Source organism: Streptomyces sp. NPDC048185, assembly GCF_043202495.1.
Lineage (GTDB): Bacteria > Actinomycetota > Actinomycetes > Streptomycetales > Streptomycetaceae > Streptomyces.
On sequence record NZ_JBIDAN010000005.1, the window covers coordinates 1 to 56,064 of the forward strand.

At 73.8% G+C, this 56,064-nt stretch carries 51 protein-coding genes (1 of these 51 only partly in view); 18 read left to right on the forward strand and 33 right to left on the reverse strand.

Annotated features, from left to right (window positions below; translation table 11 throughout):
• A partial coding sequence (locus ACGF3H_RS15975; protein WP_362500188.1) for a maltotransferase domain-containing protein occupies positions 1-674 on the reverse strand: 674 nt, incomplete at its 3' end.
• A gap of 53 nt (positions 675-727) precedes the next feature.
• Positions 728-1,048 (reverse strand): DUF5133 domain-containing protein, encoded by a 321-nt coding sequence (locus ACGF3H_RS15980; RefSeq protein ID WP_362500187.1) that lies wholly within the window; start codon positions 1,046-1,048, stop codon positions 728-730.
• Between the two features lie 261 nt (positions 1,049-1,309).
• Between ACGF3H_RS15980 and ACGF3H_RS15985 the strand changes: the two genes are divergently transcribed.
• Together ACGF3H_RS15985 and glgX are read left to right on the forward strand one after the other, a co-directional pair.
• Positions 1,310-1,825 carry a pep a2 gene (locus ACGF3H_RS15985; RefSeq protein ID WP_362500186.1) on the forward strand — a complete coding sequence of 172 codons (516 nt, stop codon included), beginning with the start codon at positions 1,310-1,312 and terminating at the stop codon, positions 1,823-1,825.
• The gene (gene glgX, locus ACGF3H_RS15990) at positions 1,822-3,969 is read left to right on the forward strand and encodes a glycogen debranching protein GlgX (protein ID WP_362500185.1); all 2,148 of its coding nucleotides are present in this window, start codon (positions 1,822-1,824) and stop codon (positions 3,967-3,969) included. Before ACGF3H_RS15985 ends, glgX begins: the two co-directional genes overlap by 4 nt.
• Before the next feature lie 32 nt (positions 3,970-4,001).
• Here the strand turns inward: glgX and ACGF3H_RS15995 are convergent, their stop codons facing one another.
• On the reverse strand, positions 4,002-4,805 hold the full coding sequence (locus ACGF3H_RS15995; protein ID WP_362500184.1) for a VOC family protein: 804 nt from the start codon (positions 4,803-4,805) through the stop codon (positions 4,002-4,004).
• 227 nt (positions 4,806-5,032) lie between these two features.
• Here ACGF3H_RS15995 and ACGF3H_RS16000 point away from each other — a divergent pair, with 227 nt between their 5' ends.
• Positions 5,033-5,353 (forward strand): ANTAR domain-containing protein, encoded by a 321-nt coding sequence (locus ACGF3H_RS16000; RefSeq protein ID WP_362500183.1) that lies wholly within the window; start codon positions 5,033-5,035, stop codon positions 5,351-5,353.
• Positions 5,354-5,378: 25 nt separating this feature from the next.
• On the opposite strand, the gene ACGF3H_RS16005 is transcribed toward ACGF3H_RS16000, so the two are convergent.
• A complete protein-coding gene (locus tag ACGF3H_RS16005; RefSeq protein WP_362500182.1) occupies positions 5,379-6,173 on the reverse strand; it encodes an RNA polymerase sigma factor SigF in 795 nt (264 codons plus the stop codon).
• 402 nt (positions 6,174-6,575) lie between these two features.
• Here ACGF3H_RS16005 and ACGF3H_RS16010 point away from each other — a divergent pair, with 402 nt between their 5' ends.
• Complete coding sequence (locus ACGF3H_RS16010) at positions 6,576-7,100, forward strand: hypothetical protein (RefSeq protein WP_362500181.1); 525 nt, start codon at positions 6,576-6,578, stop codon at positions 7,098-7,100.
• A gap of 19 nt (positions 7,101-7,119) precedes the next feature.
• Here the strand turns inward: ACGF3H_RS16010 and hemC are convergent, their stop codons facing one another.
• The 3 genes from hemC to ACGF3H_RS16025 form a co-directional block, all read right to left on the reverse strand.
• Positions 7,120-8,055, reverse strand: coding sequence for a hydroxymethylbilane synthase (hemC, locus tag ACGF3H_RS16015; RefSeq protein ID WP_362500180.1), 936 nt, complete (start codon positions 8,053-8,055; stop codon positions 7,120-7,122).
• A gap of 65 nt (positions 8,056-8,120) precedes the next feature.
• Positions 8,121-8,897, reverse strand: coding sequence for an NPP1 family protein (locus tag ACGF3H_RS16020; protein WP_362500179.1), 777 nt, complete (start codon positions 8,895-8,897; stop codon positions 8,121-8,123).
• Between the two features lie 136 nt (positions 8,898-9,033).
• Positions 9,034-10,014, reverse strand: coding sequence for an ATP-dependent DNA ligase (locus ACGF3H_RS16025; protein ID WP_362500178.1), 981 nt, complete (start codon positions 10,012-10,014; stop codon positions 9,034-9,036).
• Between the two features lie 391 nt (positions 10,015-10,405).
• On the opposite strand from ACGF3H_RS16025, the gene sigJ reads away from it, so the two are divergent.
• Both sigJ and ACGF3H_RS16035 read left to right on the forward strand, forming a co-directional pair.
• Complete coding sequence (sigJ, locus tag ACGF3H_RS16030; RefSeq protein WP_362500177.1) at positions 10,406-11,347, forward strand: RNA polymerase sigma factor SigJ; 942 nt, start codon at positions 10,406-10,408, stop codon at positions 11,345-11,347.
• 111 nt (positions 11,348-11,458) lie between these two features.
• Entirely contained in the window at positions 11,459-12,661 is a 1,203-nt protein-coding gene (locus ACGF3H_RS16035) for an FAD-dependent oxidoreductase (RefSeq protein ID WP_362500176.1), read from the forward strand.
• 100 nt (positions 12,662-12,761) lie between these two features.
• Here the strand turns inward: ACGF3H_RS16035 and ACGF3H_RS16040 are convergent, their stop codons facing one another.
• A complete protein-coding gene (locus ACGF3H_RS16040) occupies positions 12,762-14,216 on the reverse strand; it encodes an MFS transporter (protein ID WP_362500175.1) in 1,455 nt (484 codons plus the stop codon).
• A 225-nt stretch (positions 14,217-14,441) separates the two neighbouring features.
• Between ACGF3H_RS16040 and ACGF3H_RS16045 the strand changes: the two genes are divergently transcribed.
• A complete protein-coding gene (locus ACGF3H_RS16045) occupies positions 14,442-15,098 on the forward strand; it encodes a TetR family transcriptional regulator (RefSeq protein WP_362500189.1) in 657 nt (218 codons plus the stop codon).
• Between the two features lie 19 nt (positions 15,099-15,117).
• Here ACGF3H_RS16045 and ACGF3H_RS16050 read toward each other — a convergent pair whose 3' ends face one another.
• Both ACGF3H_RS16050 and ACGF3H_RS16055 read right to left on the reverse strand, forming a co-directional pair.
• Complete coding sequence (locus tag ACGF3H_RS16050) at positions 15,118-16,173, reverse strand: YncE family protein (RefSeq protein ID WP_362500174.1); 1,056 nt, start codon at positions 16,171-16,173, stop codon at positions 15,118-15,120.
• An 84-nt stretch (positions 16,174-16,257) separates the two neighbouring features.
• Positions 16,258-16,920: a hypothetical protein gene (locus tag ACGF3H_RS16055; RefSeq protein WP_362500173.1), complete on the reverse strand. Its 663-nt coding sequence runs from the start codon at positions 16,918-16,920 to the stop codon at positions 16,258-16,260.
• Positions 16,921-17,051: 131 nt separating this feature from the next.
• Between ACGF3H_RS16055 and fes (ACGF3H_RS16060) the strand changes: the two genes are divergently transcribed.
• On the forward strand, positions 17,052-18,335 hold the full coding sequence (fes, locus tag ACGF3H_RS16060; protein ID WP_362500172.1) for an enterochelin esterase: 1,284 nt from the start codon (positions 17,052-17,054) through the stop codon (positions 18,333-18,335).
• Here fes (ACGF3H_RS16060) and ACGF3H_RS16065 read toward each other — a convergent pair.
• From ACGF3H_RS16065 to fes (ACGF3H_RS16110), 10 genes are read right to left on the reverse strand one after another with little or no spacing between them, the layout of a single operon-like run.
• The gene (locus ACGF3H_RS16065) at positions 18,278-19,006 is read right to left on the reverse strand and encodes a 4'-phosphopantetheinyl transferase superfamily protein (protein ID WP_362500171.1); all 729 of its coding nucleotides are present in this window, start codon (positions 19,004-19,006) and stop codon (positions 18,278-18,280) included. The genes fes (ACGF3H_RS16060) and ACGF3H_RS16065 overlap by 58 nt on opposite strands.
• Positions 19,003-19,197 carry an MbtH family NRPS accessory protein gene (locus ACGF3H_RS16070; RefSeq protein ID WP_362500170.1) on the reverse strand — a complete coding sequence of 65 codons (195 nt, stop codon included), beginning with the start codon at positions 19,195-19,197 and terminating at the stop codon, positions 19,003-19,005. Before ACGF3H_RS16070 ends, ACGF3H_RS16065 begins: the two co-directional genes overlap by 4 nt.
• On the reverse strand, positions 19,194-23,048 hold the full coding sequence (locus ACGF3H_RS16075; RefSeq protein ID WP_362500169.1) for an amino acid adenylation domain-containing protein: 3,855 nt from the start codon (positions 23,046-23,048) through the stop codon (positions 19,194-19,196). The genes ACGF3H_RS16070 and ACGF3H_RS16075 overlap by 4 nt, the downstream gene beginning before the upstream one ends.
• Positions 23,045-23,272: a phosphopantetheine-binding protein gene (locus ACGF3H_RS16080; protein WP_362500168.1), complete on the reverse strand. Its 228-nt coding sequence runs from the start codon at positions 23,270-23,272 to the stop codon at positions 23,045-23,047. Before ACGF3H_RS16080 ends, ACGF3H_RS16075 begins: the two co-directional genes overlap by 4 nt.
• Positions 23,273-23,275: 3 nt before the next feature.
• Complete coding sequence (locus ACGF3H_RS16085) at positions 23,276-23,908, reverse strand: isochorismatase family protein (RefSeq protein ID WP_362500167.1); 633 nt, start codon at positions 23,906-23,908, stop codon at positions 23,276-23,278.
• A 22-nt stretch (positions 23,909-23,930) separates the two neighbouring features.
• Entirely contained in the window at positions 23,931-25,559 is a 1,629-nt protein-coding gene (locus ACGF3H_RS16090; protein WP_362500166.1) for a (2,3-dihydroxybenzoyl)adenylate synthase, read from the reverse strand.
• Positions 25,556-26,785, reverse strand: coding sequence for an isochorismate synthase (locus ACGF3H_RS16095; protein ID WP_362500165.1), 1,230 nt, complete (start codon positions 26,783-26,785; stop codon positions 25,556-25,558). The genes ACGF3H_RS16090 and ACGF3H_RS16095 overlap by 4 nt, the downstream gene beginning before the upstream one ends.
• A gap of 48 nt (positions 26,786-26,833) precedes the next feature.
• Entirely contained in the window at positions 26,834-27,616 is a 783-nt protein-coding gene (locus ACGF3H_RS16100; RefSeq protein WP_362500164.1) for a 2,3-dihydro-2,3-dihydroxybenzoate dehydrogenase, read from the reverse strand.
• Positions 27,613-28,587: an ABC transporter substrate-binding protein gene (locus ACGF3H_RS16105; protein ID WP_362500163.1), complete on the reverse strand. Its 975-nt coding sequence runs from the start codon at positions 28,585-28,587 to the stop codon at positions 27,613-27,615. The genes ACGF3H_RS16100 and ACGF3H_RS16105 overlap by 4 nt, the downstream gene beginning before the upstream one ends.
• Positions 28,588-28,635: 48 nt before the next feature.
• On the reverse strand, positions 28,636-29,964 hold the full coding sequence (gene fes / locus ACGF3H_RS16110; RefSeq protein WP_362500162.1) for an enterochelin esterase: 1,329 nt from the start codon (positions 29,962-29,964) through the stop codon (positions 28,636-28,638).
• Positions 29,965-30,143: 179 nt separating this feature from the next.
• On the opposite strand from fes (ACGF3H_RS16110), the gene ACGF3H_RS16115 reads away from it, so the two are divergent.
• Positions 30,144-31,196 (forward strand): iron chelate uptake ABC transporter family permease subunit, encoded by a 1,053-nt coding sequence (locus tag ACGF3H_RS16115; protein WP_362500161.1) that lies wholly within the window; start codon positions 30,144-30,146, stop codon positions 31,194-31,196.
• Positions 31,197-31,201: 5 nt separating this feature from the next.
• Positions 31,202-32,266 carry a FecCD family ABC transporter permease gene (locus ACGF3H_RS16120; protein ID WP_393816507.1) on the forward strand — a complete coding sequence of 355 codons (1,065 nt, stop codon included), beginning with the start codon at positions 31,202-31,204 and terminating at the stop codon, positions 32,264-32,266.
• 60 nt (positions 32,267-32,326) lie between these two features.
• On the opposite strand, the gene ACGF3H_RS16125 is transcribed toward ACGF3H_RS16120, so the two are convergent.
• Positions 32,327-33,439: an NAD(P)/FAD-dependent oxidoreductase gene (locus ACGF3H_RS16125; protein ID WP_362500159.1), complete on the reverse strand. Its 1,113-nt coding sequence runs from the start codon at positions 33,437-33,439 to the stop codon at positions 32,327-32,329.
• A 75-nt stretch (positions 33,440-33,514) separates the two neighbouring features.
• Here ACGF3H_RS16125 and ACGF3H_RS16130 point away from each other — a divergent pair, with 75 nt between their 5' ends.
• A complete protein-coding gene (locus ACGF3H_RS16130; protein WP_362500158.1) occupies positions 33,515-34,195 on the forward strand; it encodes a TetR/AcrR family transcriptional regulator in 681 nt (226 codons plus the stop codon).
• Positions 34,196-34,224: 29 nt separating this feature from the next.
• Here the strand turns inward: ACGF3H_RS16130 and ACGF3H_RS16135 are convergent, their stop codons facing one another.
• Positions 34,225-35,412, reverse strand: coding sequence for an MFS transporter (locus tag ACGF3H_RS16135; RefSeq protein WP_362500157.1), 1,188 nt, complete (start codon positions 35,410-35,412; stop codon positions 34,225-34,227).
• A 366-nt stretch (positions 35,413-35,778) separates the two neighbouring features.
• Between ACGF3H_RS16135 and ACGF3H_RS16140 the strand changes: the two genes are divergently transcribed.
• Genes ACGF3H_RS16140 through ACGF3H_RS16155 form a run of 4 tightly spaced genes read left to right on the forward strand, consistent with a single transcriptional unit; the run spans position 35,779 to position 39,828 of the window.
• Positions 35,779-36,549, forward strand: a complete 771-nt coding sequence (locus ACGF3H_RS16140; protein ID WP_362500156.1) for a helix-turn-helix transcriptional regulator — start codon at positions 35,779-35,781, stop codon at positions 36,547-36,549.
• 31 nt (positions 36,550-36,580) lie between these two features.
• A complete protein-coding gene (locus ACGF3H_RS16145) occupies positions 36,581-36,961 on the forward strand; it encodes a DoxX family protein (RefSeq protein WP_362500155.1) in 381 nt (126 codons plus the stop codon).
• Entirely contained in the window at positions 36,958-37,425 is a 468-nt protein-coding gene (locus ACGF3H_RS16150) for a peroxiredoxin (RefSeq protein WP_362500154.1), read from the forward strand. Before ACGF3H_RS16145 ends, ACGF3H_RS16150 begins: the two co-directional genes overlap by 4 nt.
• 60 nt (positions 37,426-37,485) lie before the next feature.
• On the forward strand, positions 37,486-39,828 hold the full coding sequence (locus ACGF3H_RS16155; protein ID WP_362500153.1) for a SpoIIE family protein phosphatase: 2,343 nt from the start codon (positions 37,486-37,488) through the stop codon (positions 39,826-39,828).
• A 48-nt stretch (positions 39,829-39,876) separates the two neighbouring features.
• On the opposite strand, the gene ACGF3H_RS16160 is transcribed toward ACGF3H_RS16155, so the two are convergent.
• Positions 39,877-40,707 carry an aldo/keto reductase gene (locus ACGF3H_RS16160; protein ID WP_362500152.1) on the reverse strand — a complete coding sequence of 277 codons (831 nt, stop codon included), beginning with the start codon at positions 40,705-40,707 and terminating at the stop codon, positions 39,877-39,879.
• A 107-nt stretch (positions 40,708-40,814) separates the two neighbouring features.
• Between ACGF3H_RS16160 and ACGF3H_RS16165 the strand changes: the two genes are divergently transcribed.
• Positions 40,815-41,879 (forward strand): LacI family DNA-binding transcriptional regulator, encoded by a 1,065-nt coding sequence (locus ACGF3H_RS16165; protein ID WP_362500151.1) that lies wholly within the window; start codon positions 40,815-40,817, stop codon positions 41,877-41,879.
• On the opposite strand, the gene ACGF3H_RS16170 is transcribed toward ACGF3H_RS16165, so the two are convergent.
• Genes ACGF3H_RS16170 through ACGF3H_RS16185 form a run of 4 tightly spaced genes read right to left on the reverse strand, consistent with a single transcriptional unit; the run spans position 41,842 to position 46,472 of the window.
• The gene (locus ACGF3H_RS16170; protein ID WP_362500150.1) at positions 41,842-43,251 is read right to left on the reverse strand and encodes a glycoside hydrolase family 32 protein; all 1,410 of its coding nucleotides are present in this window, start codon (positions 43,249-43,251) and stop codon (positions 41,842-41,844) included. The two genes, ACGF3H_RS16165 and ACGF3H_RS16170, sit on opposite strands and share 38 nt — an antisense overlap.
• Positions 43,248-44,102 (reverse strand): carbohydrate ABC transporter permease, encoded by an 855-nt coding sequence (locus ACGF3H_RS16175; RefSeq protein ID WP_362500149.1) that lies wholly within the window; start codon positions 44,100-44,102, stop codon positions 43,248-43,250. The genes ACGF3H_RS16170 and ACGF3H_RS16175 overlap by 4 nt, the downstream gene beginning before the upstream one ends.
• Positions 44,103-44,115: 13 nt before the next feature.
• Positions 44,116-45,066 (reverse strand): carbohydrate ABC transporter permease, encoded by a 951-nt coding sequence (locus tag ACGF3H_RS16180; protein WP_393816495.1) that lies wholly within the window; start codon positions 45,064-45,066, stop codon positions 44,116-44,118.
• Positions 45,063-46,472: an extracellular solute-binding protein gene (locus ACGF3H_RS16185; RefSeq protein WP_362500148.1), complete on the reverse strand. Its 1,410-nt coding sequence runs from the start codon at positions 46,470-46,472 to the stop codon at positions 45,063-45,065. Before ACGF3H_RS16185 ends, ACGF3H_RS16180 begins: the two co-directional genes overlap by 4 nt.
• 176 nt (positions 46,473-46,648) lie before the next feature.
• Between ACGF3H_RS16185 and ACGF3H_RS16190 the strand changes: the two genes are divergently transcribed.
• A complete protein-coding gene (locus tag ACGF3H_RS16190) occupies positions 46,649-48,208 on the forward strand; it encodes a GH32 C-terminal domain-containing protein (protein WP_362500147.1) in 1,560 nt (519 codons plus the stop codon).
• A 94-nt stretch (positions 48,209-48,302) separates the two neighbouring features.
• Here the strand turns inward: ACGF3H_RS16190 and ACGF3H_RS16195 are convergent, their stop codons facing one another.
• From ACGF3H_RS16195 to ACGF3H_RS16205, 3 genes are all read right to left on the reverse strand, one after another.
• Complete coding sequence (locus ACGF3H_RS16195) at positions 48,303-49,805, reverse strand: metallophosphoesterase (protein ID WP_362500146.1); 1,503 nt, start codon at positions 49,803-49,805, stop codon at positions 48,303-48,305.
• A 109-nt stretch (positions 49,806-49,914) separates the two neighbouring features.
• The gene (locus ACGF3H_RS16200; RefSeq protein WP_362500145.1) at positions 49,915-50,670 is read right to left on the reverse strand and encodes a dienelactone hydrolase family protein; all 756 of its coding nucleotides are present in this window, start codon (positions 50,668-50,670) and stop codon (positions 49,915-49,917) included.
• Positions 50,671-50,793: 123 nt separating this feature from the next.
• Entirely contained in the window at positions 50,794-51,414 is a 621-nt protein-coding gene (locus ACGF3H_RS16205; protein ID WP_362500144.1) for an L-threonylcarbamoyladenylate synthase, read from the reverse strand.
• A 515-nt stretch (positions 51,415-51,929) separates the two neighbouring features.
• On the opposite strand from ACGF3H_RS16205, the gene ACGF3H_RS16210 reads away from it, so the two are divergent.
• Positions 51,930-53,459, forward strand: coding sequence for a helix-turn-helix domain-containing protein (locus tag ACGF3H_RS16210; protein ID WP_362500512.1), 1,530 nt, complete (start codon positions 51,930-51,932; stop codon positions 53,457-53,459).
• Between the two features lie 172 nt (positions 53,460-53,631).
• On the opposite strand, the gene ACGF3H_RS16215 is transcribed toward ACGF3H_RS16210, so the two are convergent.
• The 3 genes from ACGF3H_RS16215 to ACGF3H_RS16225 all read right to left on the reverse strand — a co-directional run.
• A complete protein-coding gene (locus tag ACGF3H_RS16215) occupies positions 53,632-54,672 on the reverse strand; it encodes an NAD(P)-dependent alcohol dehydrogenase (protein WP_362500513.1) in 1,041 nt (346 codons plus the stop codon).
• 67 nt (positions 54,673-54,739) lie between these two features.
• Positions 54,740-55,519, reverse strand: a complete 780-nt coding sequence (locus ACGF3H_RS16220; RefSeq protein WP_362500514.1) for an SDR family NAD(P)-dependent oxidoreductase — start codon at positions 55,517-55,519, stop codon at positions 54,740-54,742.
• Positions 55,520-55,526: 7 nt separating this feature from the next.
• Positions 55,527-56,064: the 3' portion of a TetR family transcriptional regulator gene (locus ACGF3H_RS16225; protein ID WP_362500515.1), read on the reverse strand. The gene runs 128 nt beyond the window's last position; the window shows 538 of its 666 coding nt (coding positions 129-666); its start codon lies beyond the right edge, outside the window; the stop codon is at positions 55,527-55,529.

The window sequence follows — 56,064 nt, forward strand, 5'->3', positions numbered from 1 at the left end:
GCGGCGGTGTCGAAGGTGCCGTGGGGCCGGTCGGCGGTGCCCTCGGAGCGGGGGAAGAACTCGTACCAGGAGCCGTACAGGGCACGTTCCCGCTCGACCAGCAGGGGCAGCGGGTCGGAGGTGGTGACCAGCTCCCGCAGCGGATGCCGGGCCAGCACCGCGTCCACCTCCGGCGTCAACGCCCCCGCCAGCCGGGTGGCCACCGGCAGCGTGTCGTCGCGCAGCACCGCCGCGGCCGCCAGCACCACGGCACGCCCGGAGTTCTTCGGGACGCCCGAGGCGGCGCGCCGGTACAGCTCGGCCCCTTCCTCCAGGACCAGACCGGTGTCGATGCCCGCCGGGATCTTGATCCGTGCCTGGTGCTTCCAGGTGGCGACCGGATCGCTCCAGGCCTCCACCCGGTAGGTCCACCGGCCCGGCGCGCCCGGGGTGACCTCGGCGCCCCAGCGGTCGCTGCCCGGGGCCAGCTCCCGCATCGGCGTCCACGGGCCGGGCCGGCCCTCGGGGTCCTTCAGCACGACGTTGGCGGCCACCGCGTCGTGTCCCTCGCGGAACACGGACGCGGTGACCTCGAACGTCTCCCCCGCCACCGCCTTCGCCGGGCGTCTGCCGCAATCCACCACCGGGTGGACGTCCCGCACCGGGATGCGTCCGATCGTCGCGGTCGCGCTCATCCGTTCTCACCTCCGCCGTGCTCGAGGCCGGGCTCGGGGCCCGGCCGGATGGGTCAAGCTGCGCCGGAGGGGGTCTTCCGCCCCGACGGGGAGAGCCGGTCCACCGCCGGCGGGCCACGCCGGGCCGGCCGGGTGGTGAGGGGCCGCTCGTTCTGCTCCTGCAAGTAGGTGACCAGGGTCGTCCGCAGGTACCGTTCGGCGGCGTCCGCCGCCTCGCGCGCGCACCGCTTCCCCATGAGCACGCAGAGGGTGTATCCGGAGTCCTCGAAGGTGGCCCGGACCCGCACGTCCGCGGGGGACGCGAGCATCATCCGTTCCCAGGCGCGGTAACGCCGCAGCTGCCGGGCGACTTCTGTCTTCGCAGGAAGCAGCATGGCCGGTCACCTTCCGTGACGGTCCGGTACGGACGATCCAATTCTTCACACATGGTGCACGGACTGTGACATCCCGTCTTGTTGGATCTTCAACTGATTTTTCCACCACAATTCGGACATCCGCCGCTCGTGTTGCACGAATGGACTACTGCTCTCACTCTGGAGTGACTCAGAAGCGACCAGTGCTCACGCTTCGTGTACGGGGAGTCCGTCCACCGAGGGACGGAGAAGCGCGAGCTTTCGCGGTGAGGAGCCACGACGATGAAGACCGCAGTGCCCTGCTACTACCACCTCGACGTGGAAGTCAGCCCGGAACGGGTCGGACAGGTCAGGCGCATCCTGGCCGCTCACCTCAGGTTCTGGGATCTGGAGAACCTCGTCGAACCCGTCTGCTCGGGCGCCGAGATGCTGCTGCTGGCGATCGACGAGCACGCGAGCGACAAGAACACGTCGATCGAGATGTGGTGGAACCGCCACCACCTCATCACGGCGGTAGGGGGCAACGACCACGCGCTCCGTCCCGACCAGGACCTGCGCACCTGTCTGCAGCACCTCGCCGCCAACAGCGACGGCTGGGGCTGCTGCGCCACCGAGACGGGCGCGAAGGTCATCTGGTTCTCGCAGCGCGCCCGTGCCGGCGAACGCGTACCGCTGGTGCCGACGGCGCCCGAGCCGATCACCCAGGAGGGGCTGGAAGTGCCGCGAGAGATCATGCCGGTGGGCCGGGTGGCCAGCCCGGTCAGTACCACCCACGGCGTCCTGGAGGGGGCCCGGTGACCCGGGCGAGGCCGAACTGGAAGGGGTCGCCCGTGTGGAGCGGGCACCCCTGTCCGCTGGGGGCGTCGTACGACGGTCAGGGCACCAACTTCGCGCTGTTCAGCGAGGTCGCCGAACGCGTCGACCTCGTCCTCGTCGACGAGGACGGCACCCACAGCAGCATCCGGATGCCGGACGTCGACGGCTTCGTCTGGCACTGCTACCTGCCCGGCGTCGGCCCGGGACAGCGCTACGGCTACCGGGTCCACGGCCCGTGGGCCCCGTCCGTCGGCCACCGCTGCAACCCGGCGAAGCTGCTCCTCGACCCGTACACGCGGGCGGTGGACGGGATGGTGGACAACCACCCCTCCCTCTTCGAACGCGCCCACGGCAGACCCGACCCGGCGGACAGCGCCGGGCACACCATGCTCGGCGTGGTCACCGACCCCTTCTTCGACTGGGGCGACGACCGCCCGCCGCGGCGCCCGTACTCGGAGACCGTGATCTACGAGGCCCACGTCCGCGGCATGAGCCGGACCCATCCCGACGTGCCGGACGAACTGCGCGGCACCTACGCCGGGTTGGCGCACCCGGCGGTCGTGGACCACCTGACCTCCCTCGGCGTGACCGCCGTCGAGCTCATGCCGGTGCACCAGTTCGTGCACGACGGCGTCCTGACCGACCGGGGCCTGTCCAACTACTGGGGCTACAACACCATCGGCTTCTTCGCGCCGCACAACGGCTACGCCGCCCTCGGCACCCGCGGGCAGCAGGTCACCGAGTTCAAGTCGATGGTCAAGACCCTGCACGCGGCCGGCCTCGAGGTCATCCTCGACGTGGTCTACAACCACACCGCCGAGGGCAACGAGAAGGGCCCCACCCTCTCCTTCCGCGGCATCGACAACGCCTCGTACTACCGGCTGGTGGACGGCGACTGGCAGCACTACTACGACACCACCGGCACCGGCAACAGCCTGCTGATGCGCCACCCCTACGTGCTCCAGCTGATCATGGACTCGCTGCGGTACTGGGTCACCGAGATGCACGTCGACGGCTTCCGCTTCGACCTCGCGGCCACGCTCGCCCGGCAGTTCCACGAGGTGGACCGGCTCTCGGCGTTCTTCGACCTCATCCAACAGGACCCGGTGATCAGCCGCGTCAAACTGATCGCCGAGCCCTGGGACCTCGGCGAGGGCGGCTACCAGGTGGGCAACTTCCCGCAGCTGTGGTCGGAGTGGAACGGCATGTACCGGGACGCGGTACGGGACTTCTGGCGCGGCGAGGAGCACACGCTCGGCGAGTTCGCGTCCCGGCTGACCGGCTCCTCCGACCTGTACCAGCACAGCCGGCGCCGCCCCCGCGCCAGCGTCAACTTCGTCACCGCGCACGACGGTTTCACCCTGCGCGACCTCGTCTCGTACAACGACAAGCACAACGAGGCCAACGGCGAGGACAACCAGGACGGCGAGAGCCACAACCGGTCCTGGAACTGCGGTGCCGAGGGGCGGACGAAGGACCCCGCCGTACGCGAGCTGCGCGGCCGCCAGCAGCGCAACTTCCTGGCCACGCTCCTGCTCTCGCAGGGCATCCCCATGCTCTGCCACGGCGACGAGCTGGGCCGCACCCAGCGGGGCAACAACAACGCCTACTGCCAGGACAACGAGATCTCCTGGATCGACTGGCGGCTGGGGAAGGAGCAGCGCGCCCTGCTGGACTTCGCCCGGCGCGTCATCGCGCTGCGCGCCGACCACCCCGTCCTGCGCCGGCGCCGCTACTTCCGCGGCGAGACGGTGACGAACGCGGACCAGCCGCTGCCCGACCTGGTGTGGCTGCTGCCGGACGCGAGGGAGATGACCGACGACGACTGGCAGCGCTCCGACGCCCACGCCGTCGCCGTCTTCCTCAACGGCGACGCCATCGCCGAACCCGACCCGTGCGGCAGGCCCGTCGTCGACGACTCCTTCCTGCTGCTGCTCAACAGCCACTGGGAGCCCGCCCGCTTCCGGCTGCCCGGCGCCGCCTACGGCGAACGCTGGGCGGCACTGATCGACACCGCCGACCCGGAAGGCGTCCCCGACGAGGCGGAGTGCAAGGCGGGCACGGCGCTGACCGTCGAGTCACGCAGTCTGGTCCTGCTCTCCCGCCCGTCCCGCACCGGCCGGTGAGCCGGAGAGTCGGTGAGTCGGTGAGTCGGTGATCAGTGTCCGAGGCGGCGCGCGGTCACCGTGAACTGCGCGCCGTCGGCGTCCCGGAGCACGGCCTCCTCGTCGCCCAGCGACAGCACGCTGCCGCCGTGCCGCTCGGCGGCGCGGGCACAGGCGGCGACGTCGCCGACCGCGAAGTGCACCTGCCAGTGCGGCCGGATCGCGGGGTCGGGGGCCGCCTCCAGAGCGCCCGACTCGATGCGCGCCACGACGTCACCCTGATTGCGCAGCACCACCTCGTCGCCCTCGTACTGGACCTCGCAGCATCCGCTGCCGGACGCCCAGTCGAAGACCTCGCCGTAGAAGATGGCGGCGTCGAACGCGTCACGCGTGTGCAACCGGATGAAGGCGGGACGCGAGGTGCGCCAGGTGTCCCAGTCCGAGAACAGCTCGCCCTCCCAGATCCCGAAGGTCGCACCGTCCCGGTCGGCGAGCAGCGCCGCCCGGCCGGGCGGCAGGGAGATCGGCCCGACCGCGGCCGTGCCGCCGCGTTCGGCCGCCCGCGACACGGCGTCGTCCGCGCTGCGCACGGCGAAGTACGGCGTCCACGCCACCGCCATCTGCCACATCCCGGCGACCGCGGCGATCCCGGCGACCGGCACCCCGTCGGCCAGGGCGATCCGGAAGGGCTCGCCGAGCTTCGCCGGCCGCCACCGCCAGCCCAGCACGGCGGAGTAGAAGTCCTCGGTGGCCTGGAGATCGCGGCTGGTCAGACTCACCCAGCACGGGGCCCCGTACACGGATCGGGTCGAGACGATGCTGTCCGTACCGGCGGGGGAGGGCATGTCGTGGTTCATGGCAGTCGCGTCCTGGTCTCGTGCACCGGCGGTCACCGGTTCCACACCAGTGTCCGACCGGAACGGCGGGGGGCGCCTGTCGAGTACCCCGGCGGCGCCGCCGAAACGGTGGCGGGTGCGCCCCGCACGGCCCAGTGGCGCGGGGTGGCACATGTGACGACGATGGAGGCGTCGGAGCGGTACCGCGCGGCACGAGCGGCGGTGACACGCCGGATCCGGAGGTGACCATGCCCACGGACGGGGGCCCGGACCAGATATCCCGGCTGCAGGAGCAGATCCGGCAGCTGAAGGAGGCGGTCGTCTCGCACGCCGTCGTCGACCAGGCCATCGGGATGGTCGTCGTGCTCGGCCGGGTGACGCCGGACGAGGGATGGGCCGTACTGAAGGAAGTTTCCCAGCATACGAACATCAAACTGCGCAGCGTGGCCGAACTGATCCTCATCTGGGGGCGCACGGGAGTGATGCCGGCGGAGATCCGGATCGCCCTGGAGGAGGCCCTGGACCGTCACGCCCCGACGCAGATCCCCGGCGCTCCGCCACAGCGGTGAGGACGCGCCGGGGCGCGTGCCGGGATCAGCGTGCCTCCGCGAGGATCTCCTCGCGGATCCGGTCGAAGCAGCCGCTGAGCAGCCGCGAGACGTGCATCTGCGAGATGCCGAGCTGCTGCGCTATGCGGCTCTGCGTCATACCGCCGAAGAAGCGCAGGTAGAGAATGGTGCGCTCGCGTTCGGGCAGCGCCTCCAGGCAGGGACGGACGGCCACCCGGTCGACGACGGTGTCGAAGGCCGGGTCGGGACCGCCCAGGGCGTCCCCGAGGGCGTACCCGTCGGTGCCCGGCATCTCCGCCTCCAGCGAGAGGGCGGAGAAGCACTCCAGTGCCTCCATGCCGGTGCGGACCTCCACCGTGGTCAGGTGCGCGTGCTCGGCGATCTCCTCGATCGTGGGGGCACGCCCCGGCGTGGTCTGCGCCAGCTCCTTCGTGGCGCGGCGCACCCGGTTGCGCAGGTCCTGGATGCGGCGCGGCACGTGCAGCGTCCACATGTGGTCGCGGAAGTGCCGCTTGATCTCACCGGTGACGGTGGGTACGGCGTAGGCCTCGAAGGCGTGACCGCGTCCGGGGTCGTAGTGGTCGACGGCCTTGACCAGTCCGAGGGCCGCCACCTGGTAGAGATCGTCCAGGCTCTCGCCCCGTCCGCGGAAGCGGACGGCGATCCGCTCGGCCATGGGCAGCCAGACCTGGATCAGTTCGTCCCGCAGCGCCTTGCGTTCCGGGCCGTCGTCGGGCAGTGCCGCGAGCCGTTCGAACGCGGCGGCCGTGTCGGGCGCGTCGTCGTGGGGGTGGGGCTTGGTTCTGCTGGCGATACGCATGCGTGCGCACCTCCCTCAGCAGGAGTGCCGGGTGGACAGAACACCGGGGTGCCGGACGCGCCGGAACCCTCGGACGTGCCTCCTGTCCGAAGCACTGACAGGGGCTTTCCCTACCGGTCCGATTCCAAAACAACTCCTCATATATAGGGACATTAAGCCTTGTGGGCGTAGAACGCTCGCCCGAACGGCCCCGTCCGCGGTCACCGGAACGGTGCCGGTGCGGAACGTGATGTGCGGCACGCTCGCTGTGATCGTCCGGCGGACGCGCGGCGGATAGTTCCTGCGCAGCGCTTGATCATCGATCAAAGAGGGCGAAGGCCCTGGCCACGGCGCATTCCGCTCATTTGACAGTGCACTGAGCACACGGATAGGAAGCAGCTTCGGGAAGTCGAGAGGTGCGCTGTGTACGAGCCGAACGTGGTCGGGGACTGGCAGGAGTACGAGGAACATGCCGGTCTGCGGGTCCGCGTCCACCGTCTGGAGGCGGCCGAGCCGCCGCGTGGCCGCGACGACGCCGCGGAGGGTCTGACGTACTTCAGCGTCCGGGTGACCGTCGAGAACCGGGGCGGCCGGCCCTTCTGCGTCCACCTGGAGGACGGTCAGATCGACGTGCGGACCGGTCCCGACGGCGAGGGCGCCTTCCTCGACTGGCGCAACTCGCAGTTCGTCGAGGGCTTCGACGTCCACCCGCTGCGCCGGGCCACCGCCGTCCTCTACGCGGCCGGTCCCGAGGCGAGCCTGTCCCAGGTGGACGTCCAGGTGCAGCTGCGGGTGGACGAGGAGTGGGCCGACCGCCGGCTGTGGACCGGCGGCCTCGGGCTGCACGAGCCGGCCACCGGGGCCCTGTCGGGCGCGGTCCGCGACGACGGCCTGGCGCACCAGGTGAGCGCCTTCCTGCGGGGCCAGGCGGAGGAGGGCACCGCCTGATCCGCCGCGCGGCGGCGCCTCAGTGTGCGATGCCGTCGATGACCTCCCGGGCGCCCTGACGCAGCAGCGCCACCGCGACCGACGTGCCGAGCGTGGCCGGGTCGAGCCGGCCCGCCCACTCGTGGGCGTTCAGCCGTACCTTGCCGTCCGGAGTGAACACGCAGGCCCGCAGGGCGAGTTCCCCGCTCCGGTCCACCCGGGCGTATCCGGCGATCGGGCTGTTGCAGTGCCCCTGGAGCACGTGCAGGAACATCCGCTCCGCCGTGACCTCCCGGTGGGTGTCCGGATCGCCGAGGCCGCTGACCGCGTCGATCAGCTCGGCGTCGTCCTCGCGGCACTGGAGGGCGAGGATGCCCGCGCCGATCGGCGGCATCATCGTCTCCGTGGACAGGACCTCGCTGATCACGTCGGTGCGGCCGATGCGCTCCAGGCCGGAGACCGCGAGCAGCAGGGCGTCCGCCTCGCCGGCGGCCAGCTTCGCCAGCCGCCGGTTGGCGTTGCCGCGGAACGGAACGCACGTCAGGTGCGGATGGGTGGCGGCCAGTTGGGCGACCCGGCGCACCGAGGAGGTGCCCACGCGGGTGCCGTCCGGAAGCTCGTCCAGGGTGAGCCCGTCCGGGTGGACGAGGGCGTCGCGGATGTCGTCCCGCTTCAGGAACGCGGCGAACACCGTGCCGGCCGGGAGGGGCCGGTCGGCGGGCACGTCCTTGACGCAGTGCACCGCGAGGTCGGCCTCGCCCGACAGCAGGGCGGCGTCGACCTCCTTGGTGAAGGCGCCCTTGCCCTCCACCTGCGACAGGTCGCCGAGCCACTTGTCGCCGGTGGTCTTCACCGGTACGACCTCGGTGCGCACGCCGGGGTGGAGGGCCGCCAACTCGGCCCGCACGCGCTCGACCTGAGCGAGGGCCATCGGGGAGTCGCGGGAGACGATGCGGATCAGTTCGGGGGCGGACATGCGGACACGATAGTGCCCCCGGGGGCGTGCGGGCCGCGCGGTTCGCCCGACTGCCCCTCGTCCCGTCAGGCGTAGGGGTCGAAGGGGAGGCCCGGGGGCTCGGCCGCCGCCAGGTGGGAGGCGAAGCTGCCGTCCTTCAGGCCGAAGTGGGCGCTGCCGAAGTCGTACGCGCTCAGCTTCTCGCGCAGCCCGGCCGGATACCCCTTCCAGCCCACCAGGGCCGGGTACTGCCAGCTGCCCCGGTGGTTCTCCGGCGGCTCGTCGCCCGCGCCGGCGAGGCGGAAGCAGTGGGTGCCGATGCCGTCCTTGTGGTAGACGATCTTCGGGTGCGCGCCGTCGAAGCGGACCGCCGACCGCGCGTGCACGCTGAACGAGCCGTGGTTCGAGGTCGACACGTACGCGACGGTGCCGTCCCGCACCCACACCACGACGTGTTCCCAGTCGTGCCGGTGCCCGCCGAGGGAACTGCCGGGCAGCGCCTGGTCCTTCTCGAAGTAGAGGCCGTACAGGTAGGCGCACCAGCCGTGGTCGCACTTGGCGCGCGAGTAGCTGTTGGTGTTCTCCAGGTCGGAGGCGTCCCGGCAGTTGCCGTCGAGGGCTCCGGTCGGATTGAGCCCGCCGTTGACCGTGCCGTCGGAGCCGATCGCCGGCGTGGGGTAGCAGCCGTCGGTGTCGTAGTCGAAGGCGGGCTGGTAGGCCCGCTCCAGGCTGTCGGCGTTGCCGGGCAGTCCCGGCGGCGGTGCGGCGAAGGCGGTGGCGGGGAAGGCGACGACGAGGGCGAGGGCGCCGAGCGGAGCGGTGAGCCATCTCCTGCGGCGGGTACGGGCGGTACGCGACGACACCGGGTCCTCCTGGGGGTCCGGGTGCAGCCCGACGGCTGTGGGGGGAAAGGGAGTTCAGAGTCCCGCCTTTTCCCTGCCGCGCCAAGGGGGCGCGTGCGTACCGCCGGTGAAGGGCGGACGAACGTCGGCCCGCGCGTCACGCCAGGTCGTCGGGGAGGTCGGCGGCCGACTCCTCGGGCGCCAGGTCCGGGCGCAGCCTCAGCCAGGACGGCTGGCGCAGCATCCCCTCCCGGGTGCGGGTGCTGTAACGGACCTCGCCGACCAGCCGCGGGACGACCCAGCGCGCCTCCGGCAGCCGCGGCACCGGGTCGAAGGGGCACACGTCCGTCGACGCGGCCCGCAGCAGCGCGGCCAGCTCGGTGCGCTCGGTCTCGCTCCAGCCGGTGCCCACCCCGCCGACGTAGCGCAGCCGGCCCGCGGCGCGCTGGCCGACCAGGACGGCACCCGGCAGGCCCGTGAGCCGCCCCCTGCCGGGCAGCCAGCCGCCCACCACGACGTCCTCACTGCGCATGTTGCGGATCTTGATCCAGGCCCGGGAGCGGACCCCCGGCTCGTACACCGAGTCGAGGCGCTTGCACACCAGGCCCTCCAGGCCGTGCTCGCGGGTGGCGCGCAGGGCCTGTTCGCCGTGGCCGACCAGCGCGGCCGGGGTCGACCAGAACGGCCCGTCGAGACCGAGCGACTCCAGGTGTCCGCGCCGGGCGGTGTAGGGCCGGCGGAGCAGGGACCGGGCCCCCAGGTGCAGGACGTCGAACAGCACCAGGTGCACGGGGACCCGCGCCGCCCGGTGCGCGGCCCGGCCCGGGGCGTGCGCGAGGCCCATGCGCGACTGGAGCAACTGGAAGTCGGCGCGTCCCTGTTCGTCCAGGGCCAGCACCTCACCGTCCAGCACGGCCGGCGTGGAGCCGAGTGCGGTGCCCAGCGGCCGCAGTTCCGGGTAGGCGGCCGTGATGTCCTGGCCGGAGCGGGCGCGCAGCAGCACGCCGCCGTCACCGGGCAGGTAGACCACCACCCGCTGGCCGTCCTGCTTGGTCTCGTAGGCCCAGCGGGCGTCCTGCGCGGCGGGCGGCAGGGCGCCGGGGGTCGCGAGCATGGGTGGGATCAACGGCAGCTCCACGGGTCAGTTCTCGACCCGCCCGTGCGCCGTCACGCCCGTTGCCCGCCAGGTTCCCCTGAACGGCGCCGAGGGCGGCCGGGAGCCGGCCGGCACGTCGGCCACGGGCGGCCGTGGCCGGCCGGCGCTCGGGTCCTTTCCTCCGGGGGCGGGCGGGACGTCTCGGCGCGCCGCCGGCCCGCCGGACACGGGCACGGCGGGACGTGCCGTGGCTCGGCGATTCGCGCGCGACCGTCATCGGGAGGGGCCCGGCCCGCGGCGCGGGCAGAGAGTCACGGTGCCTGCTGGGACGGGCCCATCCTCGGTACACCCCGGTGCCCGGCGCGACGGGCCGGCCCCCGGCGCCCGAGGCCACCGAGGGTCACGGCCCGGAACGTACCGTAGGATCGCGCGCATGGCCCTGACCACGAGTGACGTCGACCGGTTCCAGGCCGCCAGGCCCCGGCTGGAGGCCATCGCGTACCGGCTGCTCGGCTCGGCCGCCGAGGCCGAGGACGCCGTGCAGGAGACGTTCCTGCGCTGGCAGGCGGCCGACGTCGAGCGGATCGACGTGCCCGAGGCCTGGCTGACCAAGGTCCTCACCAACCTCTGCCTCAACCAGCTCACTTCGGCACGGGTCCGGCGTGAGACGTACGTGGGGAGGTGGCTCCCCGAGCCGGTGCTCGCCGGGGACCCGATGCTCGGCCCGGCCGACACGGCCGAGCAGCGCGAGTCGGTGTCGTACGCCGTCCTCGTCCTGCTGGAACGCCTCTCACCCAACGAGCGGGCGGTGTACGTGCTGCGCGAGGCCTTCGACTACCCGCACCGGGAGATCGCCGAGATCCTCGACATCACCGAGGCCGCCAGCCAGCAGATCCACCACCGGGCCAAGAAGCACGTCGGCGGCGGCAGGGCGCGCTCCGAGATCGACGAGGCCGCCGCCCGGAGGGTCGTCGAGGAGTTCCTGGCCGCGGCGACCAGCGGACGGACCGAACCCCTCGTGCGTCTGCTCACCCAGGACGCCGTCTCCGTCGGCGACGGCGGCGGGAAGGTCCCCGCCCGCGCGAAGGCCTTCGAGGGCGCGCTCGCGGTCGCCAAGTTCCTGCGCGGGCTGTTCACGCCCAGCGATGCCAAGCGGGCCTACATCGGCGGTGCGCCTGACATCTACGCCACGACCGCGAACGGCGAACCCGCCGTCGTGGCGGTCGTGGACGGCCGGGTCGTCGGGATCACCTGCCTCGAGGTGACCGCCGAGGGCATCGTCGCGCTCCGCAGCCAGGTCAATCCCGACAAGCTCGTCCGGGCGACGCGGCAGTGGGCCACCGGGGACCACGGGGACCCGCTGTACACCCTCTGAAGCATGTGACGTGCTTCACATCCAGATCCTGTCAGGAAACGCCGGGCTGTCCGGTTCAAGGGGCGGAACCGCGCAGACAGCGGTGGAAACCTCGCAGACAGGAGCAGGACCATGCAGCACCGCATCGTCGTCCTCGGAGCCGGCTACACCGGAGCCGTCACCGCCGGCCGCCTCGCCAGGCGGCTGCACCGCGAGGGCGTCACCATCACCCTCGTCAACCCCGAGCCCGACTTCGTCGAGCGCGTCCGGCTGCACCAGCTCGCGACCGGCCAGGACCTCAGGCCCCGGCCGTTCGGCGAGATGTTCGCGGACACGGGCGTGCACCTGAAGCTCGCCAGGGTCGCCGCCGTGGACGTGGACCGCAGGACGGTGACGGTCACCGCCGACGGCGGCCCCGAGCGGGAGGAACTGGCGTACGACACCCTGGTCTACGCCCTGGGCAGCGGCTGGGACGACGGGGGCGTTCCCGGCGCGGCCGAACACGCCCACGACGTCTCCAGCCGCCCCGGCGCCCTCCGCCTCCGCGACCGGCTGGCCGGCCTCGGCGCCGGCCGGCCCGTGGTCCTGGTCGGCGGAGGCCTGACCAGTCTGGAGGCCGCGACCGAGATCGCCGAGGCCCGCCCGGACCTCGACGTCGCCCTCGTCGTCCGCGGCGCCCTCGGCGACTGGCTCTCCGACAAGGGCCGCGCCCACCTGCGGAAGGTGGTGGACCGACTCGGTGTCACCGTCCACGAACACGCCACGGTGACCGCCGTGGGGGCGGACGCGGTGACGACGGCCGACGGACGGACCGTTCCCGCCGAGGTGACGGTCTGGACCACCGGCTTCGCCGTCCACCCCATGGCCCGGGCCACCACGCTCGAACTCGGCGACGACGGCCGGATCGTGGTCGACGCCACGATGCGCTCGGTCTCCCACGAGGACGTCTACGCCGTGGGCGACGCGGCCATGGCGACCGGCCCCGGCGACAAGCCCCTGCGGATGTCCTGCGCGTCCGGCGTGCCCATGGCCTGGCAGGCCGCCGACGCCATCGCCGCCCGTCTGACCGGGACCGAGGTCCCCCACGTCTCGATCCGCTACTACCAGCAGTGCATCTCCCTGGGCCGGAAGGAGGGCCTCATCCAGTTCGTCACCGCCGACGACCGAGCGGTCGGGCGTTCTCTGACGGGGCGCGGGGCCGCCCTGTACAAGGAACTGATCTGCAGGGCCGCGGCCTGGGGCGTCGCCAACCCCACCTCGGGCCTGCCGTCCCGGCGCCGGCGGATCGTACGGGCGGAGACCCGCATCCCCGCGCCGGCCGGGCGGGCGGCCTGATCCCGCCGGCACCGGCAGCCCGGCGTGCGAGCACGCCGTCCCGAGGCGGGTGGGCCGCAGGGACCACGTGCCGCACGCCGCCGGGCGGGCGCCGCCGCCGTCAGTGCGCGGAGGCGGCCTGCGCCCCGACGCCGTCGTCCGACGCCGCGCGCGCCGTCCCGGTGGCGGGACGGTGCCTCGGGATGAAGGAGGCGATGACGAAGGCGAGCACGGCCGCACCGGCGCCGATGCCCATGACCACCTTGAAGGCGTTCTCGGACGGCAGGGCGAAGCCGCCGAGGCTGACGGTCATCTGTGCCAGGATCACCCCGGCGATCGCGCTGGCGACCGACGTGCCGATGGACCGCATCAGGGTGTTGAGGCTGTTCGCGGCGGCCGTCTCGCTCGCCGGCACCGCGCCCATGATCAGGGCCGGCATGGCGCCGTAGGTGAAGCCGATGCCCGCACCGATGACGCAGGAGACCAGCACCAGGTGCCAGACCTCGGACATCAGCACGATGTTCAGCCCGTACCCGGCCGCCACGATCAGGGCGCCGATCATCAGGGTCACCTTCGGGCCCCTGGCCCTGGACACCTTGGCCGAGACCGGGGCGAACGCCATCATCACCAGGCCGGAGGGCGCCATCACCAGACCGGCGGTCAGCAGGGAGCGGCCCAGCCCGTAGCCGGTCGCCTCGGGCAACTGCAGGAGCTGCGGAAGCACCAGGGACATCGCGAACATCGAGAAGCCGACGGCTATCGACGCCAGGTTGGTGAACAGCACCTGCCGGCGGGCCGTGGTGCGCAGGTCCACCAGTGGCTGCGGGGTGCGCAGCTCCCAGCGGCCCCACACCAGCAGGATCACCACGGCGGCCGCGAAGAGGCCGAGGGTGAGGCCGCTGGTCCAGCCCCAGTCGGCACCCTTGGAGATCGCGAGCAGCAGGCACACCAGGCCGGCCGCCATGCCGATGCCGCCCGACACGTCGAAGCGGCCGCCGGTGCGCACCGCCGACTCGGGCACGAACGCCAGCACCAGGACCAGGGCGACGGCGCCGAGCGCGCCGGAGGTCCAGAACAGCATGTGCCAGTCGAGGTTGTCCGCGATCAGCGCGGCGGCGGGCAGACCGAGCGCGCCACCGACGCCCAGCGAAGCGCTCATCAGGGCGGTGGCGCCGGCGAGCCGCTCGGCGGGCAGTTCGTCGCGCATGATGCTGATGCCGAGCGGGATCACCGCGGCGGACAGGCCCTGCATGGCCCGGCCCACGACCATCGGGACCAGGGAGTCGCTGAGCCCGCAGACCACCGAACCGGCGATCAGCAGCACCAGGCTGAGCATCAGCATGCGCCGCTTGCCGGCCATGTCGCCCAGCCGGCCGACGACCGGGGTGGCCACGGCGGCGGCGAGCAGCGTGGCCGTCACCGCCCATGCCGCGTCCGACGCCGGGGCGTCCAGGAGCTTCGGCAGTTCCGGGACGATCGGGATGACGAGTGTCTGCATCAGCGAGACGACGATGCCGGCCAGGGCCAGCACCGCCACCACGGCGTTGGGCCGCGGCGCGGCGGGGGAAGAGGGCATGGAGATGCCTTTCGGGGAGAAGCGTGGATCCGGCCCACGTTTTAAGTCAGTCGCTTGAAGTATTCTAGGGGTGCCGGAAGAGGCGCGCTCGTCCGGGCCGGGCACCGCCCGGGACGCGCCGTTGCGTAGGCTTCGGGGAGAACGCGCCGTATGACGGCGGACCTGCGACGACTCGAGGGACTGGCCGTCGCGGGCCGTGAGGGAAGTCCCGGCGCGGTGGTGGTCATGGCGGGCAGGGCGGTACGGGCGGAACAGGTCAGCGCGACCCGGCAGCTGATCCTGACCACGGCCGAGCGGCTGTTCGCCGAGCACGGCGTGTACGCGGTGTCCAACCGCCAGGTCAGCGAGGCCGCGGGGCAGGGCAACAACGCCGCGGTCGGCTACCACTTCGGCACCAAGACGGATCTGGTCCGCGCCATCGCCCAGCGGCACTCCGAGCGCGTGGAGGACCTGCGGGCCCGCCAGCTCGCCGCGCTCGGCGACTCACCGGATCTGCGCGACTGGGTGGACTGCCTGGTGCGCCCGCAGTTCGACCATCTGGCGGCCCTGGGCAGCCCGACCTGGTACGCGCGGTTCTGCGCCCAGGTCATGACGGATCCCGCGCTGCGCCAGATCATGGTCGACCAGTCTCGCGGCTCCTCGTCGCTGCGCGAGATCATCGCCGGACGCAACCGGTGCATGCCGGCGCTCCCGGACGAGGTCCGGGCCGAGCGGGGCGACATGGCGCGCCACCTCATCGTGCACACGGCGGCCGAGCGGGAGCGTGCCCTCGCCGAGGGACGTCCGACTCCGCGCGCCAGCTGGCGGGACGCCGCCGACGGGCTGGCCGACGCGATCGTGGGCATGTGGCTCGCGCCCGTCACGCCCCGGCGAGGGGCGTGACGGGCGCGGTGACGACGGGTCAGCGGGCGAGGCGGATCCGGGTCACGGTGTCCTCGGCCGCTCCGGCCCCGGACTTGTCGACCACGTAGGCGGTGCCGTCGGCGACCTCCACGTGGTTGGGGTTGGCGCCGGTGGCGAAGGTCTCCTCGACCACACCCGTCTTCGGGTCGACCCGGGTGATGTCGGCGTCGGTGCGGTTGACCACCAGGACGTCGCCGGAGCGCTCGTCGGTCGCCACCGACAGGGCGCCCGCGCCGGTCGCCACGGACTTCGTGACGGTGCCCGTCTTCAGGTCGACCACGGACAGGGTGCCCGCGGTCTGGTCGGCGGTGTACGCGGTCTTGCCGTTCTTGGACAGCGACACCGAGATGGGGCCGTCGCCGACCGTGATGAAGCGCGGGGTCCCGGAGTCGCGCTTCAGCTCGATCAGCCGGTCGTTGTTGAGGTCGGCGGCGTAGAGGGTGCCGGTCTTCTCGTCGACGGTCAGACCGGTCGGGCCGGCGCCTTCGACGGTGACGCGCTCCTTCTCCTCGAGGGACTTGGTGTCGAAGGCGACCAGGGTGCCGTCACCGAAGGCGCTCGCCCAGACGGTGTCGTGCTTCTCGTCGACGACGATCTCGCGGGCGTGGTTGACGTTCGGCAGACTGGCGAGGTGCTCGCCGGTGCGCTGGCTGTAGACGGAGACCGTGTTGTTGCGGGTGTTCGTCGTCCAGACGGTGTTGTGCTCGTCGTCCACGGCGACGCCGTACACGGCCTCGACCGCGCCGGTGGCGGTGTCGGTGACCGGCGGGGTCACGTCGGCCTCGACGGCGAGGGTCTTCGGGTCGACCTTCAGCAGGTGCGACTCGGTGACCGGCGGGCGGCCGACGGCGGCGGTGACCCACAGGACGTCGTTCCGCTCGGAGTAGGCCGACTGGTACAGGCCCTTGGTGAGCTTCGCAGTGGTGACCGTCGAACCGGTGGAGTGCGCGGAGGCGGTGCCGGCCAGCGTCAGTGTGCTGCCCGCGGCGACCGCCACGGCGACGGCGGCGCTGACGGCGGTGCGTCGGCGCATGCGGGTGGCAGGGATGGACATGATGGGGAAACTCCCTCTTCTCGGGATTCAAGGGGAACAACAGAAGGGAAATGTGGCTTGGGGGCCGCCCGGAGGGGCGGCGGCTCAGCTGCTCGCAGCGGATCCGGCGGCGGTGGTGCGGCGGCGCACGGCGAACATCGTGGTGGCCGCGGCCCCGGCGGCACCGCCCGCCGCCGCGGCGGTGGCGGACCAGGCGATCGTCGCGTAGGAGACGGGAGCCTCGGCCGACGCGGCGGCCATCGTCTTGGTGACGGGGTCCGGAGCGGTGGTGGAGGACGCCGCGGAGGCGGCGTCGGTGTCGCCCGCCGCGGCGTCGGTGACCGCGAACTCCACCTTCAGCGAAGTGGCCGGGTCGGGCGCGAGAAAGCGCAGCCAGTGGGCGCCGCCGGCGTTCGCGGCCGCGGGGACCGTCACCGAGCCCGAGACGCTGCCGTCGTCGCCGATCGGGAACTGCCTCAGCAGCGTCGTGTCGTCGAGCTTGACGCTCAGTGTGCCCCCGGCCGGGAACCCGGTCACCGTGACGGGCACCTCGCCGCCCGGCTTCACGGTCGTCGTGCCCAGCGTGACCGCCGGGGAGGCCGTGTCCGCAGCCGATGCCACCGTGTCGGTGGCCTCCGTGCCGCCGGTACCGGCCATGGCCAGCGGGGCGGCACAGAGGGCGCCCAGGCCCAGGGTGGCACCGGCGGTCAGGGCGATCACGCGGCTCAGCCGGGCACCGTGGGGCGAAGCGGATCTGTCAGAGGTCATGATGGCTGCTCCTGGCAGGCGGATCGTCTCGGGGAGGACGAAGGAAGAAGAGGGCACGTCGGGGGCGGCGACAGCCGGCGCGAAAGGCGACGTGAGATCAACTAAGGTAAGGCTAACCTAACTTAGAGATCATGGACAGTCAATTGGATTCCGTACGCACGTTCGTCCCCGGGCCTCCGGAAGGAGCCCCGAACCACCCGCCCCGCCTGCCCCGGACGGACCCGGTGCCCCGCCTCGTCCGGCCCGTGTGCGCGCTGCCCGGGCCGGACGGCACCGACGGTTTCTGGGCGGACGTACGCGAGCGCGGCACGCCCCTCGTCGGCCCCGACCCGCAGGGCAGCGCGGACCACCGGGCGGTGACGTTCCTGTGGCGCGGCACCCCCGCCACCCGGGCCGTCCAGGTCTTGCCCAACAAGCTCGGCGACCCGCGCGACCCCGACGGGAACCTCATGGAGCACGCCCCCGGCACGGACGTCTGGCACTGGACGCTGCGGCTGCGCCACGACTGGCGCGGCACCTATGACCTCTACGTCGACGAGGGCGACGGCCCGGGCCCCGGAACTCCCGCCCACCGGCAGTGGCTGCGCACCCGCAGGCGCCCCGACCCGTTCAACTCCCGTACGCTGCCCCACCGCTGGGACGGCGGCCCGGTCGCGTACGCCGAACTCCCGGCCGCCCCGAGCGCCGTGGACTGGGAGCCGCGGCCGGGCACCCCGCGAGGCACCGTCACCGAGCACACCCTTGCGAGCACCCGGCTCGGCGGCTCCCGCCGCGTCCGGCTGTACGAGCCGCCCGGCACCGTCCGGGAGCCGGCGAGGCTGCCGGTGCTGGTCCTGCTCGACGGCGACCACTGGCAGTCCCGGCTCGGGCTCTCCCACCTCCTCGACAACCTGATCGTCGACGGCCGCCTCCCGCCCGTCGCCGCCGTGCTGCCGGAAGCCGTGGACGAGGCCACGCGCTGGGCGGAGCTGTCCTGCAACCCCGGGTACGTCGACTTCCTCACCGGAGAGCTGCTGCCCTGGGCGGCCGGACGCCTGCCCCTGAGCGACGATCCGGCGCTCACCGTGATCGCCGGGCAGAGCCTCGGCGGGCTCACCGCCGCCTACGCGGTGGCGGCGGCTCCGCACCGCTTCGGCAACGCCCTCGTGCAGTCGGGCTCGTTCTGGTGGCCGGTGGGGCCGGACGCGGAGTGGCTGACCCGGGCGATCGCCGGAACACCCCGGCTCCCGGTGCGCTTCCGGCTCTCCTTCGGCGAGCAGGAGTGGGTGGCCCTGCCCGCGGCCCGCAGACTGCGCGACACCCTCATGTCCCTCGGCTACCACGACTCCTCCTACCGGGAGTTCAACGGCGGTCACGACTACCTCTGTTGGCGCACGGAACTGGCCGACGGCCTGGTGGAGCTCCTCGGCCGCTGAGCCGGCCCCGCGTCGGGCACGGCACAGGCCGCGGCCCATCCGGCCGGCACCGCCACGTCCGCGACCGTCCAGCCGGGCAGCCCGGCCGGGCGGGGGCCGGTGCCCAGGTACCGGCCACGCAGAGCGGCACCGGACAGGCCCTCGCCGGTCGCCTTGAGGTACGCCTCCTTGCGGGTCCAGCAGCGGGCGAAGGCACCGGGGAGGGCACCGGGCGGCAGCCTCGCCAGTTCCGCACGCTCGTCGGGGTGCAGCGACCGGGCGGCGTCCTCGGCCAGGCGCCGTCCGGGGAGGCGCTCGATGTCCACGCCCACCGGCCGGGAGGCCAGCGCCACCAGGGCCAGCCCGCCGGAGCGGGAGAGCGAGAAGTGCACGGCCGAGCCCGCCGGACCGGCCACGCCGGGACGGCCGTGCGGCCCGCCGCAGCCCGGGCAGGGCAGCCGCGTGAGCTGCACGGACGCGGCCGGTGTCCCCAGGTGCGCGCCCAGCACCCGCCGCAGCGCGGTGTGCGCGGCGACGTACAGGGCCCGCTCGGCCGGACGCCGCAGCGTCGCCGCACGGCGCCGCTCCTCCTCGTCCAGCAGGGAGCCGTCGAGCGGGGCGCCCGGCTCCGGCGCCCGCACGAGCCGCAGCAGCGGGGCCCGTACCGGCCCCATGGCGAAGGCGGACGTCATCGCGTGCCCGCCACCACGCGGCGCACGCACCGCTCGTACGGGGCCGGGCCGAAGCGGGGCGTCCAGCCGGTGGGCACCGTGCGCCAGACGGGCCACAGCGACAGCCGGCCCGCGGCGTTCTCCACCACCAGATGCCCGTCCCGGCCGTCGTCCGGTCCGGGTTCGAAGGGGCCGGCCGGTTCGGCGGTCATGCGTCGAGCTCCTTCAGACGGGCGGCGAGGACCGCCGCGATGTCGTCGAGGTACCGGTCCCGCATCAACTGCGGGTGGGTGCAGTCCAGGTCGTGGTTGACGACGGAGCCGGTCACGTACGGGCGCCACGCCTCCCGCGTCAGCCAGTCCTCGGCGCGGGGAGCGGCGGCCGTGAAGAACAGCACGTCGCCGTCGTACTGGCGGTGCCGGTGCTCGCGCATCATGCGGGCGTGGTTCGGCACGATGTCGACGATCCGGGACAGGGTGCGGTCGGCGAGTCCGGCCAGCGGGCTGCCCGCCCGGCGCAGCGTGGCGAGCACGTCCTCGCGGGTGCGCTCGCCGGTGCGGTCGAAGCCCGCCATGCGCAGTACGGCGGTGAGCGCGTCACCCTCCTCGGGCGCGGGCCGCTCCCGCCACTGCTCGGAGGGAAACGCGTCGAGCAGCGCCAGGAGTTCCACGTCCTCGCCCGCCTCCTGGAGCAGCACGGCGACGGCGTGCGCGAGGACCCCGCCGACCGACCAGCCCACCAGGCGGTACGGGCCGTGCGGCTGGATCCCGCGCACCTGCCGGGCATAGTCCTCCGCCTCCTCCTGGAGCGTGCGCGGCAGCGCCTCCTCACCGGTCAGGCCGCGGGCCTGGAGGCCGTACACGGGCTGCTGCGGTCCGAGCCGGGCGGTCAGCCCCGCATAGCACCAGGCGAGGCCGCCCGCCGGGTGGATGCCGAACAGCGGTGTCCGGTCGCCCTCGGTGCGCAGCGGCAGGACGACGCCCAGCGCGTCCCCGGCGGCCGGCGCCGCGGCCTCCAGCCGGGCGGCGAGCGCGGCGGGCGTAGGCGCCTCGAACAGCGAGCCGATGGTCAGCTCGGCGCCGAACTCCTCCCCTATCCGCGTCATCAGTCGGACCGCCAGCAGGCTGGTGCCGCCCAGGTCGAAGAACGCGTCGTCGGGACCGATCCCCTGCGCGTCCAGCACCTCGGCGAACAGCCGGGTCAGCGCCTCCTCGCGGGCGGAGGCCGGGCCCCGCGTGCCCGCGCCGCCGGTGAAGACCGGGTCGGGCAGCTCACGGCGGTCCAGCTTGCCGTTGGGGGTGAGCGGGAAGGCGTCCAGCGCCACGACGGCCGCCGGGACCATGTGCTCGGGCAGCTCGCGTGCCAGCGCCACCCGGACCTCGGCCGGGTCGGCGGCGCCGGTCACATAGCCGACGAGGCGGTCGTCCCGGACCACGGCGCACGCGGCGTCCACCCCCGGCCCGGCCGCCAGCGCCGCCTCGATCTCGCCGAGTTCGATGCGCTGGCCGCGCAGCTTGACCTGGTGGTCGGTACGGCCGAGGTACTCGACCTCGCCCTCGACCGTCCACCGCGCCAGGTCGCCCGTGCGGTACATCCGCGTGCCGGCCGGTCCGAAGGGGTCGGCCACGAACCGGGCCGCGGTCAGCTCCGGCCGGCCCAGGTAGCCGTCGGCGAGTTGCGCGCCCGCGAGATACAGCTCGCCCGGCACCCCGGGAGGGCAGGGCTGGAGGGCCGCATCCAGCACGTACAGGCGGGTGTTCCACACCGGCCGCCCGATCGGCACCCGACCCGGGTCCGCCCGGTCGCACGCGTGGTACGAGACGTCGACGGCGGCCTCGGTCGGCCCGTACAGGTTGTGCAGCTCCACGCCCGGCAGGGCGCGGGCGAAGGCCGACGCCGTCTCGCGGGGCAGCGCCTCGCCGCTGCAGAACACCCGGCGCAGCACGTCCGCGCAGCCCGCGGCCTGCGGCGCGCCCAGGAACACCTGGAGCATCGACGGCACGAAGTGGCAGGTGGTGACGGCCTGTTCGCGGATCAACCGGGCCAGGTACACGGGATCCTTGTGGCCACCGGGTTCCGCGACGACCAGAGTCGCTCCCTCCCGCAGCGGCCAGAAGAACTCCCACACCGACACGTCGAACGACGAAGGCGTCTTCTGCAGCACCCGGTCCCCGGGCGTCAGCGCGTACTCGTGCTGCATCCAGCGCAGCCGGTTGTCGATCGCCCGGTGCGGCACGACCACGCCCTTGGGGCGGCCCGTCGACCCGGAGGTGTAGATGACGTACGCCGCATGAGCGGGGGTCAGGGCACGGGCCGGGTCCGTGCACGGGTACGACGAAACGTCGAGCCCGTCCAGCACGACCACCTGGGTGCCGGTGCCGTCCGGGAGGCGTCCGGCGCGGTCGGTGACGGCGCACACCGGGGCGGCGTCACCGAGCATGTACGCCAGCCGCCGCGCCGGGTAGTCCGGGTCCAGCGGCAGATAGGCCGCCCCCGCCTTCAGCACCGCGAGCAGGGTCACGACCAGCTCCACCGAGCGCGGCACCGACACCGCCACCACGGCGCCCGGCCCGGCGCCCAGCGACTGGAGGTGCCGGGCCAGCCGGTTGGCGCGGGCGTTCAGCTCGGCGTAGGTCAGCGCGGTCTCCCCGAAGACCAGCGCGGTGGCGTCCGGGGTGCGGGCGGCCCGCGCCTCGATCGGGCCGATGAGCGTGGTCGGGGGCAGGGCGCGGGACGTGCGGTTGAACTCGTCCAGCACCAGGACCCGTTCGGCCGGTGTCGCGACGGGGTGGGCCGCGAGGGGCAGCTGCGCGTCGGTGTCGGCCAGCCGGTCCACGAGGTGCAGGAACCGCGCCTGGTGCGCGGCGAGGTCGCCGTCCTCGTACAGCGCCGGATTGCCGTCGTGGTCGATGCGCAGGCCGCGCCCGTCCGCGCGGTCGTAGATGTTGACCGTCAGGTCGTCCACCGGGCCCGCGGACAGGTTCCGGGCCCGTGCGGGGGCGCCCGCGAAGTCCACGTCGTAGTCGAACGGCATGACGTTGACCAGAGGGCCGACCAGGGCCCGGCTCTCGCCGAGCAGTCCCAGGTCGCGGCGGATGTCCTCGTAGCGGTAGCGCTGGTGGCGGCGGACCTCGCGGATGCCGAGGACGACCTGCCGCACCAGCTCGGCGAAGGTCGCGTCGGGGGAGACCGTCAGCCTGAGCGGCAGCACGTTCATCACCATGCCGGGCACGCGCAGCGCCACCGACCCCATACGGCCCATCATCGGCAGGCCCAGCACCACGTCCGTCCGGGCGGTGGCCCGCGCGGTGTAGAGGGCCTGCGCGGCGATCAGCACGTCCGGCCAGGTGGCGCGGAGCCTGGCCGCGAGGTCCTTCAGACGCCCGGTGGTCTCCGGGGACAGTTCGGCGCTCCGGCGGCGGAAGGTGCGCGACGGCAGCGCGCCGCGTCCCGCGAGGCGGGGCACCTCCGGCCGGTCGGCGAACGCCTCCGCCCAGTGGGCGCGGTCGGCCGCGAAGGCCGGCGAGGTCCGGTACGCGGTGTCGTCCGCGACCAGGTCGGCGAGGTGGCCGAAGGTGCGCGGGGCGGGCTCCTCGCCGCGGGTGAGCGCCGAGTACACCTCGGCGGTGCGGCGCACCAGCAGGGAGTAGCCGTAGCCGTCCATGACGAGGTGGTGGATGCACTGGTACCACAGCCAGCTGTCGTCGCCGGTCCGGAACAGGGCGTGGCGGAACAGCGGGCCGGACGCCAGGTCGAACGGCTCGGCGAGGTCGGCGCGCATCCATGCCTCGGCCTCGGCCGCGTCGGCCGAGACCCGCACGGTCAGGGGTGGGTCGACGCTGTCCGCGACGTGCTGCACGGGACCGTCGGGGCCGCCCTCGACCCGGACGCGCAACGCCTCGGCCTCGGCGGCCACCCGGCGCAGGGACTCGGCGAACAACCCCGGATCGAGCGGTCCGTCGATCTCCAGGCACTCGGCGGTGTTCTGCGCGGCGCTGAGCGGGTCCAGCGCCTGCGCGAACCACATGCCCGACTGGGCGGCCGTCAGGGGCAGGGCGGTCATACCGCCCCCAGCAACGGTGCCCAGGCCTCGATGGCGGGCTGCTCGGCCAGGTCCGCGAAGTCGGCCGTCACCGCGTGGTCGCGGCGCCAGCGCTCCAGGAGCGCCATGATGCGGACCGAGTCCAGGCCGCAGTCGACGAGGTTCTCGTCGACGGGTATGTCCGCCGGGTCCTCGCCGAGGCAGTCGGCGATGTCGCTGCGGATCTGCTCCAGGGTGAGCACCATGGTTCAGACCTCCTGAAGGAGCGTGTCGGTGGTGGTCACGACCGCACAGCGGCCGGCTGCCCAGCGCAGCGCCATGTCGTGGTCGGCGCGGGAGAAGTCGGCGACGGCGTCGGCGACCACGAACGCCCGGATGTCGCGCTGCCAGGCGTCGGCGGCGGTCATCAGCACGCCGATGTGCGCGTAGACGCCGACGATGACGATCTGGTCGCGGCCCGTCCCGCGCATCAGGTCCGCCAGTCCGGTGCGCACGAAGGCGCTGTACTTCCACTTGGTCAGCACCGTGTCCCCGTCCTCGGGGGCCACGGCGTCCGGCGTGGCGAGCTTCTCGGGGTCGTCGGCGACGCCGGGGCCCCAGAAGTCGAGCTGGAGGCCACGTTCCTCGGGCGTCTGGCCGCCGCGCTGGGCGGAGTAGACGACCGGGACGCCGAGGCGTCGGTACTCCTTCAGCAGGCGCGCGGTGTTGCCGAGCATGCCGGTCAAGGGCTGCTCGCCGGGCGGGAAGGCGCCCAGGAAGTGCTGCTGGAGGTCGTGGACGAGCAGCACGGCTCGCGCCGGGTCCACGGTCCAGGGCACGCGGTTGACGGGGAGTTCGTCCGGGGCCGGGAGCGGGTAGGGGGCGATGGCGGGGAGTGCCATGGGGAAGGGCCTCTCGATACGGTCAGGACCGGCCGGCGGCGGAGCGCAGGTGCTTCTTGCTGATCTTGCCGACGCCGGTCTGCGGGAAGACGTCGACGAACTCGACGAGGTCGGGGACCTTGTAGGCGGCGACACCGCGCTCGCGCACGAACCGCTTCACCGCGACCGGCTTCAGCGGCTCCGCGTCCTTGCGGAGGATCACGTAGGCCAGGGAGCGCTCGCCGAGGTACTCGTCGGGGACCGCGACCACCGACACGTCGTGCACGGACGGGTGGGCGAGGATGATGTTCTCCACCTCCTCCGGCGCGATCTTCTCGCCGCCCCGGTTGATCTGGTCCTTGGCCCTGCCCTCCACCACGAGGTGCCCGGTGGGGGTGCGGCGCACGATGTCACCGGTGCGGTAGAAGCCGTCCTCGGTGAACGCCCGCCGGTTGTGGTCCGGCGCCCGCCAGTAGCCGCGGATGGTGTACGGGCCGCGGGTCAGCAGATGCCCGGACTCACCGTCGGGAACGTCGTTGTCCTCGTCGTCGACGACGCGGATCTCGTCGTCCGGGGAAATCGGCCGGCCCTGCGTGGTCACCACGGTCTCGGTGTCGTCGTCCAGACGCGTGTAGTTGACCAGACCCTCGGCCATGCCGAAGACCTGCATCAGCCGGCAGCCCAGCGCCGGTTCCAGGCGGCGCGCGGCCTGCTCGCTGTACTTGGCGCCGCCCACCAGGACCAACTCCAGTGCGGACAGGTCGTGTTCCGTACCGGCCGCGGCCCCGGTCCACACCAGGGCCAGCGGAGGCACCAGCCCCGTCATGGTGATCCGCTCGCTCCCGACCAGGGGGAAGGCGGTGTCCGGGTCCGGCGCCGGGCACAGCACCACCGTGCCGCCCGCGTACAGCACGCCGAGCCAGCCGGGTGAACTCATGGGGAAGTTGTGCGCGGCGGGCAGCACCACCAGGAAGCGGGTGGCGGCGTCGACGCCGCAGATCTCGTTGGAGCCCCACAGCGAGTACAGGTAGTCGTCGTGGGTGCGCGGGATCAGCTTGGACACACCCGTCGTCCCGCCGGACAGCTGGAGGAACGCCAGCTCGTGCGGCTCGGGCCCGTCGAACGGGCCGGACGGCTCGCACGGCACCTCGGACAGCGCGGTGTGCTCGCCGGGGTCGCCGGCCACGAACACGTGCTTGAGGCTCGGCGTCCGCTCCCGCATCCGCGAGGCCAGTTCCCGGTGGTCGAAACCGGCGTGGACGTCCGGGACGACGTACGCGACCGCCTCGGTGAAGGAGCAGAAGTGGGCGATCTCCGTCTCGCGGTGCGCGGGCAGCGCGTACACCGGCAGCACGCCGACGCGGAACAGGGCGAAGACCACCTCGACGAACTCGCCGACGTTCGGGAGCTGGACGACGACCCGGTCGCCCTTGGCGATGCCGCGCGCCAGGAATCCGGCGGCCAGCCGGGCGGCGCGCTCGTCCAGCTCCCGGTAGGTCCAGGTACGGCGCTCGGGAGCCGGGTCGACCAGGGCGATCCGGTCGGGGTGCGCGGCGGCGCGCTCGCGCAGCATGCCGCCGAAGGTCTCGCCGCGCCAGTAGCCGGCGGCACGGTAGCGCTCGCCGAACTCGGCGGGCCAGGTCGGCGCGTCCACGCCAGGGGTGACGGTCACAGCGAGGCTCCCATCGCGTGCAGGAACGTACGGAACTTGGCGGCGGTCTCCGCCGTCTCGGCCTCCGGTGTGGAGGCGGCCACCACCCCCGCCCCGGCGAACAGCCTCAGCGCCCGTCCCTCGGCCTCGGCGCAGCGGATCGTCACGACCCACTCGCCGTCGCCGTCGGCGTCCTGCCAGCCGACCACGCCCGTGTAGGCGCCGCGGTCGAAGGGCTCCGACTCGGCGATCACCTTGCGCGCCACGTCGGTCGGTGTGCCGCACACCGCGGGGGTGGGGTGAAGTGCGCAGGCCAGGTCGAGGGCGGTGGTGGCGGGGTCGGAGAGCTCGCCGGTGACCGTGGTCGACAGGTGCCACATGGCCGCGGTGCGCACCAGGGTGGGCCGCTCGGGCACCACCAGGTAGGTGCAGAACGGTGCCAGCGACTCGCGTACGGCGGCGACGACCACGGCATGCTCATGCAGGTCCTTCTCGGACTCCAGGAGCCCGACGGCACGCCGCACGTCCTCCGCCAGGTCGGCGCTGCGGGGCGCCGAACCCGCGAGGGGATTGGCGGTCAGTCGGCCGCCCCGCCGGGCGACGAGCAGTTCGGGGCTGGCGCCGATGAGGGTACGGCCGGGGCCGCTGGGCACGGCGAAGGTGTAGCCGGCCGGGTCACGGCGGGCCAGGCGGCGCAGCATGACCGGCAGGTCGGGTTCGCGCGGGGAGGTCAGCTCCAGGGTGCGGGCGAGGACGACCTTGTCGAACTCTCCGGCCCGCATCCGCGCGACCGCCGCGGCGACGGCCTCGCCGTACTGCTCGCGTGCGGGCACCTCCCGCACCTGCCAGTCGGGCCGGTCCTCGTCGTGCGGTACCGGCAGCGCGATCAGCGGGTCCTCGCACAGCGGCGGCGCCCAGCGCACCGTCCCGGGCACCGCCAGCGCGGGCGGGGCGTCCGGGGTGAAGGGCAGCGCGCCGACGACGACCGGTGCCGGGGCGCCCGGGCGCCGCAGCCCGTCCAGCACTTCGCGCACCCGCCGGGCCACCGGGCGCGAGTCGTGGGGTATCTCGGCGGCGGTGCCACGGCCCAGGAGGGTCCGGTGGGGGGTGGCGAGGAACCGGTCGGTCGCCGGCTCGTAGGACTCCAGCAGCGCGGTCGCGGCGCCGGGGGAGACCGGCGTGGAGGTGGACTCAGGCACGGGTTCGTGGCGGTGTTCTTGCAGGGTGTCGTGCAGGGAAAGGGACATGGTTGTCTCCAGTGGGGAGGACGTGAGCCGTGCGCCCTGGGGCCGGGGTCAGGCCCGCAGGGTGGCGCCGCCGTCGACGTACAGGTCGTGCATCGTGATGTGCCGGGCGCGGTCGGAGGCGAGGAAGACCACCGCGTCGGCGATGTCCGAGGGATCGGCGATCCGGCCGAGCGGGATGCCGGTGCGGTAGGAGGGAAGGTCCCCCTCGACCACGCACCGGACGGAGTCGGCCTCTTCGCCGGCCGTCCACAGGGCGCGCTGCATGTCGGTCATGGTCGAGCCGGGGGAGACCGTGTTGCAGCGCACGCCACGCCCGGCGACCTCCAGGCCGAGACACTTGGTGAACATCACGGCGGCGGCCTTGGAGGCGGCGTACGCGGCCAGGCCCGCGCGGGGGATGCCGGCCGCGTTCGACGCGACGGTGACGATGCTGCCCCGGCCGCGGCCGGCCATCCGGCGGGCGACGGCGCGCGACACGTGGAAGACCCCGTCGGTGTTGACCGCGAAGGTGGCCGCCCAGTCCTCGTCGATGAGGTCGGTCACGTGGGAACTGCGCAGGATTCCGGCGACGTTGACCGCGATGTCCAGCGGACCGGCGGTGCGCTCGGTCTCGTCGACCAGGGTCTGCACCGCGGCGGCGTCGGTCACGTCCAGCGGACGGGCGACGACGCGGTCCCCGTGCTTGCCGGCGAGCGCTTCGACGCCGTCGGCCGTGAGGTCGGTGGCGACCACGCGGGCGCCCTCCTCGACCAGGGCCGTGACCACCGCCGCGCCGATGCCCCGGCCCGCCCCCGTCACGAGAGCGAGCCGGCCGTCGAGTGCGGCGGTCACGGGGCGAGCGCCTTCGTGAGGTCGTCGAGGACGATCCGCGCGGCCAGCGGGCCGCCGGCGCTGTTCCAGGCGGAGCCCTGGACGACTACGACGTGGCCCTCCTGCTCGGCCTTCAGCCTGCCGAAGTTGGGGACTGTCTTCGCCTCGGCGTACGCCTTCTCGCCGTCGGCCTTCTCGCCGAGGGTGCCGAAGAAGAGCCAGTCGCCGTCGATGGTGGACAGCTTCTCCAGGCTGACCGGCTCGCTGTGCCCGGTGCCGACACCCTGCTGGTCCTTGGGCCGCTGCATGCCGAGGGCGGTGAGGGTGGAGCCCACGTGGCCGACGCCGCGGCCGACCACCGACGGTGCCTTGTTCTGCCAGCGGACGACGCTGACCACCGCCCCGGCGTTGCCCCCGAGCTTCGCCTTGACGGCGGCCACGTCCGCGTCGAAGCCGGTGAGGATCTTCTCGGCCTGCGCCTTCTGGTTCAGCGCGTCGGCCGTGGCGGTGAACGCCGTCTTCCAGTCCTCGTTGAGCTTGGCGGTGACGACGGTCGGGGCTAGGGACTCCAGTTTCGAGACGTCCTTCTTCACCGCCGTGGTCTCGTCCAGCAGGATCAGGTCGGGCTGGAGCGCGGCCAGCTTCTCCATGTCGGCCTCCGCGACCGTGGCGACCACTTCGGCCTTGCCCGCCTTGTCGGCAAGGTAGGTGGACACGCCCTTCTGCCCGCGCCCGGCGGTGGCGCCGACCGGCTCGATGCCGAGCGCGAGGGCGGCGTCCAGCGTGGGCTCGCTCAGCGTGACGACCTTCTGCGGCTCGGCGGGCACGTCGACCTTGCGGCCCGTGACGTCGGTGACCTGACGGCTGCCCGAGTCCTTGCCGCCCGCGCTGTCGCTGCCGTCGTCGTCGCAGCCGGTCAGGAGCAGCGCTCCGGTCACGACGGCGACGGCGGAGGTGAGAACGGTTCTGCGGGACGCACGTGCAGAGGACATGAAGGGATCGCTCCTTGTGGCGACGGGGGTGGACATGCGGAGGGTGGATCAGGAGGCGGGGTCGCCGAGCAGACGGACCAGGCCGTCGGCCAGGGTGCCGTGCCAGCAGGCGTAGTCGTGACCGCCGTTGAACTCGTCGTAGGTGACGCGGTGGCCCGCCGTGCGCAACGCGTCGTGCAGGGCGCGGCTGTGGTCGACCATGGCGCCCTCGTGCAGCCCGACTTCCAGATGGACGCGTACGGGCCGGGAGGTGCCGGCGGCGTAGCGGCCGACGAGCCAGGGCGTGCCGTACACCGGCGGTTTGGGCCCGGACGGCGGCGGCAGCCCCGGCCGCCACCACAGGGAGGCGGACTGGGCGAGGACGTTGCCGAACCGGTCGGGCCGCAGCAGACCCGCGTACAGCGCGGTCACGCCACCGAGACTCTGTCCGGCGACGACGGTGCGCCGCGGGTCCGTGGTGAGCGGCCAGCGACCGGCAGCCCACGGCAGCAACTCGTCGGCCAGGAAGGCGACGAACGGCTCCCGGCCGCCCAGGTCGCGCCAGCGCGTCCGCCGGTCCACGGCGTCCGGCGCCACCACGGCCAGCGGCGGCAGCATCCCGTCGGCGATCAGCGCGTCCAGTGTGCCGCCGAGGCCGAGCCGCCCGAACCACATGTCGCCGTCGCAGAGCAGCGCTACCGGCAACGGGGCGTCGACGGCACGGTCGTGAGCCGGCGGCAGGTAGACCCAGGCGTCCCGGTCCCCGACGGGAGCCGCGCCCGGGACCCGGTGCCGTTCGACCCGGCCGGCCGGCACCGTGCCCCGGCGGCCGGCCCACGGCTGGGGCGGGGCGGCCGGGAGGGCGAAGACCGAGCTGTCGGAGGACTGCCAACGGGTCGAGACGGTCCGGGAGTTGAGCGGGTCGGCGGCGGCGTGCGCGGACAGCGACCGCAGTCGCTGCTGGAGGGCGACCGGGTCGGTGGGCGGCTCCTTGGGCGAGATGTCGGCGGCGAGCCGGTACGAACCGCGGTGGTCGGCACGCAGCCGCAGACCCAGGTGCCAGACATCGGTGCCGGGCACCCGTTCCAGCAGCGAACCGGCCAGACGGCCGCGGTCGGTGATGCGGTTGCCGAACAACAGCACCTGGCGGGTGGCGCGGTGGCCGCGCCACAGGAACGTGACCGCCCGGTGGCCGGGTTGGCCGTCGAGTTCCTCGACGAGCGGGGTGCCCAGCCGCTCAGCCTCGCTCCAGAAAGCGGCCGCAAGGGCCGCCCGCCGCGGGTCGTCGGCTCCGTCCGCCTCCTCCAGGAGGCGCGCGACACGCGGGCCCGTGACCCGGACCGGGCGGACGTCCGGCGCGGCGACACCGCGGGAGGTGGGGCGGGGGAGCGTGGTCATCGGCGTTCTCCGTGAACGGCTGTCGGAAGGCGGGCAGGGGTGGGGAAACTGCCGACGAAATGGTCAACAGTACTAGTTAGGTTAGCCTAAGCTAAGCACATGTCCATCGGAATGTGTGTACTGCACCCGGCCGAGCCGGCGACCGTCGTCCGCCACCGCGCGCCCCGGTCGGCGGCCTCGTGAGCGCCACGACGGCGCTCGCTCCACCGGGCCGGGCGCACGGCACGAACAGGCCCCGCCCCACAGGCTCCAGGCATGCGGCGGCCCTGCTCCTCGGTGTCGTCCTGCTGGTGGCGGCCGCCGCCCTCTCCCTGGCCGTGGGCACCAAACAGATCCCCCTCGACCAGGTCTGGACGGCCCTGTACTCCCCGTCCGGCACGGAGAACGACGCGATCGTGCGGGATCTGCGACTGCCCCGCACCCTCATCGGCGCCGCCGTCGGCGCGGCCCTCGGCCTCGGGGGCGCCGTGATGCAGACCCTGACGCGCAATCCGCTCGCCGACCCGGGCCTGCTCGGCGTCAACGCCGGCGCGTCGGCCGCCGTCGTCACCGCGATCGGCGTCCTCGGCATCACGTCCTTCACCGGGTACCTGTGGTTCGCGGTGGCCGGAGCCGCCCTCGCCGCCACCGCCGTCAACACCCTCGGAGGCGGCCGCTGGGCCACCCCGGTCCGCCTCGCCCTCGCCGGAACCGCCGTCAACGCCGCCCTGTTCGGCTACGTCAACGGCTTGTCACTGTGGCACCTGAGCACGCTGGACGAGATGCGGTACTGGTCGGTCGGCACCCTCGCCAAACGCGACACCTCCCTGCTGCTCACCGTGGCGCCGCTGCTCGCGGCCGGTGCCCTGCTCGCCTTCGCGCTGGCCCGGCCGCTCGGCGCGATCTCCCTCGGCGAGGACCACGCGCTGGCGCTGGGCACCCGGGTGCGGCGCGTGCGAATGCTGTCCGTCGTCGCCATCACCCTGCTGTGCGGTGGTGCCACCGCCGTGTGCGGGCCGATCGGCTTCATCGGCCTGATGGTCCCGCACGCCGCCCGCGCGTTCTGCGGCCCCGACCCCCGACGGCTCATGCCCTTCTGCGCGCTGTACGCGCCGGTGCTGCTCCTCGTCTCGGACGTGGTCGGACGCATCGTCGTGCCGCCGTCCGAGATCGAGGTCGGCACGGTCACCGCGTTCATCGGCGGACTGCTCTTCATCCATCTCGTACGGCAGCGGAAGGTGGCCCAGCTGTGAGCCTCGTGAAGGACGACACCGCGCGGGCCCGCGTCGGCGTGCGGCGCGGACTGCTGCGCACGGGCCGCTGGTCGCTGCGCTACGACACCCGCGCCCTGCTGGTCTGCGTCGCGCTCGCGGCGCTCACGGTGTGCGCCATGGTGTCGGCCATCGGAACCGGCACGTACGAACTTTCGCCGCCCGAGGTGCTGCGCACCCTCGCCGGGGACGGGCCGCCCGGCGCCGGGTTCGTGGTGCTCGACCTGCGGCTGCCCCGCGCCCTGGTGGCCGCGCTGGCGGGCTTCGGGCTGGGCACGGCGGGGGCGGTGTTCCAGTCACTGACCCGCAACCCGCTGGGCAGCCCCGACATCATCGGTTTCGGCAACGGCGCCTCGGCCGGTGCGCTGGTCGCGATCATCCTCTGCGACGCGGGCGCGGCGCAGACCGCCGTCGGCGCGGTGTGCGGCGGCGTGGCCACCGCCGCCGCCGTGTACCTGCTGGCCTGGAAGCGCGGCGTGCACGGCTACCGGCTGGTCCTCGTCGGCATCGGCGCCTCCTCCGTGCTCGGCGCGGCGACCAGCTTCCTGTACCTGCGCGCCGACATCGGCAAGGCGGCCCAGGCCGCCGCCTGGACGATCGGGTCGCTCAACGCCCGGGGCTGGGGCGAGGTCCGCATCGCGGCGCTGGGGCTGGTGGTGCTGATCCCCGTCGTCCTGATCCACGGGCGCCGGCTGACGATGCTCGAGATGGGCGACGACACCGCGGCCGCGCTCGGAGTGCCGCCCGAGCGGAGCCGGCTGGTGCTGATCGGTGCGGGCACGGGACTCACCGCCATGGCGGTGGCGGCGGCCGGACCCGTCCCGTTCGTGGCGATGGCGGCCCCGCAACTCGCCCGCCGGATCACGCGGGCGGCGGGCCCGAACGTGCTGTCCGCCGGATGGACGGGCGCACTCCTGGTCACCGCGGCCGACCTGGCCACCCAGCGTCTGACGGGCTCCGCCCTGCTGCCGGTCGGCGTGGTCACCGGCATCGCCGGCGGCGCCTACCTGGCATGGCTGCTGCGCGGCGAACGCAGGGCGGCACGTCTGTGACGGGCCGCCCCCGCCGAGGGTCGACGGCTCGCCGTGACACCGAGTACGGCTCTGGTCCGTTCAGCCCTGGAAGAAGGCGAGCATCTGCCGGGCGGCGTCCGGTGACGTCAGCAGTTCCTGCATCCTCACGGACATCCGGGCGGCAGCGCTGCTGCGTTCGAACATCTCGCGTTCGTATTCCTCGACGGCGGCGGGAAAGTCGTCCGGGTGCGCCGCGAGTGCGAGGCCGAGCAGTGCGCCGTCGAGCAGCGCCATGTTGGCGCCCTCTCCCACCGGCGGCATCAGGTGCGCGGCATCGCCGAGCAGCGTGACGCCCGGCGTCGACGGCCAGGTCAGGCCGGCCGGGAGAGTGAAGACCGACCGTGGCACGATCGTGTCGTCACAGGCCGCGATCAGCGCGGTGAACCGTGAGTCCCAGCCGGGGAGCAGGTCGATCAGCCGCGCCCGGGCGGCGGCCGGGTCGTCGAACGGGATCCCGCTGGTGGCGAACCAGTCCTCGCCGGTGCCGTAGAAGCTGATGCCGATGCGGACGCGGCCGTCACCGTTGCGCTGCGCCGCCAGGGACATCCCGTCGCCGAGCACCCAGTAGTTGCCGCGCCCGAGCATCGCCGCGAGGTCGGGGTGCGTGCGGTCGATGTCGGGAATGCCGACCTCGACGACGTTCTGGCCCATGTGCACCGGACGGGCGTCGGTGAGCAGCGCGCGGACCCGGGAGTGTGCGCCGTCCGCGCCGACCAGCAGGTCGTACGACGCGCTGCCGCCGTCGGCGAAGTGCAGCAGGCCCTTGTCGGTGGAGGCGGAGGTGAACGCCTGCCCCCAGCGCACCGTGTCGCCGGGGAGGGAGTCCAGCAGCAGGTTCCGCAGGTCGGCGCGGTCGACCTCGGGCCGGTCGAGCGGAGCGTCGTCGGGGGTGTCCTCCTGGAACAGCAGGGTGCCGTCCGGCTCGAGGAGGCGCATGTCCTGGCCCTCGCCACGGGCGATCGCGAAGAACCGGTCGATCAGGCCGGCCTCGCGCAGCGCCCGCTGCCCGGAGTGGATGTCGAGCATGCCGCCCTGACCGCGCGCGCCGCGTGCCGATTCCCGTTCATGGACGACGGCCTCGATGCCGTGCACATGCAGCACACGGGCCAGAGTCAGGCCGCCGAGGCCCGCTCCGACGATGGCGATGGTCATGAGTGCCTTCCCCTCCGCTACGTCGATACGCCGTACTGATCGATACAGTGTATCGAACTGTGTAGGGTGATCGGCATGTTGGTGTGGGAGAGGCCGGAACCACCGAATCGACCCGTTCCGGCCCCGTTGAGCCGGGACCGGATCGTGCGAGCGGCGATCCAGCTCGCCGACGCGGACGGCCTGGACGCGGTGTCGCTGCGCAAGGTCGCCGCCGCGCTGGGCGTCGGGCCGATGCGCCTGTACGGCTACATCACCAGCAAGGAGGAGCTGCTCGACCTGATGGTCGACGCCGTCCACGCCGAGATCCGGCCGGCCGGAGACGGCTGGCGGGAGGTGCTGCGGTCTCTGGCCGAGACCACGCGGCACGCCGTTCACGAGCACGAATGGCTCGCCGACCTCCTGGGTGGCCGACCCCAGCTCGGGCCGAACGCGCTGGCCACCGGGGAGACCGTGGTGGCCGCACTGGGCGGCATCGACGTGGACGTCGTCATGCCGGTGGTCGGCGCGGTCAACGCGTACGTGATCGGCGCGGTGCGCCGGGAAATCGCCGAGCGACGTGCCGAGCGGGCCACCGGGATGGACGAGAAGCGCTGGCAGGCCTCACTCGGGCCCTATCTGGAACGGACCTTCGCCACCGGCCGGCTCCCGGCGCTGGCCCGGGTGGTGCGCGATGCCGCCCACCTGGACGCCGACCACACCTTCCGGATGGGCCTCGACTTCCTGCTCGACGGCATCGAAGCCCGCATCGCGGGGTGACGTCCGGCTGCCGGGCCGGGACAGCACGCTCACCGCACGTCGGCGTCGTGCGGGGCGGGCTTCCCCGCGGCGGGCACCGGGAGCGGCTCGCGCAGGCCGTGCAGCAGCAGTCCGCCCAGCGCGGGCAGCACCACCAGCGGCAGCAGGGCGGCCCGCAGCGTCGTGGCGTCGGCGAGGGCGCCGAGCGCGGGAGCGGCGAGGCCGCCGACGCTCACGGTCAGCCCCAGGGTAACCCCGCTTGCCGTGCCCACGCGCCGGGGCAGGAAGTCCTGGCCCAGGGTGATGTGCAGGGAGAACGGCACGTACAGCCCGGCCGACGTCAGCGCGACGAACACGTACGCCGCGGGTCCGGGCACCAGGACGAGCCCGGCGACGGCCAGGACCGTCAGGGCGTACGACCGGCGCACCACCTTCAGCCGCCCGTACTTGTCGGCGAGCCGGCCCCCGGCCACCGTGCCCACCGCGCCGCCCAGGTAGAGCACGAACAGCGCGGCCGTCCCCGCCGCGGCACCCCCGCCGGTGCGCTCCCGGACGTAGAGCGACACGAACGTGCTCAGCCCGACGAAGACGACCGAACGGCAGACCACGGCACCGGTGAGACGGAGGAACGACGCCCAGTCGTCCGAGCCCGCCGCCGTCACCGTACGGCCCCCCGGCCCGCGGACGGCTCCGGCCGAGCGCACCGCCGCCACGCACAGGACCGCGCCGGCGACGGCCGGGACGGCGAGCAGGGGGGAGGCGCCGAGGCCGCCGGTGGCCACGACGGCCCAGACCAGCGGCGGTGCCAGCGCGAAACCGGCGTTGCCGCCCAGCGAGAACCATCCCATCGCGGTGTTGCTGCCGCGCGCGGCGTCACGTGCCGCGCGGGCCGCTTCCGGGTGGTAGGCGGCGACGCCGACGCCCCCGAGGGCGACCGCGGCGAGGGTGAGCGCGTAGGAGTCGGTGACGCCGCTCAGGGCCACCCCGGCCCCGCCGGTCAGCGTGCTCAGCGGCAGCAGCCACGGCAGCGCCCACCGGTCGGTGAGCGCCCCGAACAGCGGCTGCACCAGCGACGACAGCAGCGAGGCGGCGAGTACGACGCCGGAGGCGGCGGCGTAGGTGTAGGCGCGCTCGGCGACGAAGTACGGGACCAGGGCGGCCACCGCGCCCTGGTACAGGTCGACGCAGGCGTGCCCGAGGGCCAGCAGGACGATGGGCCGGTTGCGGTTGACGGTCACCGGTCGATCGTCCAGCCCGGCACTCCTGGCCCGCTTCCGATAATCTGCCCGTTCGTGTCGAACACCCGCCAGTCCAGGAGCCCCGCCCCCGGCACCGTGCCCCCGGCCCCCGAAGCACCGCCGCCCGCACGACGCACCCGCGAGCCCGAGAAACCCTCGCCCCGGGCCCCCGAGGCCGGGTGCACCGCGCAAGCCGCCCCGGAGGCCGGGGGCGCCGCGCACCGCGCCCCGGAGGCCGGGGGCATCGCGCAAGCCGCCCCGGAGGCCGGGGGCATCGCGCACCGCGCCCCGGAGGCCGGGGGCGCCGCGCACCGTGCCCCCGACGCCTCGCCCCCCGCCCCGTCGGCTACGCGCCGCGGACCCCGTGTGCGTCATACTCCGACCGCCCCCACCCGGGCCCAGTGCCTGGCCGCCGGGCAGCGCATCGACGCGCACCGGCACGACGACCACCAGATCGTCTACGCGGGCTCCGGAGTCGTCGCCGTCACCACCGAAGCCGGTACCTGGTTCGCGCCGGGCACCCGGGCCATCTGGATCCCGGCAGGCACCGTGCACGCCCACCGGGCCCACGGCCGGCTGGACCTGCACCTGGTGGGACTGCCCGCCGGCGACAACCCGCTCGGCCTGGACACCCCGGTCGTCCTCGCCGTCGGCCCGCTGCTGCGCGAGCTGATCGTCGCCTACACCCGCGACCCCGCCGACACCGGCCCCGAACGCCGCCGCCTCCTCGGCGTCCTGCGCGACCAGCTGCGCGCCTCCCCTCAGCAGCCGCTGCGCCTGCCCACCCCCGCCGACCCCCGGCTGGCCGCCGTCTGCGCACTCGTCCACGCCGACCCCGCCGACACCCGCACGCTGGCCGCGCTCGGCGCCGCCACCGGGGCGGGCGAACGCACCCTCAGCCGTCTCTTCCGCGGCGAGTTCGGCATGACCTTCCCCCAGTGGCGCACCCAGTCCCGCCTTTACCACGCCCTGCGGATGCTCGCCGACGACATGCCCGTGACCACCGTCGCCCACCGCTGCGGCTACTCCTCGGCCAGCGCGTTCATCGACGTCTTCCGCCGCTCGTTCGGCTACACACCGGGCACCCACAACCGCCGTGACCGAACCGGCGGCACCCCGGCCCGTACCGTCCAGTAATATCGCGCGGCAGGCCCCCAGAGGAGGAACCGTGTCCCGGTCCGAACGCTCACCGCTGCTGCTCGCCGGCCTGCTGGCCACCGCGGGCGTCGCCCACTTCGCCCGGCCCCGCCCCTTCGACGCGACGGTGCCGCGCAGCCTGCCGGGAACGCCCCGGGCATGGACGTACGCCAGCGGCGCCGCCGAACTGGCGCTCGCCGCCGGCCTCGCCGTCCCCCGCACCCGCAAGGCCGCCGCACTGGCCACCTCGGCCTTCTTCGTCGGCGTGTTCCCGGCGAACGTGAAGATGGCCGTCGACTGGCGGCACCGCCCCGCCCCGCAGAAGGCCGCCGCCTTCGGCCGGCTGCCCGTCCAGCTGCCGCTGGTGCTCTGGGCCCGCGGCGTCGCCAAGGGCTGCGAGGGCCGGTCGTGAGCCGCGTCCCGGCCGTCGGTGACACGGTCGACGACTTCACGCTGCCGGACGAGACCGGCACCGCGCGCAGCCTGTCCGCACTGCTCGCCGACGGGCCGGTCGTGCTCTTCTTCTACCCGGCCGCCCTGACCCGGGGCTGCACCGCGGAGGCCTGCCACTTCCGCGACCTCGCGGCCGAGTTCGCCGCGGCCGGTGCCCGGCCGGTGGGCATCAGCGGCGACCCCGTCGAACACCAGCAGGAGTTCGCGGGGCGCCACACCCTCGGCATGCCCCTGCTCTCCGACGCCGACGGCACGGTCCGCGAGCTGTTCGGGGTGAAACGAGGTCTGAGCCTGGCACCCACCAAGCGGGTCACCTTCGTCATCGGGCCCGACCGCACCGTGCTCGAGGTCGTCCGCAGCGAGCTGCGCATGAACACGCACGCCGACCGCGCCCTCGCCGCGCTGCGCGCTCACCGCGGATAACACACCGGACCCACCGGCCTGCGGTTGAAACCGCTTCGTGTGGGGTCAATCCTGGACGCTATGGAGCATGCCTCCGCCGTGGCGACCCTGGACGCACGCGGCACACTGACGGGGTGGAGCGAGGGCGCCCGGCGGCTGACCGGCCATCCGGCCGAGGAGGTCGTGGGGCGGCCCGCTCGGGACCTGCTCGCCCGGCAGGTGCCGCCCGGGGCGCTGTCGGAGCTGTCCGGCAGCGCGGTGCTCCGCCGCCGCGACGGCTCCACCGTGACCGTGTCCCTGCGCGGCTGCCCGCTGCTGGGGGCGGACGGCACGCCGGACGGGTACGCGGTGACCGGCGAGCCGGACGACGCCGGAGCGCTCCTGCTGACCGGGGAGACCTTCCAGCAGGCGTCCCTGTCGATGTCCGTCCACGACACCCGGCAGCGCTATCTGCGGGTCAACGACACGGCGCAGCGGATGCTGGGCGTGCCGGAGGAGGAACTGGTCGGGCGGCAGCTGCCGGAGGTCATGGAGGAGGTCGACGCCAACGGGTCGGGCTTCCTGCGGCACCTTCGGCAGGTCGTCGACACGGGCCGGTCCGCGCGCTACGAGACCCTCACACCCGCCTCCTCCCGGCTCGGCGAGCACGCCTGGACCATCGAGATGTGGCCGCTCCGGGACGGGGCCGGTGACGTGGCCGCCGTGGCCGTGGCGGGGTTCGAGACCACGGAGCAGCACCGGGCCCGGCAGCGGCTGGCCCTGCTGAACGAGGCCGCGACCGCGATCGGCACCTCCCTGGACGTGGTGCGCACCGCCGAGGAACTGATCGACATCCTCGTCCCGCGGTTCACCGAGTTCGCCAGCGTCGACCTGCTCGACTGGGTCCTCGGCGCCGAGGAACCGCTCGCGGTGCCGGCCGAGGACATCGTCCTGCGCCGCGTCGCCCACGAATCCGCCGCCCAGGGGCTTCCCAGGCCGTCCGTGCGCCTGGGCGACACCGACGTGTACCCGCCCTGGTCCGCGCCTGCGCGGGCACTCCGGGAGGGACGGCCGGTCCTCACCGGTCCGGGCGACCCGGACTTCGACCGGTGGATGCGGACGCGCAACGAGCAGTTTCCCGCCAACCGTCCGTTCCGCGACCGCGTCAGCTCCACCCTCGCGGTGCCGCTGCGGGCCCGCGGCACCACCATGGGCGTCGCGACGGCCATGCGCGTCACCCCCCGGGACCCGTTCGCCCCCGACGACATCGCGCTGGCCGAGGAACTGGCCAGCCGTGCCGCCGTCTGCGTCGACAACGCCCGCCGCTTCGCCCGCGAGCGCTCCACCGCGCTCGCCCTCCAGCACAGCCTCCTGCCCAAGGGCCTGCCCGGCCAGTCCGCCGTCGAGGTGGCCCACCGCTACCTGCCCTCCGGCTCGGCGGCCGGCATCGGCGGCGACTGGTTCGACGTGATCCCGCTCTCCGGCAGCCGGGTCGCCCTGGTCGTCGGCGACGTCGTCGGCCACGGCATCCCGTCCTCCGCGACCATGGGCCGCCTGTGCACGGCCGTACGCACCCTCGCCGACGTGGACCTGCCGCCCGAGGAACTCCTCACCCACCTCGACGACCTCGTCGCCCACCTCGCCGCGGACGGCGGCGACGACGAGGCCGCCGAACTGGGCGCCACCTGCCTCTACGCCGTCTACGACCCCGTCACCGCATGCCTCGCGCTGGCCTCCGCCGGCCACCCCGCGCCCGCCGTCGTGCTCCCCGACGGCACCACCCGCCTCCTCCCCGTCAACGCCGGGCCACCGCTCGGCGTCGGGGGGCTGCCCTTCGAGGCGACCGAGGTGGTCCTGGCCGAGGGCTCCGTCGTCGCGCTGTACACCGACGGTCTCCTCGAGGACCCCGACCACGACGTCGACCACGCCACCACGGAGCTGTGCCGCGCGCTGACCGCGCCCGCGAACTCGCTGGACGCCCTGTGCGACAGCGTGCTGAAGGCCGTGCTGCCGGCGGAACCCGGCGACGACGTGGCGCTGCTGCTGGCCCGTACCCGGGCGCTGGGCACGGACCGGGTCGCCACGTGGGACGTTCCCCCGGACCCCGCGCAGGTGGCCGGCGTCCGGCGGTCCGTCACCGAGCGGCTGTCGGCGTGGGGGCTGGACGAGGCGGCCTTCGTCACCGAACTCGTCGTCAGCGAGCTCGTCACCAACGCGATCCGGTACGGCGAGCCGCCCGTCCAGCTGCGCCTCATCCGCGACCGCACCCTGATCTGCGAGGTCTCCGACGCCAGCTCCACCTCGCCGCACCTGCGCCGGGCCCACGCCTTCGACGAGGGCGGCCGGGGACTGCTGCTGGTCGCCCAGCTCACGCAGCGCTGGGGCAGCAGGCAGACCGACGACGGCAAGACCATCTGGGCCGAACAGCCACTGCCCCCGGAGTGAGGGCCGGGGCGGACACCGGCAGGGAGAGGGCCGGTGCCGGATACCCCGTCAGAACTCCTCGTGCACCTCGGGGTCCCCGCCGATCCGCCGGTGGGGCCGGCCGGCGACGGCGTCCATCTGGGCGTCGTCCAGGGTGAAACCGAACACGTCGAGGTTCGCGCGCTGCCGCCCGGGGTCCGACGACTTCGGGATCGGCACCGCGCCGAGCTGGGTGTGCCAGCGCAGCACCGCCTGGGCCGGCGTCACCCCGTGCGCCTCGGCGACGGCGGCGACGGCCGGGTCGTCGAGCACGTCGCTGCCGCGGCCCAGCGGGCTCCAGCTCTCGGTGCGGATGCCCTTGCGCGCGTGGAAGGCGCGCAGGTCGTCCTGCGGGAACAGCGGGTGCAGCTCGATCTGGTTCACGGAGGGCAGGACACCCGTCTCCTTCTCCAGCCGCTCGATGTGCTCCGCCGTGAAGTTGGAGACGCCGATCGAGCGCACGAGACCGTCGTCGCGCAGCTTGATCATGGCCTTCCAGGAGCCGACGTACCGGTCCACCCGGGGCAGCGGCCAGTGGATCAGGTACAGGTCGACGTACTCCAGGCCGAGCCGGGCGCGGGACTCCTCGAACGAGGCGAGCGTCTCCTCGTAGCCGTGGTGCCTGCCGGGCAGCTTGGTCGTCACCACGATCTCCTCGCGGGGGACGTCGCTGCCGGCCACGCCCCGGCCGACGCCGGTCTCGTTGCGGTAGTTCGTGGCCGTGTCGATCAGGCGGTAACCCGTCGCCAGGGCGTCGCGGACGGCCCGCTCCGCCTCGTCGTCCTTCATCGGCCAGGTGCCCAGACCCAGGGCGGGGAGTGTGGTGCCGTCGTCGAGCGTGTACGCCGGGATACTGATCACTGCCGGACCTTTCCCTTGACTGTCACGACCGTGTGCCGCCCGTCCAGCGTCACGGATAGGGTGGGCAATGATCAACCGGACGGGGCGGGACGAGGGCGGCCGACGGCATGGACAGCGCGGAGCAGAAGCGCACGACGGGAACGGGTCGTCCCACGTCACGGGATGTCGCCCGGATCGCCGGCGTGTCGCACACCGCGGTCTCCTTCGTGTTCAACGGCCGGGCCGAGGGCAATCTCTCGCCCGCCACCCAGGAGCGCATCCGGCAGGCCGCCGCCCAGCTCGGCTACCGGCCCGACCCCGTCGCCCGCGGCCTGCGCCGCCGCCGTACGGCCGTGATCGGCATCGTCACCGACGAGATCGCCTCCTCGCCGTTCGCGGGCCGGCTGCTGCGCGGCGCGATGGAGACGGCCTGGGACAGCGGTCACCTGGTCCTGACGGTCGACTCGGGCGGCGACCCGGCCAAGGAGGACGCGGCCGTCGCCGAGCTCCTCGACCGGCGTGTGGACGGCATCGTCTACGCGGCCATGTCCCTGCGCCGCGTCCGCGTCCCCGAGGGCCTGCACCGCACCCACGCCGTGCTGGCCAACTGCCTGCCCGAGGACGGCTCCCTGCCCGCCGTCGTCCCCGCCGAACGCGCCGGGGGCCGCACGGCCGCCAGGCTGCTCCTGGACGCGGGGCACCGCCGGCCGGCCGTGGTCGGCGGCCTGGACGACATCGCCTCCGCCGAGCGGCTGCGCGGCTTCCGGGACGCCCTGCGGGTGGAGGGCGTCACCGTCCCCAAGGAGTGGGTCGTGCGCACGGGCGGCGAGATCTCCAGCGGCTACGAGGGCGCCCTGCGGCTGCTCGGCTCCGTCCCGGCCGGCCGGCGGCCCACGGCGGTCTTCTGCTACAACGACCGGGTCGCGGCGGGCGTCCTGCACGCCGCGACCCGGCTCGGGATCACCGTCCCCGACGAGCTGTCCGTGGTGGGCTACGACGACCAGGAGCACATGGCGGCCTTCCTCTCCCCGCCCCTCACCACGGTCGCGCTGCCGCACCGGGAGATGGGCGAGGCCGCGGCCCGGCTGCTCCTGGAGGCCATCGACACCGGACGGACCCCGCCGGCCGCCGTCCGCCGCGTCGCCGGACCGATGGTCAGCCGTGCGTCGGTGGGACCGGCACCCACCCGGTGACCTCGGCGCCGGCCCCCGTGACGACCAGTTCGCCCACGTCGTCGGGCTCCCGGTAGACACGCTCGGTGACCATGGCTCCGTCGCCGGCGAACAGCTCGTACAGCGAACCGTCGACGAGGATCCGCACGGTCAGTTCCGCCCCCGGGGGCACCCGCGCCACGACCGGCGCCGCGCCCCCGGCTCCCGTCCGCGGCCAGCCGCTCCGGTCCAGGGTCACCGTGCCCTCGGCCGGGTCCACCCGCACCGTCAGCTCCGCGCCGGACGGGGAGCGCAGGAGGCTCACCGTGGTGTTCCCGCGTGCGGTCACCGTCAGGTCGTACGCCTCCGGGAGCGGGGTCGGGGCCGGGGTGGTGACGAACGGCTCGGCTGAGCGCAGCAGGTCCAGTTCGGGGGCCGGGGCGACCCTCAGGGAGCCGTCCGCGGGGTGCACGTCGACGACCCGGGGTGCGGTGAGGACGCCCGCCCACCCGGCGCGTTCGGCCGCGTCACGGTCGCGGGCCTCCCAGGACCAGCCCCACATCAGCGCCCGGCCGCGCTCCTGGAGGACGGCGGGCGCGTAGAAGTCACGTCCGTCGTCCAGGCGTCCGGCGCGCCGCGCCGCGAGGCGCAACCCGCCCTCTCCCGATGCTTCCAGACGTCCCGTCAGATAGCCGGTGGAGCACGGGTCGCCGTCCCACAGCGACACGACCAGCACCTGCTCCCCGGTGCGGGCCGTGAACAGCTGGGGGCACTCCCAGCCGACCGCCCTGTCCCCGAACGCCTCGGCGGCGAGGGGGTCGTGGCCGTCGAGCAGGACGCCGAGGAACCGCCAGTCGGTCAGGTCGTCGCAGTCGTACAGCAGGACCGACGGCGTGCCGTCGGCGTGCCCCGCGCCGACCAGCGCGTAGCGGCGGCCGTCGTGCCGGAACACGAACGGGTCGCGGAACATCACCACGTCGAGACCGGCGGGCGGCCCGCCGACCACCGGTTCGGGCAGCGGCCGCCACGCGGTCAGCGAGGCGTCCCGCGGATCGGCCGCCCGGGCCAGGCAGATCGTGCCGAGCCCGGTGTGCGCGCGGTCGACGCCGGTGTACACCGCGGTCGGTACCCCGCCGTCGTCGACGACGCAGCCCGACCAGCAGCCCGCCTCGTCCGGGCCGCCCGGCGTCGGGGCGAGCGCGACGGGGTGGTGCTCCCAGTGGGCGAGGTCGGCGCTTGAGGCGTGGCCCCAGTGGACGTTCGCGTGCACCGGGGCATCGGGGTTGTGCTGGTAGAACAGGTGGTACCGGCCCCGCCAGCGGAACGGCCCGTTGGGGTCGTTGATCCAGTTGGCGGGCGGGCGGACCCGGAAGCGCGGGGCGTGCGGATCGTGCGGGGAAGCGGCGAGGCTCAACGGTTGACTCCTGCGGAGGTGATGCCCTCGCGAAGAGGGCGCTGGCCGACGACGAACACGGCGACGGCGGGGATCATGGACAGCACGACACCGGCGAGGACCACGGAGACCGATCCGGTGCCGAGGTTGCCCTGGAGGGACACCAGGCCCAGCGGCAGGGTGTAGTTCTGGCTGGAGGTCTCGAGGATCAGCGGCCGGAAGAACTCGTTCCAGTGGTAGTTGAAGGCCAGGACGCCGACGATCGCGAGGCCGGGCGCGGCCAGCGGGGCGTACACCGAACGGAAGGTCCGCCACGGGCCCGCGCCGTCCAGCATCGCCGCCTCGCCCAGGTCCTTGGGCATGCCCATGAAGTACTGGCGCATCAGGAAGGTGCCGAAGGCGGTCGGGAAGGCCGGGACGATCAGCCCGAGCAGCGTGTCGGTCAGGCTCATGGACTTCAGCACCAGGAACACCGGCACGATCGTGACCTGCAAGGGCACCATCATGGTCGCCAGCACCAGGGCGAACAGCGGCTTCTTGAACCGGAACTCCAGGCGTGCGAAGGCATATCCGGCCAGACCCGCCGTGACCATCTGGCCGACGGCGATCAGCGCGGTCACCAGCGTCGAGTTGAGGGCGAGCAGCCACACGTCGAGCTGGTCGAAGACCCCGCGGTAGGCCTCGGCCGACGGGTCGGCCGGGATCAGGCTGGGAGGCAGGTCGAACGCCTCGGCGGGCGTGCGCAGCGAGGTGGAGACCGTCCACAGCACCGGACCGAGGGTCAGCAGGGCGCACACGGCCAGTGCGGCGATCCGCGCCCAGGGGGCGAGGCCGTGGCGCGCACGCAGGAGGGTCGTGGTTGCTTGACTCATGGGGCTCACCGGCTCACTGGTAGTGGACGAAACGCCGGCTGAGCCGGAACTGGAGGGCGGTGACCGCCATGACCAGCACGAACAGCAGCACGCCCACCGCGGACGCCTCGCCGAACCGGAGCTGCTCGAACGCGGTCTCGTAGATCACCATCACGACGGTGCGGGTGGAGTCGCCCGGCCCGCCGGCGGTCAGGACGTACGGCTGCTCGAAGACCTGCAGCGCGTTGATGATGCCGACCACCGACGCGACCAGCAGCGTGGGGGACAGCAGCGGCAGGGTGACGGCGAGGTGCTTGCGCAGGCCGGTCGCGCCGTCCAGGGAGGCGGCCTCGTGGATCTCCTTCGGGATGTTGTTCAGGCCGCCGACGAACAGCAGGAACGAGAAGCCGAACTGCTGCCAGACGTAGACGAGGACCACGGTGGCCATCGCCGCGTTCTCGGAGGTCAGCCACGGCATCGGCGCGATCCCGACCAGCCCGAGCAGCCAGTTGACCACGCCGAAGTCCTGGTTGAAGAGGTACTTCATCACCACCGAGATCGACGCGGCGGACAGCACCAGCGGGAAGAAGAACGCCGAACGGAACACCGACCGCAGCCACACCGGCATCCGCCCGTTCACCGCGAGGGCCAGGACCAGCGCGATCAGCAGTTGCAGCGCGACGGCGAGCACCATGAACACCAGCGTGTTGCGGAAGGACACCAGCACCGTCGAGTCGCCGAACGCCTCGCGGTAGTTGGCCGCCCCGGCGAAGGACGGGGACTCGATGATGTCCCAGTGGAAGAGGCTGAGGACGACCGAACCGGCGATCGGCACGACCGTGAAGACCACGATGCCGATGATCGTCGGCGCCAGGAAGAGCGCGGCCAGCAGCCGGGTGCCGTCAGCGCGGGCCGGGCGGCGCGGCACCGCCGCGGCGGGCGCCGCGGGCCGTGGCCGCACGGCCGGGGCCTGGGTGTTCGTCATACGTCACGCTCCATGGCCTTCTCCAGGTCGCCCTGCATCCTGCGCAGCGCCGGACGCACCGCGCCCGGGGACGCCAGGGCGGCGCCGGTGTGCTTGAGCAGCACCTGCTCGACCTCGGCGACCTGCGGCGGCGCGGGGATGGGTCCGGTGTCGGGGAACCGGTCGAGGGTGTCGTAGAAGACCCGCCAGTTGGCCGGGCCGGTCGTGCGGTATCGGGCGTCGGTGAGCATCGAACGGCGGGCCGGGGTGGTCTGGTTGCCCCGGAACAGCCGGGCCAGGGTGTCCCGGCGGGCGGCGTACTTGATGAACTCCCAGGCGGCGTCCTGCTTCCTGGAGGTGCGCAGCAGCGCGTAGCCGGCCGCGCCGAACTGGTGGCGGTGGGTGCGCCACCGCGGGAAGTACTGCACGTCGTAGCCGGCCGGGTCCGTGCCCGCCAGGTGCAGGCCGCCCGACCAGAAGCCGCCGGCGGGGGTGACGCCGACGCGGCCGGTGGAGAACACGCCGACCAGGTTGCTGCCGTTGCCGCCCTCCGGTCGGGTGCACAGGCCCTCCTGGATGAGCGAGGCGAGATGGTCGTACACCTCCGTCACCCGGTCGTCGGTGGCCTGCGGGGTGGTCCAGCGGTACCCGCCGCCGCGCCCGCGCCTCAGGTCGGCCGGGTAGAAGGTGTCCCACAGCCAGGAACCGCCGGGCGCCCTGGACTCGGCGAGCAGGTTGGTGCCGTTCGCGAACAGCCACGGGACCACGCCGCCCCACAGCCGGTTCGTCCAGAAGTACGGCGTGAAGTGGGAGTCGCTCGACCGCTTCAGCCGGCGCAGCAGCGCGGTGAAGTCGTCCCGGTCCCAGTCGGCCGGCGGGAGGTCCGCGTCCGCCCGCCTCAGGACCTCCCGGTTGAGGTAGACGTCGGCCGCGTTGAACTCCACCGGCAGCTGGTGGAGGCTGCCCTCGTACATCATCGACTCCACCAGCGAGGGGTGGACATCGGCGAAGTACTCGCGCAGTTCGTGCGCGTCCCGCTTCACCCAGCGGTCCAGCGGCACCCCGAGGCGCCGCGCGAACAGCTGCACGCCCTCCGTGGCGACGTAGACCAGGTCGGGAGCGGTGCCCGCCGCGATCTGGGTGAGGATCTTGGCGAAGAAGTCCGACCAGTCCACGGCCTGGACGGCGTTCACCCGGAGCGGGATGTCGGGGTGGAGTTCCCGGAAGCCTTCGCGCAGGGCGCGGACGGCCGCCGGGTCGAAGGCGGAGCCGAGGGTGGCGACGACCAGGGAGCCGTCGTCGCGGCCGGGAATGTCGGCTCCGGTGAGCCGGTCCCAGCTCGCTGCGGTGCCGGCCAGCGCGGCGGCTCCCGTGCCGTAGGCGCCGTAGCGCAGGAGCGCCCGGCGAGTGAGGTGCGAGGTGGTCATCGAATGGGCCTAACCCGTGTTAGTCGAGGTGCGATGCCCAGATGATGAGAAGCCCGGAGCGGGCCTGTCAAGGGTCGCGCCCGCTTGACCTTTAACGAGTTAGGTCTACAGTCCTGGTTCCACGTGAGCCTGTCCCGAGCCGCTCTCGCACCACCGACGAGAGGAACGACGCAGTGATGCGTGGAATGTCCAGGAGAGCCCTGTTCGCCGGATCGGCCGTCGGCGCGGCGGCCGCGGTCCTGCCCGCGGTGCCGGCCACCGCCGCTCCCCGGCCGAAGCCCGCCGCCGGCTGCGCCCGCTACCGCGCCGCCTACCACTTCACGGTCCCCGACCAGTGGAAGAACGACCCGCAGCGTCCGGTGTGGATCGACGGCGAGTACCGCTACTTCTACCTGTACAACCCGGACTACTTCACGGGCGGCACCCAGGCGGGCACCGCCTGGCGCCTGGCCACCAGCACCGACCTGGTCGCCTTCACGGACCGCGGGACCGCGGTGCCGAAGGACACCACGCCGAACGGGGACGTGTGGTCCGGCTCGGCCGTGGTGGACACCGACGGCACGGCGGGCTTCGGCGCCGGCGCCATCGTCGTCCTGGCCACGATGTCGCCCGACGACGGCCCCGCCTCGCAGGCGCAGTACCTGTACTGGTCCGCCGACGGCGGACGCACCTTCACCCCTCACGGCACCGGGCCCGTCCTGCCCAACCCCGGCGTGCGCGACTTCCGCGACCCCAAGGTGATCCGCGACGACGAACGCGGCCGCTGGGCGATGGCGCTCGCCGAGGGCACCAGGGTGGGCTTCTACCACTCCACCGACCTCAAGCGCTGGACCCGTGCCGGGGAGTTCACCGAGGAGGGGCTCGGCGTCCTGGAGTGCCCCGACCTGTTCCGCATCACCGCCGACGACGGCACGACGAGGTGGGTGCTCGGGGTGAGCGCCAACGGCAAGGCCGCGGGGCTGCCCAACACCTACGCCTACTGGACCGGCTCCTTCGACGGCAGCGCGTTCACCGCCGACGCCACCGCCCCGCAGTGGCTCGACCACGGCTTCGACTGGTACGGCGCCGTCACCTTCGAGAAGCGCGACGCCAACGGCACGCCCGACGCCGGCGTGCGCCACGCCATCGGCTGGCTGAACAACTGGGACTACGCGAACACCACGCCCACCATCGACACCGACGGCTTCAACGGCACCGACTCGATCGTCCGCGAGGTCCGCCTGAAGCGCGACCCGGCCGGCACGCACTACCTCGCCTCGCGCCCGGTGACCTCGCTCGACGCCCACGTCTCCCGCACCGTACGGCTGGGCGACCTCACCGTCGACGGCACCCGCGTGCTCGGCTACACCGGCACCGCGTACGAGCTGACCTGCGAGATCACCTGGGACCGGCTGACCGGTGCCGGCGTGCAGCTGCGCCGCTCCGGCGACGGCGGCCGGCACATCGACGCCGGCTTCTACGGGGACTACGCCTTCGTCAACCGCCGGGGCGCGGTGAACCCCGACGCGTCCGGACGGTGGCAGGAGAGCCGCTCGCCGTTCGACCCGTCGGCCCGCACGGTGCGGCTGCGCGTCCTGGTGGACCACACGTCGGTGGAGATGTTCGTGGACGACGGACGGTACACCCACTCCACGGCGGCCTTCCCGTACCTGATCGACCGCGGGCTCGCCCTGTTCACGGTCGACGGCGGGGCGGTCTTCCGGAACACGGTGATACGGGAGTTCACCGTCCGATAGACCGCCGGGTCCGAGGGACCGCCGGGCCCTGTCGCCGCGTCGGGCGAACACCCCTCGGGGGAGCGGGCCGGGCCGCCGGTGAGCCGGCGTCCGGTCACACGAGCGGGATCGTCACCTCGTCCTCGACCGGCGGGTCCAGCTCCTGGGCCCGGTTGCCGGTGGCGGCGTAGCAGCGCAGCCGGACCGCGTCCGGGGAGACGTCCAGACGCAGGAAGCACTTGAAGAAGGGCGGGCTGTACGTCGCCGAACCCGGCGAGAACAACTGCGTGTAGATCTTGCGCACGGGCAGCCGGAACCGCTTGCGGCGGTCGGGGCGACGCCCCGTGCCCAGCAGCCCGGCGACCAGTCGGGTGCGCCGGGTGACCCGCGCGGCGGGACCCGGGGCGCGGGCCGGGCGGATGCCGAGGCGTTCGGTGATCACGGCCGTCGCCTCGGCCTCCGTCAGCGTGAAGAAGCGCCGCAGCCGCAGCCTGCGCCCGTAGAGCCCGCTGTAGAAGGCGAGGGAGTCGCCGCGCAGCGGATAGCAGCGGAAGTCGTCCTCGGTGACACCGGCCACCGAGACGCGGGGGATGGTGTGGGTGGCGTGCATGAACGCACCGCCGCCGCCCGCGACCACGTACTGGACGGTGCGGCCGTCCACGTCGACCGGGTAGCGCTGGTAGTTGTGGATGTCGCCGCCGATCGCCGCGACATAGCCGTGGGCGGGGTCGCGGACGATGTCGTCGACGGTGCCGCCGCCCTCGATGGCGCACGGGTGGTGCTCGCCGTCCACGTACAGGGGCGAGCCGGTGACGAGGATCTTCGGCCGCGGTCCGCGGGAGACCTCGCGCAGCCAGGCGCCCTGTTCGGCGTCGAGGGTGCCCAGCAGACCCGTGTCGATGCCGACGATCCGCACCGGGCCGGCGTCGATCGCCCAGTACGGGCCGGGCTGGACGGCCTGCTGGGCGGGCGCGGAGCGCAGCGTGCGGGCCTCGTCCAGGTGCCGGCCGTCGTCCGGGCGGGGCCGGTGCCACAGCAGGGACCTCAGCCAGGCCCGGCTGAGGGGCCGCGGGGCGGGCTCGGGCGGCAGCGGCGGGGCGTCGTCGCAGAAGACCCGCATGAAGCCGCCGAGGTCCTCGTACCAGTCGTGGTTGCCGGGTATCGCGTAGACGGGCGCCGGATAGTCCCGGTACGGGCGGAAGAACTTCGTGCCGTAGTCGTCGGCGCTGCCCACCGGGTAGATCACGTCGCTGGCGAGCACGGCGAACCGCGTGTCGCGGCCCTCCTTCAGCAGCCCCGGGACGACCGCGTACTGAGGGTCGTCGCCCTCCCCGGTGTCGCCGATGACCAGGAAGGAGAAGCGGTCGGGGTCGTCGCGCCGGACGATCTTGTCGGCCGGTGCCCCGGCAGCCGCCCGCTGTGCGACCCAGCGGCCGCGGGTACGGCCCGTGGGGTCGCCGAACAGCGAGGCCAGCACGCCGTTGCGGGCGGCCCACAGCGTCTTCGGGCTCATCCAGGAGAGCTGCTCGGTACGGGGTGGCATGAGGGACCGGTAGGCGCCGTGTTCGGCGCCGCCCCAGCCTGCGCCTGCGGCGGTGTCACGTGAGGAGTCGGGCACGGGGGAACGGTAACAACCGCCCGGACGTGGAGAGGACCCGGGGAGCGGCGGCAACTTCTCGTCGCTTCCCGGGCGTTGACGGCCGGCGGCCTGCCCCGCGGCCCGGCGGTCAGAGCGTCCGCCTCAACAGGCCGAGCAGCGCCTCCCAGTGCCGCTCGGTCGCCTCCGGGTCGTAGGCGGAGGTGTCGGCCTGCGTGTAGCCGTGGTGCGCCCCGGCGTAGACCTCGCAGCGGTGGCGGACGCCCGCCCCGGTCAGGGCCGCCTCCAGGCGCTCCTGCTCCTCGGGCGGCAGGCCCGGGTCCGCGTCGGCGTGCCCGAAGTACAGCTCGGCGGTGACGTCCCCGGCCACCAGGTGCGGGCTCTCGGGCCCCTCGGTCGCCAGGTGCCCGCCGTGGAAGCCGGCCGCGGCGGCGACCCGGTCCGGGAACGTGCCGGCGGTGCGCAGGGCGAGCGCGGCGCCCATGCAGTAGCCGGTCACTCCCACCGGACCGTCGGCGACGAGGGCGCTGTCGGCGAGCCACCGCAGCCAGGCGTCCGCGTCCCGCATCGCCCGGTCCGGCGTGAGCGCCTTCATGAGGGGACCGAGGTGCTGGAAGATCTGCGGCCGCGACCCGGCGTCGATGAACTCCGGCAGCTCGACGACCGGGGCCCGCCCGTGCCGGTAGAACACGTTGGGCACCAGCACGGTGTATCCCGCGCCGGCCAGCCGGTCGGCCATGGCCCTCAGTTGCGGGCGCAGGCCGAAGGCGTCCATGTAGAACAGCACCGCCGGATGCGCGTCGCCGTCAGCGGGGTGCGCGAGGTAGGCGTCGGCGGTTCCGTCGGCGGTGGGGATGTCGACGGCGTTGCCCTCTACGGCGGTCATGGCGGGGCTGCCTTTCTCGATCGGGTCTCGGCGTCCGGTCCGCCGGGCGACCGGCGGACCACGGCCATCGTGGCACGCCGGCCCCGGGGTGCGGCGCGCCCCCCGGGGCCGGCGGCCCGCCCGCTACTCGAAGCGCGTCGTGTCGCCGGCGCCCCGCCGCACGATCTCCGCCTCCCCGCCGGAGAAGTCGACGACCGTGGTCGGTTCGGTGCCGCACTCGCCGGAGTCGATCACCGCGTCCACCACGTGGTCGAGCCGGTCCTTGATCTCCCAGCCCTGCGTCATCGGCTCCTCCTCGTCGGGCAGCAGGAGGGTGCTGGACAGCAGCGGTTCACCGAGCTCGGCCAGCAGAGCCTGCGTGACGACGTGGTCGGGGATGCGCACGCCGACGGTCTTCTTCTTCGGGTGCTGGAGCATCCGCGGCACCTCCCTGGTCGCGGGGAGGATGAAGGTGTAACTGCCCGGGGTCGACGCCTTGATCGCCCGGAACACGTCGTTGTCGATCTGTACGAACTGGCCGAGCTGCGCGAAGTCCTGGCACACCAGGGTGAAGTGGTGCCGGTTGTCCAGGTGCCGGATCGACCGGATGCGGTCGGTCCCGTCGCGGCTGCCCAGCCGGCAGCCCAGTGCGTAACAGGAGTCGGTCGGGTACGCGATCAGCGCGCCCGCGCGGACGCTGTCGGCGATCTGGGCGATGCTGCGCGGCTGGGGGTTGTCGGGGTGCACGTCGAAGTACTTCGCCATTCACCGAGCTTATGCCGCCCGCGCGGCCCGCGGCTTCCGGACCGGCCCGGGTGGCGCCGGTCCCCGCCGGGGCGGCCGGGCGCCCCGGCCGTCCCGGGGCCCCGACGGCACGGCTGGGGGAGTGCATGCCGTGGCCGCGGCCCCGGACCGCCGCTCGGCGGGCGGTACGCCGTGCCGCGGGCCGGGCGCCCCGGCCGTCCCGGGGCCCGGACGGCACGGCCGGGGGAGCGCATGCCGTGGCCGCGGCCCCGGACCGCCGCTCCACGGGCGGTCCGCCGTGCCGCCGCCACGGACCCCACGTCTCCGCGCGGTGGACGGCCGGCCCGTGCCCGCGCGGCGGACGGCCGGCCCGGCGCGGGCGGCCGACGCCGACCGCCCGCCCGAAGCCCGTCGGCACCTTCCGTGCCGTCCGGGCCGCCCCCGGACGTCGCCTGCGCGCTCCGCGCCGTGGTCGCGCATGCGGTAACGTCCCTGGCCTGGGCCGACGGTGAGGCGAGGACGAGGAGAAGGCCGACGTGGCGGGCCGCGAGGACGGGACACGGCAGCGGAACGCGAGGACCGGCGGGCACGCGGGGTGGGCGGAGGAACTGCTCGACCACCTGCGGCCGGCCGGACGCGACGTGGGCAGGGTCGTGACCTGGCTCGCCGGTGCCGTCGGCGGGGCCGTGACGCTGCAGGACGGCACCGGCGGACTCCTCGCCGGGACCCGTACGACGCTGGACGAGAACCTGGTCGCCGACATCACCGCCGGCCGGATCGCCTCCGCCGCCGTCGAGGACCGGGGCCGCCACCTGCGCCTGGTCCGGGTGGAGCGGACCCGTCCGGACCGGGCCGCCGTGCTCGCGGTGGCCCGCGACGCCCCGTTCGACCGGCGGGCCGCCGACATCGTCGTCCACACCGCCCAGGTGGTCCGACTCCTGCTGGCGGAACACGCATCCGCCGCCGCGGGACAGCGGCTGCGGCGGGCGACCTCCGACCTGCGCCTGGCCATCCTGCAACTGCTCATGGTCGAGGACACCGTCTCCGCGCGCCGCGTGGCCGCCGGGCTCTGGCCCGGGCTCCTCGACACCGACACGGCGTGCGTCTACGTCATGGAGAGCGTCCCCGAGGACCGCGACCGCCTCGCCGAGGAGTGCCTGTCGGCGACCGGGGAACGGGCCCTGGTGGTGCGCTGCCCGGCCATGGACGGGCACGTCATCGTCCTGACGCCCCGTGACACGACCGGCGAGGACCTGCGGTCGCTCGTCGGCCGCAGCCCCGGCGTCTTCCTCGGCGGCAGCGCCCGGCAGAGCCTCGCCCGCACCGCCGTCGCGTACGGGCAGGCCGTGAGCGCCCTGGCCGTGGCCAGGTTCCGTCCCGGGAAGGCGGCCGTGTACGCCGAGCGGACCCGCCCCGAGCGCCTGATGGATCCGGCCGCCCTGGGGGACTGGACGGCCCGCGTGCTGCGCCCGCTCGACGGCCTGCCGCACCACACCCGTGCCGAACTGCTCGCCACCACCCGGCTCGGCCTGGAGTTCACCGCGGTCAACACGGCCAAGGTCCTCGGCGTCAGCCGCAACACGGTCCGCGCCCGCATGGACCGCGTCGAGGGCCTGCTGCGCACCGACTTCGCCGACCTGACCGTCCGCGCCGCCGTCCACCTCGCCCTGAGCGCCCAGGCCGCCCTCGGGGCGGGCTCCGGCGAGAGCACGGCCGGACCCGGCCGTGCCCGCCTCACCGACCTGCTGGCCGGCCCGGCGGTGCGCGGCTGGGCCGGTGACCTGCTCGGCCGGCTGGAGCCGGACGCGCGGAACGTGCGCCGCACCCTGCGCACCTGGATCGCCGTCGGCGGCAACGCCGAGCGGGCCGCCCGGCGGCTCGGCGTCCACGCCCAGACCGTGCGGGAGCACGTCCGCAGCGCGGAACCCGTCCTGGAGCGCCAGCTGCTCGCCGCCGGCAGCGACCTGTACGAGGTGGTACTGGCCCACCTGGCCCTCGGAGACCTCGACCAGCCGAGCCTGCTCGGGACGAAACCGGGCCATCCGGACTCACCTGTGCACGGGTGAGTCCGGACGGCCCGGCAGTGGGCACCGGGACGATTCACAACCGGCCGGCCGTCCACATAGATTGCGACGGGCCGCGGGGGCACGACCGGAACGGGGGACCGGTCGCGCCCCCTGCCGCCGTTCGCGCAGGGTCCGGCGGCGGCCGCGGGACCCCGCGGACGGTCGGACCCGGTCAGCCGTTCGGGAGGATCACCGCGCGGCCGTCGACTTGGCCCGCGTGGAGCCGCTCGTAGGCGAGCGGGGCGTCGTCCAGGGAGTACGTCTCGGTGTGCACCGACACGGCACCCGAACGGGCCAGGTCCAGCACCTCGATCAGCTCGCCGCGGCTGCCCCAGTAGGGGGCGCTGACCGACACCTCGAAGGGCAGCAGGCCGAAGCCGACGGGAAGCGACCCGCCGCCGATGCCGACCAGCGTGACGTCGGCCTCGACGGCCGCGACGGCGCCGGCGGTCGCGACGGTCGGCGCCACCCCGACGAAGTCGAACACGGCCTCGGCCCCGAGACCGCCGGTGATCTCGCGCACCGTGTCCGCCGCCTTCGCGTCGGACAGCACCGCCTCGTGCGCGCCCACCTCACGGGCGAGGCGCAGCTTGTCCTCGCTGACGTCGAGGGCGACGACCCGGGCGGACGTCAGCGCGCGCAGCAGCTGGATGGCGACGTGGCCGAGGCCGCCGGTGCCGATGACCACCGCCGTCGAGCCGGGGACCAGCTTGGGCAGCGACCGCTTGATCGCGTGGTACGGCGTCAGGCCGGCGTCCGTCAGCGGCACCGCCGCGACCGGGTCGAGGCCGTCCAGCGGGACCAGGTGCCGCGGGTCGTCGACGAGCAGGTACTCGGCCATCGAGCCGGGACGGCCGAGGCCGGGCGGGTGGATGCCGAGCGCGTCGGCACGCAGGCAGTAGTTCTCCTTGCCCTCCGCGCACTTGGCGCAGGTGCCGCAGCCCCAGGGGCCGTACACGGCGACGGCGTCGCCCTCCGCGAGGCCCGTCACCCCGGCGCCCAGCGCGGCGACCGTGCCGACGCCCTCGTGGCCGAGGGTGAGGGGGAGCTGGTACGGGAAGCCCTCGGCGGGCCAGCTCATCACCGCGATGTCGGAGTGGCACACCCCGGCGGCGGTGACCTTCAACAGCACCTGGCCGGGGCCGGGCTCGGGGTCGGGAACGGTGACCACCTCGGGCGGGGCCCCGATGGTGCGGTACTGCAGTGCCTTCATGGCCGAACTCCTTTGTTCCGTCCCCCGTCGTTGCGTCCCCCGTGATGTCCCTGTGTGCGACGCGGGATCAGACCGCGGTGTAGGCGCCGTCCACCAGGTGGTAGCTGCCGGCGACGAAGGACGCCCGGTCCGACAGCAGGAAGGCGATCAGCTCGGCGACCTCCTCGGAGCGCCCGAGGCGGCCGGCCGGGTGCAGGGCGACCAGGCCGTTGTAGGCGGCCTCGTCCATGGTCTTGAGCAGCGGGGTGTCGATGAAGCCGGGGCCGACCGCGTTGACGCGGATGCCCTTGGCCGCGTACTCGGCGGCGGCGGCCTTGGTCAGCCCGACCACGCCGTGCTTGGCGGCGACGTAGGCGGGGGAGCCGGCGAAGGCGACGGAGCCGAGGATGGAGGCGACGTTGACGATGGCGCCGCCCTTGCCGGCGGCCTGGATGGCGGGCAGTTCGTAGCGCATCGAGTAGAAGACGCCGTCCAGGTTGGTGCGCACGACGCGCTGGTACGCCTCGATGTCGTACTCGCCGGTCGGGGCGCTCGGGCCGCCGATGCCGGCGTTGTTCACGGCGAGGTCCAGGCCGCCGAAGGTGTCGACGGTGAAGCGGACGGCGGCCTCGACGGACTCCGGGCGCGTGACGTCCAGTTCGACGGCGGCGGCGCGGATGCCCTCCGCCGTCAGCTCGGCGGCGGCCTTCTCGGCGCCCTCCGCGTTGTAGTCGGCGATGACGACGTTCGCCCCGTCGGCGCCCAGGCGGCGGGCGGTGGCCAGGCCGATGCCGGACGCGGCGCCGGTGACGAGGGCGGTGCGGCCGGCGAACTCGGGGGCGGCGGGGGTGGTGCCAGTGGTGCTCATGGTGCTCTCACTCTTCGGTGGTGCTGTCGGGGACCGCGGCTGCGGCCTCCGAGGTCAGGGCGTCGTAGGCCCGCTCCACGAGGGCGGCGAGGTCTGCGGCTCCCGGGTCCTCCCCGGTGCCGCGCGCCCACAGGCGCAGGGCGGCGACGAGGACTCCGGCGGCGGCGTCGACGATCGCGGCCGGGCGCACGTCCCGGGCGTCGTCCGTGCCGAGCCGGCCGGCGACGATCCGGATCGACTCCTCCTGGGCGTCGACGCGGATGCGCTGGTAGGCGGCGAACAGGTCGGGCTCGCTGTCCACCAGGGACAGCAGCCGGCGCATCCGCGGACGCACGTGCCAGGCCGGGTCCTCCCGGTCGGCCAGCCAGTCGCGCACCGCCCTGCGGTAGGCGAGCAGGGGCGGTTCGCCGGCCGGACGCAGGCGCAGCAGTGCGTTGATGCGGTCGCCGTCGCGGCGGACGAAGTCCAGTGCGGCGTCCTCCTTGCCCGCGAAGTGCCGGCTGAACGTGCGGCGCGTGACGTCCGCCCGCTCGGCGATGGCCTCC

What these genes read in the sequence shown, in the direction of transcription:
- ACGF3H_RS16165 (WP_362500151.1), top strand. Translation starts at nt 40,815, where the DNA reads ATGGACAGCGCGGAGCAGAAGCGCACGACGGGAACGGGTCGTCCCACG.
- ACGF3H_RS15995 (WP_362500184.1), bottom strand. Translation starts at nt 4,805, where the DNA reads ATGAACCACGACATGCCCTCCCCCGCCGGTACGGACAGCATCGTCTCG.
- ACGF3H_RS16000 (WP_362500183.1), top strand. Translation starts at nt 5,033, where the DNA reads ATGCCCACGGACGGGGGCCCGGACCAGATATCCCGGCTGCAGGAGCAG.
- ACGF3H_RS16005 (WP_362500182.1), bottom strand. Translation starts at nt 6,173, where the DNA reads ATGCGTATCGCCAGCAGAACCAAGCCCCACCCCCACGACGACGCGCCC.
- ACGF3H_RS16125 (WP_362500159.1), bottom strand. Translation starts at nt 33,439, where the DNA reads ATGACCATCGCCATCGTCGGAGCGGGCCTCGGCGGCCTGACTCTGGCC.
- ACGF3H_RS16180 (WP_393816495.1), bottom strand. Translation starts at nt 45,066, where the DNA reads ATGACGAACACCCAGGCCCCGGCCGTGCGGCCACGGCCCGCGGCGCCC.
- ACGF3H_RS16065 (WP_362500171.1), bottom strand. Translation starts at nt 19,006, where the DNA reads ATGACGTCCGCCTTCGCCATGGGGCCGGTACGGGCCCCGCTGCTGCGG.
- ACGF3H_RS16050 (WP_362500174.1), bottom strand. Translation starts at nt 16,173, where the DNA reads ATGTCCATCCCTGCCACCCGCATGCGCCGACGCACCGCCGTCAGCGCC.
- ACGF3H_RS16205 (WP_362500144.1), bottom strand. Translation starts at nt 51,414, where the DNA reads ATGGCGAAGTACTTCGACGTGCACCCCGACAACCCCCAGCCGCGCAGC.
- ACGF3H_RS16070 (WP_362500170.1), bottom strand. Translation starts at nt 19,197, where the DNA reads ATGACCGCCGAACCGGCCGGCCCCTTCGAACCCGGACCGGACGACGGC.
- ACGF3H_RS16095 (WP_362500165.1), bottom strand. Translation starts at nt 26,785, where the DNA reads ATGTCCCTTTCCCTGCACGACACCCTGCAAGAACACCGCCACGAACCC.
- ACGF3H_RS16105 (WP_362500163.1), bottom strand. Translation starts at nt 28,587, where the DNA reads ATGTCCTCTGCACGTGCGTCCCGCAGAACCGTTCTCACCTCCGCCGTC.
- fes (WP_362500162.1), bottom strand. Translation starts at nt 29,964, where the DNA reads ATGACCACGCTCCCCCGCCCCACCTCCCGCGGTGTCGCCGCGCCGGAC.
- ACGF3H_RS16055 (WP_362500173.1), bottom strand. Translation starts at nt 16,920, where the DNA reads ATGACCTCTGACAGATCCGCTTCGCCCCACGGTGCCCGGCTGAGCCGC.
- ACGF3H_RS16085 (WP_362500167.1), bottom strand. Translation starts at nt 23,908, where the DNA reads ATGGCACTCCCCGCCATCGCCCCCTACCCGCTCCCGGCCCCGGACGAA.
- ACGF3H_RS15985 (WP_362500186.1), top strand. Translation starts at nt 1,310, where the DNA reads ATGAAGACCGCAGTGCCCTGCTACTACCACCTCGACGTGGAAGTCAGC.
- ACGF3H_RS15980 (WP_362500187.1), bottom strand. Translation starts at nt 1,048, where the DNA reads ATGCTGCTTCCTGCGAAGACAGAAGTCGCCCGGCAGCTGCGGCGTTAC.
- ACGF3H_RS16080 (WP_362500168.1), bottom strand. Translation starts at nt 23,272, where the DNA reads ATGGTGCTCACCCTGGAGCAGATCCGCAGCGACATCGCCGACTGCCTC.
- ACGF3H_RS16220 (WP_362500514.1), bottom strand. Translation starts at nt 55,519, where the DNA reads ATGAGCACCACTGGCACCACCCCCGCCGCCCCCGAGTTCGCCGGCCGC.
- ACGF3H_RS16155 (WP_362500153.1), top strand. Translation starts at nt 37,486, where the DNA reads ATGGAGCATGCCTCCGCCGTGGCGACCCTGGACGCACGCGGCACACTG.
- ACGF3H_RS16075 (WP_362500169.1), bottom strand. Translation starts at nt 23,048, where the DNA reads ATGACCGCCCTGCCCCTGACGGCCGCCCAGTCGGGCATGTGGTTCGCG.
- ACGF3H_RS16175 (WP_362500149.1), bottom strand. Translation starts at nt 44,102, where the DNA reads ATGAGTCAAGCAACCACGACCCTCCTGCGTGCGCGCCACGGCCTCGCC.
- hemC (WP_362500180.1), bottom strand. Translation starts at nt 8,055, where the DNA reads ATGTCCGCCCCCGAACTGATCCGCATCGTCTCCCGCGACTCCCCGATG.
- fes (WP_362500172.1), top strand. Translation starts at nt 17,052, where the DNA reads ATGGACAGTCAATTGGATTCCGTACGCACGTTCGTCCCCGGGCCTCCG.
- ACGF3H_RS16215 (WP_362500513.1), bottom strand. Translation starts at nt 54,672, where the DNA reads ATGAAGGCACTGCAGTACCGCACCATCGGGGCCCCGCCCGAGGTGGTC.
- ACGF3H_RS16185 (WP_362500148.1), bottom strand. Translation starts at nt 46,472, where the DNA reads ATGACCACCTCGCACCTCACTCGCCGGGCGCTCCTGCGCTACGGCGCC.
- ACGF3H_RS16200 (WP_362500145.1), bottom strand. Translation starts at nt 50,670, where the DNA reads ATGACCGCCGTAGAGGGCAACGCCGTCGACATCCCCACCGCCGACGGA.
- ACGF3H_RS16040 (WP_362500175.1), bottom strand. Translation starts at nt 14,216, where the DNA reads ATGCCCTCTTCCCCCGCCGCGCCGCGGCCCAACGCCGTGGTGGCGGTG.
- ACGF3H_RS16035 (WP_362500176.1), top strand. Translation starts at nt 11,459, where the DNA reads ATGCAGCACCGCATCGTCGTCCTCGGAGCCGGCTACACCGGAGCCGTC.
- sigJ (WP_362500177.1), top strand. Translation starts at nt 10,406, where the DNA reads ATGGCCCTGACCACGAGTGACGTCGACCGGTTCCAGGCCGCCAGGCCC.
- ACGF3H_RS16045 (WP_362500189.1), top strand. Translation starts at nt 14,442, where the DNA reads ATGGCGGGCAGGGCGGTACGGGCGGAACAGGTCAGCGCGACCCGGCAG.
- ACGF3H_RS16130 (WP_362500158.1), top strand. Translation starts at nt 33,515, where the DNA reads ATGTTGGTGTGGGAGAGGCCGGAACCACCGAATCGACCCGTTCCGGCC.
- ACGF3H_RS16190 (WP_362500147.1), top strand. Translation starts at nt 46,649, where the DNA reads ATGCGTGGAATGTCCAGGAGAGCCCTGTTCGCCGGATCGGCCGTCGGC.